This is a genomic window from Brevundimonas poindexterae, from assembly GCF_020524625.1.
Taxonomy (GTDB): Bacteria; Pseudomonadota; Alphaproteobacteria; order Caulobacterales; family Caulobacteraceae; genus Brevundimonas; species Brevundimonas poindexterae_A.
On the sequence record NZ_JAIVLL010000001.1, the window covers coordinates 883,155 to 938,424 of the forward strand.

Annotated in this window: 57 protein-coding genes (2 of these 57 only partly in view); 31 read left to right on the plus strand and 26 right to left on the minus strand. The window is 68.3% G+C overall.

The annotated features are described in order from the left end of the window. Both LC068_RS04645 and putP read right to left on the minus strand, forming a co-directional pair. A protein-coding gene (locus LC068_RS04645; protein WP_226634907.1) for a hypothetical protein crosses the window boundary here: on the minus strand, positions 1-134 show its beginning. 253 nt of this gene lie to the left of the window's left edge; 134 of the gene's 387 nt are visible here — the first part of the coding sequence; its start codon is at positions 132-134; the stop codon falls past the left edge of the window. A 45-nt stretch (positions 135-179) separates the two neighbouring features. Further along, on the minus strand, positions 180-1,700 hold the full coding sequence (gene putP / locus LC068_RS04650; RefSeq protein ID WP_226634908.1) for a sodium/proline symporter PutP: 1,521 nt from the start codon (positions 1,698-1,700) through the stop codon (positions 180-182). A 137-nt stretch (positions 1,701-1,837) separates the two neighbouring features. Here putP and LC068_RS04655 point away from each other — a divergent pair, with 137 nt between their 5' ends. Continuing rightward, a complete protein-coding gene (locus LC068_RS04655) occupies positions 1,838-2,083 on the plus strand; it encodes a hypothetical protein (protein WP_226634910.1) in 246 nt (81 codons plus the stop codon). A 3-nt stretch (positions 2,084-2,086) separates the two neighbouring features. Here the strand turns inward: LC068_RS04655 and cysS are convergent, their stop codons facing one another. Continuing rightward, positions 2,087-3,496, minus strand: coding sequence for a cysteine--tRNA ligase (gene cysS / locus LC068_RS04660; protein ID WP_226634912.1), 1,410 nt, complete (start codon positions 3,494-3,496; stop codon positions 2,087-2,089). A 165-nt stretch (positions 3,497-3,661) separates the two neighbouring features. On the opposite strand from cysS, the gene folE reads away from it, so the two are divergent. From folE to LC068_RS04745, 17 genes are all read left to right on the plus strand, one after another. After that, complete coding sequence (folE, locus tag LC068_RS04665; protein ID WP_226634914.1) at positions 3,662-4,285, plus strand: GTP cyclohydrolase I FolE; 624 nt, start codon at positions 3,662-3,664, stop codon at positions 4,283-4,285. 157 nt (positions 4,286-4,442) lie between these two features. Continuing rightward, positions 4,443-4,886 (plus strand): biopolymer transporter ExbD, encoded by a 444-nt coding sequence (locus tag LC068_RS04670; protein WP_226634916.1) that lies wholly within the window; start codon positions 4,443-4,445, stop codon positions 4,884-4,886. 73 nt (positions 4,887-4,959) lie between these two features. Beyond that, a complete protein-coding gene (locus tag LC068_RS04675) occupies positions 4,960-5,310 on the plus strand; it encodes an MmcQ/YjbR family DNA-binding protein (protein ID WP_226634918.1) in 351 nt (116 codons plus the stop codon). A 72-nt stretch (positions 5,311-5,382) separates the two neighbouring features. Then, a complete protein-coding gene (locus tag LC068_RS04680) occupies positions 5,383-5,922 on the plus strand; it encodes a tetratricopeptide repeat protein (protein ID WP_226634921.1) in 540 nt (179 codons plus the stop codon). A gap of 70 nt (positions 5,923-5,992) precedes the next feature. Further along, positions 5,993-6,832: an aldo/keto reductase gene (locus LC068_RS04685; protein ID WP_226634923.1), complete on the plus strand. Its 840-nt coding sequence runs from the start codon at positions 5,993-5,995 to the stop codon at positions 6,830-6,832. Between the two features lie 19 nt (positions 6,833-6,851). Further along, entirely contained in the window at positions 6,852-7,100 is a 249-nt protein-coding gene (locus tag LC068_RS04690) for a helix-turn-helix domain-containing protein (RefSeq protein WP_226634925.1), read from the plus strand. 52 nt (positions 7,101-7,152) lie between these two features. Beyond that, complete coding sequence (locus LC068_RS04695; protein WP_226634927.1) at positions 7,153-8,682, plus strand: UbiD family decarboxylase; 1,530 nt, start codon at positions 7,153-7,155, stop codon at positions 8,680-8,682. 19 nt (positions 8,683-8,701) lie between these two features. Next, complete coding sequence (locus tag LC068_RS04700; protein WP_226634929.1) at positions 8,702-10,081, plus strand: serine hydrolase domain-containing protein; 1,380 nt, start codon at positions 8,702-8,704, stop codon at positions 10,079-10,081. A 12-nt stretch (positions 10,082-10,093) separates the two neighbouring features. After that, positions 10,094-10,711, plus strand: coding sequence for a hypothetical protein (locus LC068_RS04705; protein ID WP_226634931.1), 618 nt, complete (start codon positions 10,094-10,096; stop codon positions 10,709-10,711). Between the two features lie 66 nt (positions 10,712-10,777). After that, positions 10,778-11,356 carry a DUF1003 domain-containing protein gene (locus LC068_RS04710; protein ID WP_226634933.1) on the plus strand — a complete coding sequence of 193 codons (579 nt, stop codon included), beginning with the start codon at positions 10,778-10,780 and terminating at the stop codon, positions 11,354-11,356. Between the two features lie 110 nt (positions 11,357-11,466). Next, positions 11,467-13,251 (plus strand): M14 family metallopeptidase, encoded by a 1,785-nt coding sequence (locus LC068_RS04715; RefSeq protein WP_226634935.1) that lies wholly within the window; start codon positions 11,467-11,469, stop codon positions 13,249-13,251. Further along, positions 13,251-13,679, plus strand: a complete 429-nt coding sequence (locus LC068_RS04720; RefSeq protein WP_226634937.1) for an MAPEG family protein — start codon at positions 13,251-13,253, stop codon at positions 13,677-13,679. Before LC068_RS04715 ends, LC068_RS04720 begins: the two co-directional genes overlap by 1 nt. Positions 13,680-13,745: 66 nt before the next feature. Then, positions 13,746-15,095 carry a TldD/PmbA family protein gene (locus tag LC068_RS04725; protein WP_226634939.1) on the plus strand — a complete coding sequence of 450 codons (1,350 nt, stop codon included), beginning with the start codon at positions 13,746-13,748 and terminating at the stop codon, positions 15,093-15,095. Continuing rightward, entirely contained in the window at positions 15,092-15,886 is a 795-nt protein-coding gene (locus tag LC068_RS04730) for a 3'(2'),5'-bisphosphate nucleotidase CysQ (RefSeq protein ID WP_226634941.1), read from the plus strand. The genes LC068_RS04725 and LC068_RS04730 overlap by 4 nt, the downstream gene beginning before the upstream one ends. A gap of 43 nt (positions 15,887-15,929) precedes the next feature. Further along, the gene (locus tag LC068_RS04735; protein ID WP_226634943.1) at positions 15,930-16,187 is read left to right on the plus strand and encodes a DUF4170 domain-containing protein; all 258 of its coding nucleotides are present in this window, start codon (positions 15,930-15,932) and stop codon (positions 16,185-16,187) included. A 61-nt stretch (positions 16,188-16,248) separates the two neighbouring features. Then, positions 16,249-16,452, plus strand: a complete 204-nt coding sequence (locus LC068_RS04740) for a hypothetical protein (RefSeq protein ID WP_226634946.1) — start codon at positions 16,249-16,251, stop codon at positions 16,450-16,452. Positions 16,453-16,456: 4 nt separating this feature from the next. After that, a complete protein-coding gene (locus LC068_RS04745) occupies positions 16,457-17,254 on the plus strand; it encodes a hypothetical protein (protein WP_226634948.1) in 798 nt (265 codons plus the stop codon). A gap of 14 nt (positions 17,255-17,268) precedes the next feature. On the opposite strand, the gene LC068_RS04750 is transcribed toward LC068_RS04745, so the two are convergent. Further along, on the minus strand, positions 17,269-17,934 hold the full coding sequence (locus tag LC068_RS04750) for a fused DSP-PTPase phosphatase/NAD kinase-like protein (protein WP_226634950.1): 666 nt from the start codon (positions 17,932-17,934) through the stop codon (positions 17,269-17,271). An 89-nt stretch (positions 17,935-18,023) separates the two neighbouring features. Between LC068_RS04750 and LC068_RS04755 the strand changes: the two genes are divergently transcribed. Genes LC068_RS04755 through lpxK form a run of 4 tightly spaced genes read left to right on the plus strand, consistent with a single transcriptional unit; the run spans position 18,024 to position 22,844 of the window. Next, complete coding sequence (locus LC068_RS04755) at positions 18,024-19,865, plus strand: ABC transporter ATP-binding protein (RefSeq protein ID WP_226634951.1); 1,842 nt, start codon at positions 18,024-18,026, stop codon at positions 19,863-19,865. Then, a complete protein-coding gene (locus LC068_RS04760) occupies positions 19,862-20,548 on the plus strand; it encodes a lysophospholipid acyltransferase family protein (protein ID WP_226634953.1) in 687 nt (228 codons plus the stop codon). Before LC068_RS04755 ends, LC068_RS04760 begins: the two co-directional genes overlap by 4 nt. A 2-nt stretch (positions 20,549-20,550) precedes the next feature. Further along, entirely contained in the window at positions 20,551-21,837 is a 1,287-nt protein-coding gene (locus tag LC068_RS04765; RefSeq protein WP_226634955.1) for a 3-deoxy-D-manno-octulosonic acid transferase, read from the plus strand. Further along, positions 21,834-22,844, plus strand: a complete 1,011-nt coding sequence (lpxK, locus tag LC068_RS04770; RefSeq protein WP_226634957.1) for a tetraacyldisaccharide 4'-kinase — start codon at positions 21,834-21,836, stop codon at positions 22,842-22,844. The genes LC068_RS04765 and lpxK overlap by 4 nt, the downstream gene beginning before the upstream one ends. On the opposite strand, the gene LC068_RS04775 is transcribed toward lpxK, so the two are convergent. Further along, positions 22,845-23,285 carry a hypothetical protein gene (locus LC068_RS04775; protein ID WP_226634959.1) on the minus strand — a complete coding sequence of 147 codons (441 nt, stop codon included), beginning with the start codon at positions 23,283-23,285 and terminating at the stop codon, positions 22,845-22,847. It lies immediately after the preceding gene. After that, on the minus strand, positions 23,285-24,613 hold the full coding sequence (locus LC068_RS04780) for a metal-dependent hydrolase family protein (protein WP_226634961.1): 1,329 nt from the start codon (positions 24,611-24,613) through the stop codon (positions 23,285-23,287). Before LC068_RS04780 ends, LC068_RS04775 begins: the two co-directional genes overlap by 1 nt. Positions 24,614-24,739: 126 nt before the next feature. Between LC068_RS04780 and LC068_RS04785 the strand changes: the two genes are divergently transcribed. Next, on the plus strand, positions 24,740-25,432 hold the full coding sequence (locus LC068_RS04785) for a murein L,D-transpeptidase catalytic domain-containing protein (protein ID WP_226634963.1): 693 nt from the start codon (positions 24,740-24,742) through the stop codon (positions 25,430-25,432). 146 nt (positions 25,433-25,578) lie between these two features. Here the strand turns inward: LC068_RS04785 and LC068_RS04790 are convergent, their stop codons facing one another. Together LC068_RS04790 and aceA are read right to left on the minus strand one after the other, a co-directional pair. Continuing rightward, positions 25,579-25,788, minus strand: coding sequence for a hypothetical protein (locus LC068_RS04790; protein ID WP_209116798.1), 210 nt, complete (start codon positions 25,786-25,788; stop codon positions 25,579-25,581). Positions 25,789-25,802: 14 nt separating this feature from the next. Then, positions 25,803-27,083, minus strand: coding sequence for an isocitrate lyase (aceA, locus tag LC068_RS04795; RefSeq protein ID WP_226634965.1), 1,281 nt, complete (start codon positions 27,081-27,083; stop codon positions 25,803-25,805). Between the two features lie 158 nt (positions 27,084-27,241). Here aceA and LC068_RS04800 point away from each other — a divergent pair, with 158 nt between their 5' ends. Next, positions 27,242-28,666, plus strand: a complete 1,425-nt coding sequence (locus LC068_RS04800) for a helix-turn-helix domain-containing protein (RefSeq protein ID WP_226634967.1) — start codon at positions 27,242-27,244, stop codon at positions 28,664-28,666. A 4-nt stretch (positions 28,667-28,670) separates the two neighbouring features. Continuing rightward, positions 28,671-29,306: a YoaK family protein gene (locus tag LC068_RS04805; RefSeq protein WP_226634969.1), complete on the plus strand. Its 636-nt coding sequence runs from the start codon at positions 28,671-28,673 to the stop codon at positions 29,304-29,306. A gap of 34 nt (positions 29,307-29,340) precedes the next feature. Here LC068_RS04805 and LC068_RS04810 read toward each other — a convergent pair whose 3' ends face one another. Beyond that, positions 29,341-29,922: a hypothetical protein gene (locus LC068_RS04810; RefSeq protein WP_226634971.1), complete on the minus strand. Its 582-nt coding sequence runs from the start codon at positions 29,920-29,922 to the stop codon at positions 29,341-29,343. Positions 29,923-30,031: 109 nt separating this feature from the next. Here LC068_RS04810 and LC068_RS04815 point away from each other — a divergent pair, with 109 nt between their 5' ends. After that, the gene (locus LC068_RS04815; protein WP_226634973.1) at positions 30,032-30,532 is read left to right on the plus strand and encodes a hypothetical protein; all 501 of its coding nucleotides are present in this window, start codon (positions 30,032-30,034) and stop codon (positions 30,530-30,532) included. 20 nt (positions 30,533-30,552) lie between these two features. Here LC068_RS04815 and LC068_RS04820 read toward each other — a convergent pair whose 3' ends face one another. Together LC068_RS04820 and LC068_RS04825 are read right to left on the minus strand one after the other, a co-directional pair. Then, positions 30,553-31,986, minus strand: coding sequence for a hypothetical protein (locus tag LC068_RS04820; RefSeq protein WP_226634975.1), 1,434 nt, complete (start codon positions 31,984-31,986; stop codon positions 30,553-30,555). A 66-nt stretch (positions 31,987-32,052) separates the two neighbouring features. Next, positions 32,053-33,042 (minus strand): helix-turn-helix transcriptional regulator, encoded by a 990-nt coding sequence (locus LC068_RS04825; RefSeq protein ID WP_226634977.1) that lies wholly within the window; start codon positions 33,040-33,042, stop codon positions 32,053-32,055. A gap of 105 nt (positions 33,043-33,147) precedes the next feature. Between LC068_RS04825 and LC068_RS04830 the strand changes: the two genes are divergently transcribed. Together LC068_RS04830 and LC068_RS04835 are read left to right on the plus strand one after the other, a co-directional pair. After that, on the plus strand, positions 33,148-33,393 hold the full coding sequence (locus LC068_RS04830) for a hypothetical protein (protein ID WP_226634979.1): 246 nt from the start codon (positions 33,148-33,150) through the stop codon (positions 33,391-33,393). Between the two features lie 69 nt (positions 33,394-33,462). Beyond that, complete coding sequence (locus LC068_RS04835) at positions 33,463-34,968, plus strand: sulfotransferase family protein (RefSeq protein ID WP_226634981.1); 1,506 nt, start codon at positions 33,463-33,465, stop codon at positions 34,966-34,968. Between the two features lie 10 nt (positions 34,969-34,978). Here LC068_RS04835 and LC068_RS04840 read toward each other — a convergent pair whose 3' ends face one another. The 14 genes from LC068_RS04840 to LC068_RS04905 all read right to left on the minus strand — a co-directional run bounded on the left by LC068_RS04840 (position 34,979) and on the right by LC068_RS04905 (position 46,430). Continuing rightward, the gene (locus LC068_RS04840; protein ID WP_226634983.1) at positions 34,979-36,670 is read right to left on the minus strand and encodes an alkaline phosphatase D family protein; all 1,692 of its coding nucleotides are present in this window, start codon (positions 36,668-36,670) and stop codon (positions 34,979-34,981) included. A 9-nt stretch (positions 36,671-36,679) separates the two neighbouring features. After that, on the minus strand, positions 36,680-39,250 hold the full coding sequence (locus tag LC068_RS04845) for a TonB-dependent receptor (RefSeq protein ID WP_226634984.1): 2,571 nt from the start codon (positions 39,248-39,250) through the stop codon (positions 36,680-36,682). A 104-nt stretch (positions 39,251-39,354) separates the two neighbouring features. After that, on the minus strand, positions 39,355-39,780 hold the full coding sequence (locus LC068_RS04850) for a cupin domain-containing protein (protein ID WP_226634985.1): 426 nt from the start codon (positions 39,778-39,780) through the stop codon (positions 39,355-39,357). Next, positions 39,777-40,682: an alpha/beta hydrolase gene (locus LC068_RS04855; protein ID WP_226634986.1), complete on the minus strand. Its 906-nt coding sequence runs from the start codon at positions 40,680-40,682 to the stop codon at positions 39,777-39,779. Before LC068_RS04855 ends, LC068_RS04850 begins: the two co-directional genes overlap by 4 nt. A gap of 187 nt (positions 40,683-40,869) precedes the next feature. Then, positions 40,870-41,322 carry a hypothetical protein gene (locus tag LC068_RS04860; protein ID WP_226634987.1) on the minus strand — a complete coding sequence of 151 codons (453 nt, stop codon included), beginning with the start codon at positions 41,320-41,322 and terminating at the stop codon, positions 40,870-40,872. A gap of 18 nt (positions 41,323-41,340) precedes the next feature. Beyond that, entirely contained in the window at positions 41,341-42,756 is a 1,416-nt protein-coding gene (locus LC068_RS04865) for an NAD(P)(+) transhydrogenase (Re/Si-specific) subunit beta (RefSeq protein WP_226634988.1), read from the minus strand. Then, the gene (locus LC068_RS04870; protein WP_226634989.1) at positions 42,753-43,133 is read right to left on the minus strand and encodes a HepT-like ribonuclease domain-containing protein; all 381 of its coding nucleotides are present in this window, start codon (positions 43,131-43,133) and stop codon (positions 42,753-42,755) included. The genes LC068_RS04865 and LC068_RS04870 overlap by 4 nt, the downstream gene beginning before the upstream one ends. Then, positions 43,097-43,432: a nucleotidyltransferase family protein gene (locus LC068_RS04875; RefSeq protein ID WP_226634990.1), complete on the minus strand. Its 336-nt coding sequence runs from the start codon at positions 43,430-43,432 to the stop codon at positions 43,097-43,099. The genes LC068_RS04870 and LC068_RS04875 overlap by 37 nt, the downstream gene beginning before the upstream one ends. After that, positions 43,429-43,710, minus strand: coding sequence for a hypothetical protein (locus LC068_RS04880; RefSeq protein WP_226634992.1), 282 nt, complete (start codon positions 43,708-43,710; stop codon positions 43,429-43,431). Before LC068_RS04880 ends, LC068_RS04875 begins: the two co-directional genes overlap by 4 nt. Positions 43,711-43,714: 4 nt before the next feature. Next, a complete protein-coding gene (locus LC068_RS04885; protein ID WP_226634994.1) occupies positions 43,715-44,053 on the minus strand; it encodes an NAD(P) transhydrogenase subunit alpha in 339 nt (112 codons plus the stop codon). Then, positions 44,054-44,305 (minus strand): hypothetical protein, encoded by a 252-nt coding sequence (locus LC068_RS04890; RefSeq protein WP_226634996.1) that lies wholly within the window; start codon positions 44,303-44,305, stop codon positions 44,054-44,056. Further along, positions 44,305-45,438: a Re/Si-specific NAD(P)(+) transhydrogenase subunit alpha gene (locus LC068_RS04895; RefSeq protein WP_226634999.1), complete on the minus strand. Its 1,134-nt coding sequence runs from the start codon at positions 45,436-45,438 to the stop codon at positions 44,305-44,307. The genes LC068_RS04890 and LC068_RS04895 overlap by 1 nt, the downstream gene beginning before the upstream one ends. A 105-nt stretch (positions 45,439-45,543) precedes the next feature. Continuing rightward, complete coding sequence (locus tag LC068_RS04900; protein ID WP_226635001.1) at positions 45,544-45,795, minus strand: aa3-type cytochrome c oxidase subunit IV; 252 nt, start codon at positions 45,793-45,795, stop codon at positions 45,544-45,546. Positions 45,796-45,854: 59 nt separating this feature from the next. Then, positions 45,855-46,430, minus strand: coding sequence for a TetR/AcrR family transcriptional regulator (locus LC068_RS04905; RefSeq protein WP_226635003.1), 576 nt, complete (start codon positions 46,428-46,430; stop codon positions 45,855-45,857). A 177-nt stretch (positions 46,431-46,607) separates the two neighbouring features. Here LC068_RS04905 and LC068_RS04910 point away from each other — a divergent pair, with 177 nt between their 5' ends. Genes LC068_RS04910 through LC068_RS04920 form a run of 3 tightly spaced genes read left to right on the plus strand, consistent with a single transcriptional unit; the run spans position 46,608 to position 52,492 of the window. Continuing rightward, the gene (locus tag LC068_RS04910) at positions 46,608-47,810 is read left to right on the plus strand and encodes an efflux RND transporter periplasmic adaptor subunit (protein ID WP_226635005.1); all 1,203 of its coding nucleotides are present in this window, start codon (positions 46,608-46,610) and stop codon (positions 47,808-47,810) included. Between the two features lie 21 nt (positions 47,811-47,831). Further along, positions 47,832-51,047 (plus strand): efflux RND transporter permease subunit, encoded by a 3,216-nt coding sequence (locus LC068_RS04915; protein WP_226635006.1) that lies wholly within the window; start codon positions 47,832-47,834, stop codon positions 51,045-51,047. After that, complete coding sequence (locus tag LC068_RS04920) at positions 51,044-52,492, plus strand: efflux transporter outer membrane subunit (protein ID WP_226635007.1); 1,449 nt, start codon at positions 51,044-51,046, stop codon at positions 52,490-52,492. The genes LC068_RS04915 and LC068_RS04920 overlap by 4 nt, the downstream gene beginning before the upstream one ends. An 82-nt stretch (positions 52,493-52,574) precedes the next feature. Here LC068_RS04920 and LC068_RS04925 read toward each other — a convergent pair whose 3' ends face one another. Then, positions 52,575-55,270, minus strand: partial view of a TonB-dependent receptor gene (locus LC068_RS04925; protein WP_226635008.1) — the 3' portion only. It continues 205 nt past the right edge of the window; 2,696 of the gene's 2,901 nt are visible here — the last part of the coding sequence; the start codon falls outside the window, past its right edge; the stop codon is at positions 52,575-52,577.

The window sequence follows — 55,270 nt, forward strand, 5'->3', positions numbered from 1 at the left end:
CGGTTCGAGACATAGGCGGTGTAGTCGATCTGCTCCATCAGGCCGCGCAGGCGGCGCTGCTCGTGCGGGTCGATGTCCTGGGGCTCGAAATGATCCCGGGCCCGGCGGTAGCTGGAAGACTGGATCGTCGACATGGCGCACCCTGAGAACGCGTATCATCAGAGGGTGCGCCCGATCTGTTAACGGGTCGTTTCAGGCTCACCCTTGTGGTGAAGAGCCTGACGCACGGCCTCGAAGGTCGACTGGACGTCCTCGGCCGGCGGCTTGCCCATCAGGCTGACGGCCCAGATGGCCAGCCAGCTGAGCACGAAGCCCGGCACGATCTCGTAGATGCCGCTGCCCTGCGACAGGGTCTGGCCGTCGGCCAGCACCGGGGCATAGATCCAGACCAGTACCGTGGCGGCCCCGACGATCATGCCGGCGAGCGCGCCGTTGCGGGTCATGCGCTTCCACGTCAGCGACAGGATGACCAGCGGACCGAAGGCGGCGCCGAAGCCCGCCCAGGCATTGGAAACCAGCCCCAGCACATTGTTGGTCGGGTCCCAGGCGAGGAAGATGGCCGCCAGCGACACCGCCAGCACGGCCAGCCGGCCGATCATGACCAGCTCCTTCTGGGGCGCGTTCCTGCGCAGGAAGATGCCGTAGAAGTCCTCGGTCAGGGAGCTGGACGACACCAGCAGCTGCGACGAGATGGTGCTCATGATCGCCGCCAGAATGGCCGCCAGCAGGAAGCCCGTGATCAGCGGGTCGAACAGCACATCCGACAGCAGGATGAAGATGGTCTCGGCGTCGGCGACCTCCAGACCCGTGCGGGTGGCATAGGCGAGGCCCACCAGTCCGGTCGACAGCGCGCCGATCAGGGTGACCAGCATCCAGCTCATGCCGATGTTGCGCATGGTCGGCACATCCTTGAGCGAGCGCACGGCCATGAAGCGGACGATGATGTGCGGCTGGCCGAAATAGCCGAGGCCCCAGGCCATGGCCGAGATCACGCTGATGACGGTGGCACCCTGGAACAGGTTGAGCAGGCCGGGATCGATGCCGCGCACCGTCTCGGTCATGCCGTCGACGCCGCCGATCTGGGTCAGGGCGACGATCGGCACCAGGATCAGGGCCACGAACATGATGCAGCCCTGCACAAAGTCAGTGAGGCTGACGGCCATGAAGCCGCCGACCATGGTGTAGGCCAGCACCACGCCCGCCGTGATCCAGAGGCCCCAGGCGTAGTCGAGGCCGAAGGCGCTCTCGAACAGCTTGCCGCCCGCGACCAGCCCCGACGAGGTGTAGAGGGTGAAGAAGATGACGATGACAAGCGAGGAGATCACCCGCAGCAGGCGGGATTTGTCCTTGAACCGCTTGTCGAAATAGTCGGGGATGGTGATCGCGTCGTCGGCCATCACCGTATAGGTCCGCAGGCGCGGCGCCACGATCAGATAGTTGGCCAACGCCCCGATGAAGAGGCCGATGGCGATCCAGGCCGAGGACAGGCCGCTCAGGAACATGGCCCCGGGCAGGCCCAGCAGCATCCAGCCGCTCATGTCCGAGGCGCCGGCCGACAGGGAGGCCACCGCCGGTCCCAGCTTGCGCCCGCCCAGCATATAGCCCGACACGTCGGAGGTGGATTCGCGATAGCTGTAGAGCCCGATACCGAGCATCAGGGCGAAATACAGGCCGAGGGTGATGTAGGTTCCGATTTCCATGCGTCATGGGGTAGCAGCGTTGCCGCAATCGGGTCCACCCCTGCCACAATGCTTAATGGAACAGCGGGGGGCGCCACGGGTTAGCCATAATCAGGGAGACCCACTGACGGGTCCACATCCTGAACGGGAGACACCCCATGACTCATCGCCCTCACCGCCCTGCCTTGCTGTCGGCCCTCGCGGTCGGCGCCCTGGGTCTGTCCCTGGCCGCCTGCGCCAGCACCGGACCGGGCGACGGCACCTATACCCAGCGGCTGGACAAGCTGCGGGCCGACTGTGACGCCCGGGGCGGCATTCTGACCCCGACGGGCGCCCAGAGCGCCTCGCCCGAGGTCGACTACGCCTGCCAGATCAACGGCCTGCCTTCCAGCCGGACCCGTTGATCCCTAGGACCGGAGGCGCCAGCGCGCGCCTTCGGCTCCATCCATCACCTCGACGTTCAGTTCCGCCAGCCGGTCGCGAATGCGGTCGGCCTCGGCCCAATTTTTCTCGGCCCGTGCTGCGGCACGTTGCTGAATGAGGGCCTCGACCTCGACCGCCAGGGCATCGGACACATCGCCCTTCAGCCATTCTGCCGGATTTGACTGCAGGACTCCCAGCAGATGGGCCGCGGCCAGGAGCTGACCCTTGGCCGCAGCGACCGAAGCCATATCGCCCGCCGTCAGCCCGCGCTCGATATCACCGGACAGGCCGAACAGGACCGCCATGGCGCCCGGCGTGTTCAGGTCATCCTCGATGGCCGCAATGAATTCGGTCGGCGGCTGATCGCCCGCCGCGGCGACGTCCGCCGCGCGCGACAGGGCGCCATACAGCCGGTCCAGCGACTTGCGGCTCTGGTCCAGCAGGGCCTGCGTCCAGTCCAGCGGCTGGCGATAGTGGGCCGACAGCAGGGCCCAGCGCACCACCTCGCCCGGAATGGCCTGCACCAGATCGTGGAGCAACAGCACATTGCCCAGCGACTTGGACATCTTCTCCGCATCCAGCGTCAGGAAGCCGTTGTGCATCCAGTAGCGGGCGTACTGGTCGTGCGGACGCTCACCGTGGGCATGGCCGTGGGCGCAGACGCCCTGGGCGATCTCGTTCTCGTGGTGCGGAAAGGCCAGATCGATGCCACCGCCGTGGATGTCGATCGGCAGGCCCAGCACCTGCTCGATCATGGCCGAGCATTCGATGTGCCAGCCCGGACGCCCGGGCCCCCAGGGCGACGGCCATTCCGGCTCGCCCGGCTTTGACGGCTTCCACAGGACAAAGTCGTGCGGGTTCTTCTTGTAGGGGGCGACCTCGACCCGCGCGCCGGCGATCATGTCGTCCAGATTGCGGCCCGACAGGGCGCCGTAGGCCTGATAGGCCGAGACGTCGAACAGCACATGACCCTCGGCTGCATAGGCGCAGCCGTGGTCCAGAATGGCGCCGATCTGGGCGACGATGGCGTCCATGTGATCGGTGACGTGCGGGGCGATGTCGGGTGGGGCGACATTCAGCCGCGCCATGTCCTCGAGATAGGCCGCTTCATAGCGCGCGGTGATCTCGCCGATGGGCACGCCTTCCTTCGCGGCCTTGGCATTGATCTTGTCATCCACGTCCGTGACGTTTCGCGCATAGACGACGTGTTCGGCCCCGTAACGACGGCGCAGGAGCCGCACCAGCACGTCGAAAACCACCGGCGGACGGGCGTTGCCGATGTGGGCAAAGTCATAGACCGTGGGTCCGCAGACATAGAGGGTCACGCGCTTTTCATCACGGGGCTCGAAGACCCGTTTCGACCGGGTCAGGGTGTCGTGGAGCACGAGGGGCATGGCGTCGGGCCGGTCCGGCTTGCTTGCGGGGAAAGGGGATCATCCCATATAGCCGGGACGGGACGCGTCCAACCAGACAGTTCGCTCCCGCAGAAAAAAGGGAGAGCGGCGCGCGTCATTTCCGGGACCCTCGTTCCGGCGCAACTTCGTCGCCAGTACATCGATATGGATGCCATCGTGCAAAAGCCGACCCTGGTCGCAGACTCCGATTCGCCCGCCGTGGTTCGCCCCAGCCGCGAGGAAGCCCTGAAGGCCGTGCGCACCCTGCTGGCCTGGGCGGGGGACAATCCCGACCGCGAGGGACTGATTGATACGCCCAAGCGCGTGGTCGATGCCTATGCCGAATGGTTCGAAGGCTATGAGGCCGATCCGGCCAAGGAACTGTCGCGCACCTTCGAGGACGTGCAGGGCTATGACGACATGGTGCTGCTGCGCGACATCGAGGTCGAGAGCCACTGCGAGCACCATATGGCCCCGTTCTTGGGCAAGGCCTATGTCGCCTATGTGCCGACCGAGAAGGTGGTGGGCATCTCGAAGATCGCCCGGGTGGTCGAGATCTTTTCCAAGCGCCTGCAGACCCAGGAAGTGCTGACCAACCAGATCGCCGGGGCCATCGAATCGCACCTCAAGCCGGCGGGCGTGGCCGTGCTGATCGACGCCGAGCACCAGTGCATGACCACCCGCGGCGTGCATCACCGCCATGTGTCGACCATCACCACCCGCTTCACGGGTGTGTTCAAGAGCGACCCCGCGCAGATGGAGCGTTTCCTGAAGCTGGCGCGCGGCTGATACGCCCGGGCCGGTTCGCCTGTGGGGGGTAATCCGCACAAACGGAACCCTTCGAGGCCTCTGACCGCTTTACAACCGCCTTCAGGGACGCCAAGAGACGGGGGAACCTGATCCACGCGCGCGCCCCGAGTGGCGGCATGATACGGAGACGACCCCCATGGGTGCCAAACTGTCCGGGCCGCGCGGCGGCAAGACGATCGAACAGAACGCTGACATCAACGTCACGCCGTTCGTCGACATTATGCTGGTGCTGCTGATCATCTTCATGGTTGCCGCCCCGCTGGCCACCGTGTCGATCCGCCTGGACCTGCCGCCCGCCAGCCCGCCGCCTCCGGGCGCCGAGTTTGAAGAGCCGGTCGTGGTCAACATCGAGCGCTACGGCGATCTGTACGTCGGTCGTGGTGACCAGCTGACCAAGACCAGCATCGCCAGCTTGCCGGTCGACGTCTGTGCGGCTCTGGGCGGCGGCGCCTGTCAGGATGAGCGCGTGTTCGTGCGCGCCAACGCCGAGGTCATGTACAATGACTTCATGACCGTCATGAACACCCTGCAGCAGAGCGGCTTCCTGAAGGTCGGCCTGATCAACGAAGACATCGAATAGCACCGGGCTCTGCGCCTGATGCCTCGAGGGCCGCTCCTGACCGGGGGCGGCCCTTTTTGATTCGGAGCCGGTCATGACCGCAGATGAGATCAACGCCCTGATCATGGCCCTGCCCGGGGCGGAACGTGGGACGGCCTATGGCGAGCCCTGCTGGCGGATCGCGGGCAAATTCCTGACGCGCCTCCGGGCCGAGGATGACAGCCTGGCGCTGGACGTCGGCGACCGGGACCGGCGCGACCTGTTGCTGGAGATGGATCCCGAGGTCTTTCACCTGACCGACCACTACCGGCAGTACAGCTATGTCCTGATCCGAATTGCCTCCGTCGATCCGGAGTGGCTCAAAGCCGAGCTGGCACGCCGGTGGCGCAAGGTGGCCCCGGCGACGCTGAAGAAGGCGAATCCGGAGCTGGGCGCCGTCGACTGAGGCGTGTCGGATCGCATGACCACGCCGTATTCGATGTGCTAAGGGCGGACAGTCCTTCGGGGGAGAGGTCGGATGCGAACGGCGGCGGTAGTGGTGGTGGTGGCTCTGGGCCTGGCGGCCTGTGAGCAGACGGCCAAGGAGGCGCCACCGCAGCGTGCGAGCCTGGAAGACGGCGATCGCTGCTTTGCGGACCGTGACTGGGGATGTGCGGCCGAGAATTATGGCGGCTACCTGAAGACCTACCCCGAGGATCCGACGGTGAACGCCCGGCTGGCCCTGGCGCGCACGCGAAGCGGCAAACACCAGGAGGCCCTGCCCGCCTATCGCAAGGCCGAAGAGCTGGGGGTCGTCACCTATGACCTCTATGCCGGCTATGCGACCAGTCTTGAGGCCACCGGCGACCTTGAAGGGGCCATTCGCGCCAACCGGAAGTCGCTCGAGATCGTGCCCAACCTTGTGGACGTCCGGGGCGCCCTGGCCGCGCAGCTGGTCCGGACGGGACAGCGGGACGAGGCCATCGCCCTGCTGGAGGAGTTCGACGCCTATCTGAAGGACAATGGCCGCCCGCCGTATTTTACGGCCCAGATTGCGTCCATCCGCGAAAAGGGCTGACGGGACCAGCGCTGTCGCGGTTGCATCTGTCGGGTCGAAACCTAGCTAGAGGGCTCACACGGAGCCTGACATGACCGACACCCTGACCGTCGACGGACACGATATCCCCCTGCTGGGCCTCGGCACCTGGCAGCTGGAGCCGGACGAGGCGCGGCATATGGTGGGTCACGCCCTGACGCACGGCTATCGCCATATCGACACCGCCTGGATCTACCGGAACGAAAAGGGCGTGGGCGAAGGCATCCGCGATGCGAATGTGGCGCGCGACAGCTTCTGGCTGACGACCAAGATCTGGGTCGATCATTTCAGCCATGACGCCCTGCTGAAACAGGCGGAGGAGTCGGCCGAGAGCCTGGGCACCGCGCCCGACCTGCTGCTGCTGCACTGGCCCAAGGCGACCCCGCCGCTGGCGGAGACGATCGGGGCTCTGAATGAGGCGAAGTCGCGCGGCCTGACGCGGGCCATCGGCCTGTCGAACTTTCCCTCGGCCGAATGGAAGAAGGCGCAGGACCTGTCCGAGGCCCGGCTGATCACCAATCAGGTCGAGTACCATCCCTATCTGTCGCAGAAGACGCTGATCGAGACGGCCAAGGCCCTGGGGTCGTCGATCACGGCGTGGTCGCCGCTGGCCCAGGGCAAGATCGCCAAGGACGCCACGATCCGCGCCATCGGCGAGGCCCACGGCAAGTCGGCGGGCCAGGTGACCCTGCGCTGGATCGTGCAGCAGGGTGTGATCGCCATCCCCAAGACCTCGAAGGAAAGTCGGGCGGCCGAGAACCTCGACATCTTCGATTTTACCCTGACCGACGACGAGATGGCCCGCATCCACGCGCTGGCCAGGCCGGACGGGCGTCTGGGCGACTGGCTGGACGACGCCTTTGAATGGGATCAGGATACCGCCCAACGATAAGAACCGTGGGAGGTTCGACGTGGGAAGTGTGCTGCCGTTTCCGGGGACGGACCCGGACGATGCCGCCGTCGGCCGGCGGCTGAAGCACTGGCGCGATCAGCGCGGGGTGGATGTCGACAGTCTGGCCGGCGCCCTGAAGCTGACGCCCGAAGCCATCCGCAGACTGGAAGCCGGCCACGCCCGGATGGACTCGATGCAGATCGCCGCGGCCACCCGCCATCTCCACCTGCCGGTCTGGGCACTGGTGTCGGACCGTCCCGCCTATTGAGCGACAGCCTGTCCGCGTGACAGACGCGGCGACGCCGCCTAAGCGTTTTCGCATGGCCTACAAGTCGCTACGCGAATTCATCGATCTGCTGGAAGCCGAGGGCGAACTGGTGCGGGTGACCGAGCCGGTGTCGACCCATCTCGAGATGACCGAAATCCAGACCCGGCTGCTGCGCAATGGCGGGCCGGCAGTGCTGTTCGAAAAGCCGGTCATGCCGGACGGGTCGATCAGTCCCATTCCGTGTCTGGCCAATCTGTTCGGCACGGTGAAGCGGGTGGCCATGGGCGTGACGCTGGAGGGCAGGAGCCGTACCACGGCCGCCGAACTGCGCGAGGTCGGCGAGCTGCTGGCCTTCCTGCGCAATCCGACCCCGCCGCGCGGTCTGGCCGACGCCATGGAGATGCTGCCGCTGGCCAAGACCGTCATGGCCATGCGGCCGAAGACGGTGAAGAAGGCCCCGGTGCAGGAGGTGGTGCTGAAGGGGGACCAGATCGACCTGACGTCCCTGCCGGTGCAGGGCTGCTGGCCGGGCGAGCCCGCGCCCCTGATCACCTGGGGTCTGGTGGTGACCAGGGGGCCGTCCGACGACCGCGAGGATGACTTCAACCTCGGCATCTACCGCATGCAGGTGCTGGGCAAGGACAAGGCGATCATGCGCTGGCTGGCCCATCGGGGCGGCGCCCAGCACTATGCCCGTCACAGGAAGGCCGGAAAGCGCGAGCCCCTGCCCTGCGCCGTCGTGCTGGGGGCCGATCCGGGCACCATTCTGGCGGCGGTGACGCCGGTGCCCGACACCCTGTCGGAATACCAGTTCGCGGGCCTGCTGCGCGGTCAGAAGGCCGAGCTGGTCGACTGCAAGACCGTGCCGCTGCAGGTGCCGGCCACCGCCGAGATCGTGCTGGAGGGGCACGTCCTGCTGGACGAGCACGCGCCCGAGGGCCCGTACGGCGATCACACGGGCTATTACAATTCGGTCGAGACCTTCCCGGTCTTTCAGGTGTCGGCCATCACCATGCGCCGCGACCCCATCTATCTGACTACCTTCACCGGGCGTCCGCCGGACGAGCCGAGCGTGCTGGGCGAGGCGCTGAACGAGGTCTTCATCCCCCTGCTGCAACAGCAGTTTCCCGAGATCACCGACTTCTGGCTGCCGCCCGAGGGGTGCAGCTATCGGATCGCCGTGGTGGCCATGAAGAAGGCCTATCCCGGTCACGCCAAGCGGGTGATGATGGGCTGCTGGAGCTATCTGCGGCAGTTCATGTACACCAAGTGGATCATCGTGGTGGACCACGACATCGACGCCCGCGACTGGAAGGACGTCATGTGGGCTATCTCGACCAAGATGGACCCGGCCCGCGACATCACCGTGATCGAGAACACCCCGATCGACTATCTGGACTTTGCCAGCCCCGAGAGCGGCCTCGGCTCCAAGATCGGCCTCGACGCCACGGACAAGTGGGAGCCCGAGACCAAACGCGAATGGGGCGAGGAAATCCGCATGGACGAGGCCGTGGTCGAGCGGGTCAGCGACATGTGGGACCGGCTGGGCCTGCCCGGTGACGGAACACCGATCTGGAAGTAGCCACGTGGGGAGGGGGACGATGAAGAAGAGACTGGTCGCGTTTTCAGGGGTTGCCCTGCTGGCGCTGGCGGGACAGGCGGCGGCCCAGGACCGGGCGGCGATGAACTCTCTCGTCACGGGCGTCGGCGCCAAGATCAGCTGTTCGGCAGTCTTCGTATCCGGGCGGTCTCTGGAGGCAGCGGCGGCGGACTCCGACCGGCTGCTCGGCGAGCTGGGCGGCGGCATCGACTATGCGGTGGACCGCGAGGCGGCGTCTGCCTCTGCGTCGCGCGAGGGTGTCGGCCGATCAGCCTACTACCGGCCCGGTCTGGGCTGCACCCTGTCGGTGGACGGCCAGCCCCTGCCCGCCCAGGCCGATCCGCGCGATCCCTATGAGGCGAGGCCCGTCTGGCGGGTGGCCGAACCCGGGCCCGATGTGGATGCCGCAGCCCTGACCGCCGCGATGGACGCGGCCTTCCCCGCAGACGCGGACATCGACACGCGCGCCTTTGTCGTCGTGCATCACGGCAGGATCGTTGCCGAGCGCTATGCCGAGGGTTTTGACGCCGACATGCCTCTGCTGGGCTGGTCGATGAGCAAGAGCGTAATCGCCACCCTGATCGGCCTTCTGATCGAGGACGGGCGGCTGAGCCTTGACGATACCCTGGACTGGCCGGGCTGGCCCGAAGGGGATCCGCGTCGGGACATTACGGTGGAGCAGCTGCTGCACATGTCCAGCGGGCTGGCCTTCAGCGAGGACTACGCCGGGGCGGACGACGCGACCCTGATGCTGTTCACCCAAAACGACATGGCCGCCTATGCCGCGTCCAAACCGGCTGCGGCGCCGCCGGATACGGTCTGGTCCTATTCGTCTGGCACAACGCTGATCCTGTCGCGCCTTCTGGTCGAGGTGCTGGGTAGCCCCGAGGCCGTGCAGGCCTATGCCCGCGAGCGGCTGTTCGTACCGGCGGGGATGTTGAGCGCGGTTCTGGAACAGGACGGGGCGGGCACCCCGGTCGGTAGTTCCTATGTCTATGCCTCGGCGCGCGACTGGGCCCGGTTCGGCCAGCTGTACCTGAATGGCGGCGAGATCGGGGGCCGGCGGATCCTGTCTCCGGAATGGACCGCCTGGGTGCAGCAGCCTGCGCCCGCCGACCCCACGGCCAACTATGGCGGCCAGTTCTGGCTGAACGGATGGCGCAGCCCGGATCGCGCGCGGCGCAGCATGGCGGACCTGCCGCCGGACGCCTTCAGCGCCATCGGCCACAATGGGCAGACGGTGATGATCATCCCGTCGCTGGATGTGGTGATCGTGCGGATGGGCTGGACCACCGGGGACGCCAATTTCCGGATGAGCACAACCGCGCCTCCCGTCCTGCGAGCCCTGGGCATCCTGCCCGCCGCCGACGCCACGCCGTAGGGACCGCACCGCATGAGCGCGTTCGAGTTCTTTTTCAGCTTCTATGGCCTGTTGCTGGGGCTGTCGGTGGCGGAGCTGGTCAGCGGGTTTTCGCGGGTGCTGCATGAGCGCGAGCGCATCCGGTTCGGGTGGCTGACGCCGCTGCTGGCGGTGTTCGTCGCCATCGACATCGCCACCTTCTGGAACCAGGCCTGGGTGATCTTTCGCGGGGCGCCGTTCAACTTCGCGCTGCTGGTGCTGGGGCTGGTGGTGGCCGGGACCTTCTATGTCGCGGCCAGCGTGACCTTTCCGCGGGTGGCGATGGAGGGGCGGGACGTCGATCTGGACGACCATTTCTGGGCCCAGCGGCGGATCGTGTTTGGCTGTGTGCTGGCCGCGAACCTACTGATCGCCCTGACCTTCTTTGCCATCACGGGACTGAGCGGAGAGATCGGCCAGATCGCGCTGGGGCCGATCTTCTGGATCGGGCTGTCGATCTTCATCTGCGGGACCTCGATCGGGGCGTTTGCCAGCAATCGGAGGCTGGTGATCGGGGCGTTGCTGGTGCTGGTCGCCTATCATCTGTTCACCACCGCGCGGGCGCTGAATGTGGTGATCCAGGCGGGCGGGTGGTCTCTGCTGCAGGGCTGAGCCTGCCCGATGACACGGAGCCGGAGAGCGGCCTAAGCTCTGCTCATCCACAGCCGAGGCGAGCCCATGTCCACCCCCGTCCAGACCCTGACCCATGCTGCAGAGAAGTGGTTCGGCAAGAGCCCTGACGATCTCGGCGAGCGGGAGCGGCGAGTGCTGATGAAGGCCGAGGCGCATGCCCCGATCTCGCACAATGTGAACACGACCTTCGCGGCCGAGTCGACCTTTGGCGAGCGACTGGCCGACCGGGTCGCGGCGTTCGGCGGATCGTGGACCTTCATCGTCCTGTTCTGTGTGGTGCTCGCCGGCTGGGTCGGATTGAACCTGGCGATGGCGCGGGCGGCGTTCGACCCCTACCCCTTCATCTTCCTGAACCTGATGCTGTCGATGGTCGCCGCCATCCAGGCCCCGGTCATCATGATGAGCCAGAACCGGCAGGGGGCGAAGGACCGTGCCGATGCGGCCCATGACTATGAGGTCAATCTGAAGGCCGAGATCGAGATCATGGCCCTGCATGAAAAGATGGACCGGATGCGGACGGTCGAGATGGAGGCCATGCTGGCCCGACAGGCCGAGCAGATTGCACTTTTGACGCGACTGGTCGAGCGACTGGACCCGGCGACGGATGGACGAACCGGGGTGTGAGAGGGTTGCCATCAAAGGGCGGCCCGGGCCATGACGGGGGCATGAAAACGCCCCGTATCGCCCTTGCCCTTGCCGTCAGTCTGGCAGTGATCCCGTTTGCGAGTCCCGTGATGTCCCAGAGTATGCCGTCTTCGTCCAACCAGGCCCTGTACGATCCGCAGCGGTTCCTGCCCCCGGCGCCGGCGTGGGACGGGGCGAGCCGGTCCTTGCTGCGCCCGGCATCCGATCCGTGGGCGACCGACTTCGAGCGCGACCCCGAGCTGGACTTCAGCCCGAACTATGCGGACACGCGCGCCTGGTTCGACCGGCTGGATGCGGCCTCGGACTGGATCCGCATCGAGGAGTTCGGCACGTCGCCCGAGGGGCGGCCGATCTATGCGGTGATCGCGTCCAAGGACGGGGCGACGCTTGATCCGTCCAAGCCGGTGATTCTGGCGCAGGCCGGCATCCACCCCGGCGAGATCGACGGCAAGGACGCGGGCATGATGCTGCTGCGCGACATCGCCTTCTACGGGCGCGACGACCTGCTGGACGGGGCCAACCTGATTCTGATCCCGATCCTGTCGGTGGACGGGCACGAGCGGGCCAGTGCCTATTCCCGGCCGAACCAGCGCGGGCCGCGGGTGCAGGGCTGGCGCAATACGGCGACCAACCAGAACCTGAACCGGGACTATATGAAGCTGGACCAGGCCGAGATGCAGGCGGTGCGCGGTCTGGTGCTGAAGTATCAGCCGGACCTGTACGTCGACATCCACGTCACCGACGGTCTCGATTATCAATATGACGTCACCTATGGCTACAACGGCGAGAACGGGGTGTGGTCGCGCAGCCCCGCAACCGCCCGCTGGCTGGACGCCGCCTTCAAGCCGGCCATGAATGACGCCCTTGAGGCCCAGGGCCACATCCCGGGCGAGCTGGTGTTCGGCATCGACGACCAGAACCCGCGCGCGGGCCTGTCGGACGGCGGGCTGGGCGAGCGCTTCTCGAACGGCTGGGGCTCGGCCGCCCATGTGCCAACCATCCTGATCGAGAACCACAGCCTGAAGCCCTATGACCAGCGGGTGCTGGGCACCTATGTCTTCCTCGAGACGGCGATGAAGGTGCTGGCCGAAGACGGGGACGATCTGCGCGCGGCGGTCGAGGCGGACCGGGCGCTGCGGCCCGCGACCATTCCGACCAATTTCGAGCCGAGCAAGGAGCCGGTCTCGATCCGCCCGTTCAAGGGCATCCGCTATGAGACCTATGTCAGCCCGGCCTCGGGCCGCGAGGAGGTGCGCTGGCTGGGCGTGGCCGATCCGGAGCTGTGGCAGATGCCCTTCTACGGCTCGGTGCCGACGCTGGAGCTGGCGCGGCCCGAGGCCTATTGGGTGCCCGCGCACCGCGCCGACATCATCGAACGCCTGAAGATGCACGGCATTGAGATGGAGACCCTGAGCGAGGCGCGGACCGTGCCGGTCGAGATGCTGCGGCTGGAGGACGTCCGCCTGTCGCCGCGCACCAATGAGGGCCATGTGCCGGTGCGCGTGGGCGGGGTCACGCCCGAGGCCCGGGAGTGGACCTTCCCCGCCGGATCGGTGCGGGTGCCGACCGACCAGCCGCTGGGCGATGTGGTGGTGCTGCTGCTGGAGCCGCAGTCGAGCGAGAGCTTCTTTGCCTGGGGCATGTTCCTCGAGGTGCTGAACCGGGTCGAATATATCGAGGGCTATGCCATCGCCCCGCTGGCCGAGGCGATGATGGCCGCCGATCCGGCGCTGAAGGCCGAGTTCGAGGCCAAGCTGGCCGCCGATCCCGAGTTTGCCGCCAATGGCGATGCGCGGCTGGCGTGGTTCTATGAGCGGACGCCCTTCTACGACGACCGCTTCAACCTGTATCCGATCGCGCGGGAGACACGCTGATGACCCTGTCGGACATCATGGGCGCCGCAGCCCACCCGGAGGCGCTGAAGGCGTTGTCGCTGTGGGCCGGCCTGCTGGTGCTGTGGCTGGTGCTGCTGTCGTGGGGCGTGGTCGGCCAGAGGCGCCGCCTGAAGGTCGCCTTCGGGGACGGCGGCCATGTGTCGCTGACGGCGGCCGGGCGCGCGTTCGGCAATGCCTCGGAATACATCCCGGCCGGACTGATCGCCTTGGTGCTGCTGGCGCTGACGGGGGCCACACCGCTGCTGATCCACGCTCTGGGTGCGACCCTGCTGGTCGGACGAATGATCCACGCCGCCGGCCTGTTGTTCCAGAAGGGGCCGTCGCTGGGCCGTATCCTCGGCATGGTGCTGACCTATGCGGTGCTGCTGTTCGCGGCAGGGCTGCTGATCGGCCGGGCGCTGGGCTGACACCCGGCGAGCGAGGACGGTTGCCATGGCGGTTGCCCCCGGGGGCCGTGGCCGCCATATCGGGGCATGGCCGATTCCCCTGCTCCCTCCCCTGATCTGATCCATGATGTGATCGGTGCCGCCCTCCGGGCCGGGGCCGACGCCGCCGAGGCGGTGACCTCGGAACGGACCTCGCTGTCCGTCGGCGTGCGAGACGGGGCGCTGGAGGACGTCGAGCGCGAGGAAGCGCACGACCTGGGCCTTCGGGTCTTCATCGGCAAGCGCCAAGCGACGGTCTCGACCTCGGACCTGTCAGCCCCGACGCGGGCGCGGCTGATCGAGCGGGCCGTGGCCATGGCGCGGCTGGCCCCGGAAGATCCTTATGCCACCCTGGCCCCGGAAGAGCGGCTGGCCCGGGCGCCGTTCCGCGACATGGACCTTTACGACGCCAACTTCCCCGAGCCGGCAGCGCTTGAGGCAGCAGCGCGCGACTGCGAAGCGGCAGCGCTGGACGTCGAGGGCGTGGCGCGGTCGGAAGGCGGCCATGCCTCGGCCTCGCGCAGCGCATGGCGGCTGGTGACCTCGCACGGGTTCGACGGCCAGTATCGCGGCACGGCCTTTTCGCTCGGCGCCGGCGTGATCGCCGAAAAGGACGGTCAGATGGAGCGGGGCGGCGAGCACCGCACCCTGCGGCATCTGTCGGACATGCCGGCGGCGGAAACCCTCGGACGCGAAGCCGGACGGCGGGCCGTGGCACGGGTGGGCGCCCGCAAGATCGCCTCGCAAACCCTGCCGGTCATCTTCGAGAACCGGGTCGCGACCCAGGTGCTGTCGCCGTTGCTGGGCGCCATTTCCGGCCCGTCGATTGCGCGCGGGACCTCTTTCCTGAAGGACGCCCTGGGCGAGGCCGTCCTGCCCGCCCATCTGTCGCTGATCGACGACCCGTTCCGCACGCGCGGTCTGGGCTCGACCCCGTTCGATGATGAGGGCGTCGAAGTCGTCGAGCGGGCGCTGGTCGACCGGGGCGTGATCACCACCTGGCTGATGAATACGGCGGCGGCGGCGCAGCTGGGGCTGGAAAGCACCGGCCATGCCTCGCGCGGGCTGGCCGGGCCGTCGGGCGTGTCGACGCACAACCTGCACCTGACGCCCGGAGAGGCCGATCTGGCCGGGCTGATGGGTCAGGCGGGCACCGGCCTGCTGGTCACCTCCATGTTCGGGCCGTCGCTGAACCCCAACACCGGGGACTGGTCGGCGGGGGTCTCGGGCTTCCTGTTCGAGGGGGGCGTGATCGTTCACCCGGTCAGCGAAGTGACCGTGGCCGGCAATCTGCGCCAGCTGTGGATGCGGGTGGTGGCGGGCAGCGATCTGGAGTTCCGGTCGTCGTTCAACAGCCCGTCGCTGCTGTTCGATGCGGTGGCCGTCGCCGGCAAATGACCGATCTGGCCGCCGACCTTGCCCTGATCGTCGAGGCCGCCCGCGAGGGCGCAGACCTGGCGCTGGCCGCGCGCGCGCGGGGGCTGGAGATCGAGCGCAAGCCGGGCGGGTCACCGGTCACCAATGCGGACCTGAAGGTCGATGCCTTCCTCAAGGAGCGACTGCTGGCGGCACGGCCCGATCATGGCTGGCTGTCGGAGGAAACGCCGGACAGCCCCGAGCGGCTGAAGCACCGGCGTATCTTCGTCGTCGATCCGATCGACGGCACCCAGGCCTTTATCGCCAACCGTCCCTGGTGGTGCATTCCGATCGCCGTGATCGAGGACGGACAGCCGGTGGCGGCCGTCATCCATGTGCCGGAGCGCAGCGAGATCTTCGTCGCCACGGCGGGCGGTGGCGCGCGGATGAACGGTGCCGCCATCCGGGCCAGCGACACCGATGCCCTGGAGGACGCCTCCCTGCTGGCCAGCGCCCAGATGCTTCAGGGGCCGCAGTGGGTGACACCCTGGCCACCCATGCGGTTCGAAAAGCGCAGCGCCCTGGCCTATCGGATGGCGCTAGTCGCCGCAGGCGCCTTTGACGCTACAGTGGCGCTGACGCCCAAGTGGGACTGGGACGTCGCGGCAGGCGCCCTGATCGCGCGCGAGGCCGGGGCGATCGTGACCGACCATCTGGGTGAGGACTGGCGCTTCAACCGGCCCGACCCGCGTCAGGCCAGTCTGGTCTGCGCGGCACCGGGCCTGCACCCGTTGATCCTGGAGCGAACCGGGGCTATCCCCCGGGCCAGTTGACCCCTCCCCTGCATCAGGAGGCCTGCCTGCAGGCCAGCCGCCCATGACCGATACGCCCAAGACCACCGTCGAGTCCCCCGATCAGCTGCTGCATCTGGTGATCGGCGGCGAACTGCGTCACCTGGACGCCCCCGTGTTCCGCGACCTGTCGAAGATCGACTTCGTCGGCGCCTTCCCCAATTATGAGGAAGCCAAGAAGGCGTGGAAGGCCAAGGCCCAGGCGACCGTCGACAACGCCCACATGCGCTACTTCATCCTGCATGCGCACCGGATGATCGACCCGCGCGGCGACGCGCACTGAGCCGCACTGGCGTCGCGACCGGGTTCGTGAGACCTTTGACGGCTCACGGCGGAGACGTGCGATGACCCTGTTCGGACAGACCCTGGATACGCAGCAGCTGTTCGCCCTGGTGCTGCTTTCGGCCAGCTTGGTCTACTGGCTGTTCGTCATGCGGGGCGAGCGCAACTATCGCCGCTGGTTCAAACAGTGGGAGGCCGACCGCAGGGCCCGCCGGGAAGCCCAGCAACGCGCCGAGGGCGGTGGCTCAGGCGGTCCGTGGGGCTGACGCGATGGGCGAGACGGCAATCCTGATCCGCCGCTCGCTGCTGGATCGTGCCCTGCTGCTGGGCGTGTTGCTGCTTTCCGTCGCCCTGCTGGCGACGCCCGCTGAGGCCCAGGAGCATACGAACGAGCCGTCGATCGACGACGTTTTGCGCGCTTTTCAAGCCAACACCGAATTGTGGTCCGGCCCCTCGTACCAGACGGGGGACGGCATCGGTCTTCGTGGCGAAACACGGATGCGAGCGTCGCAGAACGCGCCCGGCGTTTGCGAGCAAGACCGCTTCTCGATTTCCATCGGGCCTGACCGCGGTGACGGCATCCCGCGCGCCACGCAAATTGTGTCCCGAACGATCTATGCCCTCAGGGCCATCGAGCCGAAACGCCGCGACGGGACCGCTGAGGCCCGGCAGATCGACCAGGACATCGCCTGCTCTCAGTGGGGCGCAGGGCGCGCCGCTTACATAGAGGCGGAGGATGCCGACACGGCCTGGCTGGCCGGACAGATCATCGAGGCCCTGGCGGTCGACGCGCGGACCGGGCAGCGCGTGCCATGGGACTGCGGGAACCCCGACCGGTGTCCGACGCGGGGGGAGGGTCTGGCGGTGCTTGAGCTCGGTGACCTCACCCACGTCAGGGCCACACGGGACGACTGTCCGAATGACCATGAGTGCCGGGTCCTGGTGCTGGGCGGCGACATCCATTCCAGCGATCTATGGACCCTCACGGTCGCGCTTTCCGGCCTCGAACCCCTGCGCATCGTCAGCGTGACGTGGGGATGGGATATGCGCGTCTCGCTTCCGGACTAGCCCTGCGGCGGGCCCTACTCCCGCTTGAGCAAGCGCTCCGTCAGCAGGGTGCCCCACCAGCCGGCCTTGAACTCGGCGCGGATGGCCTTGGGGTCATAGCCGGGGCTGTCGACCCATTCGAGGAAGCCGATGCCCTGCGGCTCGATCTCGTGGACGTATTTCTCGAGGTAGAAGTCCAGCACGCCGGTCAGGCCCTCGCGGCTGTGCAGATACTTCTTGGACAGCTGGCCCATGGCCTCGGAGATCGGCTCGCCGAGGTGGAAATGGCGATAGAAGACCGCCATCAGGCCGGCCCGGTCGGCACCCGACTTGCAGTGGATCAGCACCGGATACTGGATCGTCTGGAACAGGGCCTTTGCGCGGTGGACCCGGTCGGGACCCGGCACGTCGCGGGAATCCAGCGGGGCGTCGATCAGCGTCAGGCCCAGCCGCTCGCAGGCGTCCTTCTCCAGCCAGTAATAGGCCTCATCCCGCGCGCCGCGCAGATTGATGACGGTATTGATGCCCTTGGCCTTCCAGCGGGCCAGCTGGGCGGGTGAGGGCTGGTTGGTGCGGACCAGATCGGGGCCCAGCCAGTGGGCGTTGGAAAAGGCCACGCGCAGGAAGGCATGGTCCTCCAGCCAGTAGGACAGGTGGGTCTTGAACCGACCCCAGCGCGTGGACAGATCAGGGCGCGACATGCGGGGCAGATAGCCTTTCGCCGGGAAAGGCACCAATGCAATTTCGCCAGACGCTTGACTTGCCCGGGGCATCAGACGACCGAGAGGGCATGTCCGCGCCCGTCGCACCCGCCGCTTCCGAGACCCGGAAACCCGCCCGCCCGCTTCTGGGCCGGGTGTGGCGGGACTATCTGTCCCGGCACAACGGGGCGCTGGGCCTGTCACTGGTCTGCGCGGCCGTCGTCGGGATCATGGCGGCCACGGTGCTGCAGTTGCTGGAGCCGGCCATCGACGGCCTGTTCCTGGGCAAGCCCGTGACGATCTGGGGCGTGGTCACCGTGCCGCCCGACCGGGCGCTGGTCGGCATTCCGGCCATCATCATCGGGGCCGGGCTGATCTGGACGATCGCCGCCCTGGGACAGGCGGCGCTGGTCAACCGGCTGGGCCACGGCATCGTCGGCGACATCCAGGTCAAGCTGTTCGGGGCCATGATCCGGGCCGATCTGGCGCGGCTGCGGTCGCAGCATTCGGGCGGCTTTGTCTCGTCGGTGCTGTTCGATGCCAATCTGGTGCGGGAAGCCTTCACCAACGGCATGGTCAACTATACCCAGCACGGCCTGACCCTGATCGCCGTGATCGCCTATATGGCCTGGACCGACTGGCGGCTGACGCTGATCGTGCTGCTGGGCGCGCCGCTGATCGCCTTTGTCATCCGGCGCTTCGGCAAGCGCATGCGGAAGGCCACGACGGGGGCCATGGTCGAGACCAGCAATCTGTCGACGGCGCTGATGGAGAATCTGGACGGGGTCCGGCTGATCAAGCTGGAGAACCGCGAGGATGCCGAACAGGCGCGGGTGGGCGAGGTCGTGGCCCGGCGCCAGCGCCATGTGATCAAGAGCGCGGACTCGCGCGCCTTTGCCGGACCGCTGTCGAATCTGGTGGCCATGATCATCGTCGCCACCGTCATGGCCTATGCCGGGTGGCAGGCGCGTCAGGGCGGTATGACCGTCGGGGCCTTTGCCGCCTACATCGGCCTGTTGATGGCGGCGGGTCAGTCCCTGCGTCAGGTGACCAATCTGCAGACCGTCATGTCCGAGGGGCTGACCGCGGCATCGCGCCTGTTCGAGGCGCTGGATATCGAGCCCGAGATCCGCGAGGCGCCGGATGCCGCGCCCCTGCCCCACGGGCCGGTGACGGTCGCTCTGGAGGGGGTGTCGTTCGCCTACGGTCCGCTGGAGGCGGGCAGCGCGCCGACCCTGTCCGGGGTCGATCTGGTCGTGCGGCCGGGCGAGACGGTGGCGCTGGTCGGGCCGTCGGGCGGCGGCAAGAGCACGATCCTGAGCCTGCTGCCGCGCTTCTATGATGTGACGGCGGGTCAGGTGACCGTGAACGGGCGCGATATCCGCGCGCTGAAGCTGACCGATCTGCGCGACCGGATCGCGCTGGTCACGCAGGAGCCCTTCCTGTTCGACGATACGCTGGCGGCCAATATCGCCTATGGCCGGCCCGGCGCCTCGCAGGACGAGATCGAGGCCGCGGCCCGGGCGGCGGCCGCGCATGAGTTCATCACCGCCCTGCCCGACGGCTATCAGACCCGGGCCGGGGAAGCCGGCCTGCGCCTGTCGGGCGGTCAGCGGCAGCGGGTGGCGATCGCCCGCGCCTTCCTGAAGGACGCGCCGATCCTGTTGCTGGACGAGGCGACCAGTGCGCTCGACACCGAAAGCGAGGCGCTGGTGCAGGCCGCGCTGGAGCGGCTGATGAAGGGCCGGGCCACCCTGATGATCGCCCACCGGCTGTCGACCGTGCAGAATGCCGACCGCATCTATGTGATCTCGGCGGGCCGGGTGGTCGAGCAGGGCCGTCACGCCGACCTGGTGGCGCAGAAGGGGCTGTATGCCCGCCTCGCCCGCAGTCAGGCGCTGGACGGGCAGCCGGCGGAGACCCCGGCGTGAGGCCGCTGCGCAATCCGGTGATCCAGGGCCTGCTGGCCTGGCTGCTGGCGCGGTGGATGGCCTTCTGCTTTGCCACCATCCGCTGGACCCATGAGGATCAGGACAAGGCCGAGGCGGTCTGGGCAAAGGGTGGCGGCGCGCTGGCGGTGTTCTGGCATTCGCGCATCGCCCTGTCGCCCGCGTGCTGGCCGCTGGAGCGGGCCCAGCCGGCCAAGGCCCTGATCTCGCTGTCGGCCGACGGACAGTTCATCGCCCGCGCGGTCGCCCGGCTGGGCTTTCCGGCCATTCGCGGATCGTCGTCGAACAAGGACAAGGCCAAGCAGGCCAAGGGTGGGACCCAGGCCCTGCGCGACGGGCTGAAGCAGCTGAAGGTCGGGGCGCTGGCCATCACGCCCGACGGCCCGCGTGGACCGGCCCGGGAGATGGCGCAGGGCCTGCCGCTGCTGGCGAAACTGTCCGGAGCGCCGGCGCTGTTCATCGGCCTGTCGTGCAAGCCGGCGATCCGGCTGGGAACCTGGGACCGGGCGCTGGTGCCCCTGCCCTTCGGCAAGGGCGCGATCGTCTGGGACCTGGCCCACTGGCCCGAGGACGGCGACATGGAGGCGGTGACCGCCGACTGGACCGAGCGGCTGACCGCCGTCGAGGCGCGGGCGGACGCAATCACCGGTCTGGAGCGGGTCTGACCGTGAGCCTGCTGCTCGGCACCTATCGCCTGCTGACCCGGCTGTTGCAGCCGCTGGCGCCCCGGGTGCTGGAGGGGCGGGCGCGCAGGGGCAAGGAGGATCCGGCTCGGCTGGGCGAGCGGCTGGGCCAGGCCGGGGTCGCGCGGCCGGACGGGCCGCTGGTCTGGATGCATGCGATCAGCGTGGGCGAGAGCCTGTCCCTGCTGCCGGTCATCGCCCTGTTGCGTGAACGGCGTCCGGACCTGTCGGTACTGGTGACGACCGGCACCCTGACCTCGGCCCGGATGATGACCCAGCGGCTGCCCGAGGGGGTGATCCACCAGTATGCGCCGGTCGACACGCCGGGGGCCGTGGCCGGGTTTCTGGACCACTGGCGGCCCTCGCTGGCCCTGTTCGTCGAGAGCGAGCTGTGGCCGAACCTGATCCTCGAGGTGCAGGAGCGGGGCGTTCCCCTGATGCTGGCCAGCGCGCGGATCACGGCACATACGGCCGAGGGCTGGAAGAAGCGCCCGGCGTCGGCGAGGGCGCTGCTGGATGCCTTTGCCCGCATCCTGCCGCAGGACGAGGCGTCGGCCGGACGTATTCGCGCCCTGGGCGGCCGGGACGACGGGCGGGTCAATCTGAAGCTGGTGGGGGCGCCCCTGCCGTTCGACCGCAAGGCGTTTGACCGGCTCAGCCAGGCCATCGGCGACCGGCCGGTCGTGGTGCTGGCCAGCACCCATGACGGCGAGGAAGCCGCGCTGGTCCAGAGGCTGGCGACGCTCGATCCCCTGCCCTTCCTGATCGTCGTACCGCGCCACCCCGAGCGCTCGGGCACGATTCAGGCTGATATGGCGGCGCTGGGCCTGGCGGTCGCGGTGCGGTCGCGGGGCGAGATCCCCGGCCCCGACACCCGGGTCTATCTGGCCGACACCCTGAACGAGATGGGCCTGTTCCTGAGGCTGGCCGAGGTGGTGGTGCTGGGCGGCGCCTTCGGTCCGCTGATCGGTCAGGGACCGGTGGGCGGCCACAATCCGCTGGAGCCCGCGCGGCTGGCGCGACCGACCCTGACCGGGCCGGACATGAGCAACTGGAGCATCGCCGGAGCGATGGTCGAGGCCGGCGGACTGGAGATGCTGACGGACCTGTCGCAGTTGGCGCCCCGGGTGGCGGCGTTGCTGGCCGACCCGGATCAGGCGCGTCAGATCGGGCGACAGGCCGAGCAGGCCGCAGCCAGCGCCGACGGCGGGCTGGAGCTTCTGTGGCAGGCGATGGCGCCGCTGCTGCCCCCTGCCGGAGGCCGCCGATGAAGATCTCGACCCCGCGCTGGTGGTACCGCCGCGACCGCAAATATGGCGTGCTGCCCCGGATGCTGCTGCGGCCGGTCTCGTGGATCTGGGCGGCGGCGACCGCGCGGCGGATGGCCCGGACCGTGCCGCACGACCCGGGCGTGCCGGTGATCTCGATCGGCAATCTGACGGTCGGCGGGTCGGGCAAGACGCCGGTGGCGCTGGCCCTTCTGGAGCGGTTGAAGGCGCGGGGGGTGGCGGCCCATGCCCTGTCGCGCGGCTATGGCGGAAAGCTGGAAGGGCCCGTTCAGGTCGACCCCGCCGCACACACAGCGGAAGACGTGGGCGACGAACCGCTGATGCTGGCGCAGGTCGCGCCCGCCTGGATCGCGCGCGACCGGGCGGCCGGCGCCGACGCGGCCGTGGCGGGCGGGGCCGAGGCGCTGGTGCTGGACGACGCCCACCAGAACCCGACACTGGCCAAGACCCTCAGCCTGATCATCGTTGACGGCGAGACCCGCGATGACGAATGGCCGTTCGGTGACGGGGCGGTGTTTCCATCCGGCCCCATGCGCGAGCCGCTGGCGACGGGGCTGGCCCGGGCCGATGCCGTCGTCATCCTGATGCCCGCCGACCTTGAGACCCCCGATCCGGAGCTGGTGGCGACCTTCGGCGCCCTGCCGGTGCTGATCGCGCGACTGGAGCCCGCCGCCCCTCCCCCCGCCGGGCCGCAGATGGGCTTTGCCGGCATCGCCAAGCCGTGGAAGGTCGAGCGGTCGCTGAAGGCCGCCGGCTGCGACCTGGTCGACTTTGCTCCCTTCGCCGACCACGCCGCCTATTCCGAAGGCGAGCTTCAGGCCCTGGCCGAGCGGGCGGCGGTGTTCCAGGCCGGTCTGGTGACGACCGAGAAGGACTGGGTGCGCCTGCCCCCCGAATGGCGTGACCGGGTCAGCGCCTGGCCGGTGCGGGCCCGCTTCGAGGACGCGGCGGCGCTGGATGCCCTGCTGGCCCGGGCCTGCGGCGGCTGATCAGCGCAGATCGTCGAAGACGATCGTAAACTCCGGCAGGGAGAGTTCGCGGACACGCGCGTCGAACTCCGCCTGGTCGAACGGGCCGAACACGTCGGGCCGTGATGCCGGATCGGCTTCGTCGGGGCTGCGCTCCACGACATAGTATTCGGTGACCGCCTTGTTCAGCGGCTCGGAGAAGACCGACGGATGTCGGGCGATCACCAGATAGCGGTCGTTCGCTCCGGCCGCGAAGACCGTACGATCCGGCAGTCCGTCACCCGAACAGTTGCCCCCCTCCAGCGAGCGGCATACGGTCATGTCCTCGCGCGTATCCACCGCGACGAGCCGGTAGGGACCTGCGAGCGGCTGGTCGTGCACGAAGCCGAAGGCCTCAAAGAGGCAGGATGAGAGGGCGACGGACATCGCAATGGCCAGCATCGCCCGAACGGCGCTCCTCATCAGCGGTCGTCCCGGTACACCACCCCGCCCTTCATGACGAAGGTGACGTGTTCGAGGACGGTGACGTCGGCCAGCGGGTCGCCGCGGACGGCGATCAGGTCGGCGGGCATGCCGGGGGCGATGCGGCCGGCCTGATCGGCGATGCCGAGGTGTTCGGCGGCGTTGACGGTGGCGGTCTGGATGGCCTCCAGCGGGGTCAGGCCGGCGCGGACCAGCAGGGCGAACTCCTGCGCATTGTCGCCGTGGGCCGAGACGCCCGAGTCGGTACCAAACGCGATCCGGACGCCGCCGCGATGGGCGCGACCCGCCATGTCGAGCATGAGGGGACCGGCCTGCAAGGCCTTTTCCGTCTGGGCCGGGGTGAAGAAGTTGTCGGGCCCCGAGGCGACGCGGGCGACATAGTCCCCGGCCATCAGGGTCGGGACCAGCCAGGCGCCGCCGTCGCGCATCAAGCGGATCGACTCGTCGTCGAGGTAGGTGCCGTGCTCGATCGAGTCGCCACCGGCGCGCAGGAAGGCATTGATGCCGTCGGCGCCGTGGGCGTGGGCGGTGACCTGACGGCCCATGCGGTGGGCGACCTCGACGATGGCGGCCAGCTCATCCTCGGTGAACTGCTGGCCCAGTCCGGCGGCGGTGTTGGACAGGACGCCGCCGGTGGCCGTGATCTTGATGATGTCCGCGCCGGAGCGGACCTGTTCGCGGACGGCCCGCATGCAGTCGTCGGGCCCCGAGCAGATGCTGGGCGAGGACAGGACGTGCAGGATGTCGTCGCGATAGCCATTGGCATCGCCATGGCCGCCGTGGACCGAGACCGACGACCCGGCAGCGATGATGCGCGGCCCGGCCACGTCGCCGCGGCGGATGGCGTCGCGCAGGGCAAAGACCGCCTCGTTCGGGCCGCCCAGATCGGCCACGGTGGTGAAGCCGGCCATCAGTGTCAGCCGGGCGTGGCGGACGCCGATCATGGCGCGGTCGGAGGTCGACAGGGTGACGGCATCCAGTCGACCGGTGGGGCTCTGCTGGCTGGTCAGATGCACGTGGCTGTCGATCAGGCCCGGCAGGACGAAGGCGTCACGCAGGTCGATGATGCGGCCCTGCTGGCCCTCACCGACGAAGCCGTCGCGGATTTCGACCACGCGCCCGTCCGTAATCACCAAAGTTTTATCCGTAAGAATTCTGCCAGTTCCCGGATCGGCCAGCATCCGGCCGACCTGCACGAACGTCGTTCCCCCATCGGGCGAAAGATCAGCCGGTGTCGTCGCTTGCTGGGCGGCGCCCGGCAGGGCCGACAGTAGATACAGCCCCAGAGCCATCAGGAATGTGCGCATGGTCCCCTCCCCGGTATGCGATTTGCACCATAGGCTCCTGTCAGGTTTCGCCAAGGCTCAGGTTGCTATGGCCGTATGGATTTGAAACAACCGGACATCATCGTTGAACCGCAAACAGGGCGTCATATGCGGATATCGAGACGAGGACTGATCCTGGGCGGCTCGGCCCTGATGGCCGGATGTTCTTCCGCCGTCAGCCAGACCGCCGACCTGGCCACGCCGCTGGTCATGCCGACCCCGGCCCCCGCGCCGGTCGTCGACACCGCCAGCCTGGTGCAGCTGGACCCCGCGCCGCTCGATCCCCGGGGCCTGGTCCGCAAGGAAGTCATGGACCGCGCCATGGCGGCGCTGGACATCCACCACCGCAAGATCCCGCAGCGCGACCGCATGTATCTGGTCGACTTCAAGGTGCACTCCTCCCTGCCGCGCCTCTATGAGGTCGATCTGCTGGCCGGCACGGTCACCGCCATGCGCACCAGCCACGGCCGGGGTTCGGACCCCGAGCACACGGGCGTGCCGCGCGCGTTCTCGAACACGCCGGACAGCTATATGTCGTCGGTCGGGTCCTATGTGACGGCCGGTGCGAGCTCGGGCCCGCAGCAGGGCCCCAATGTGCTGCTGGACGGTCTGGAGTATTCGAACGACAAGGCGCGCGAACGGGCCATTATCGTGCACGGCGCCGACTATGCCGACCCGGACTTCCTGGAGCGCGAGGGCAAGCTGGGCCGGTCGTATGGCTGCTTCTCGGTGGCCCACGCCGACCTGCCGGCCCTGCGCGAGCGGATGGGCGAAGGGCGGCTGCTGTTCGCCTTCAGCTAAAAGATCCTCCCCCGTCCTTCACGGGGGAGGGGGACCGCCCGAAGGGGGGTGGAGGGGGCGACCTCTACCCGTCGGCGTCCGGTTTCCGCCCCCTCCACCACTCCGTGGTCCCCCTCCCCCGAAGCTTCGCGTCGGGGGAGGATCAGTCATTCATACCCGTGGGCGGCTTCGTTGATGACCTGCGAGGGCATGTTGGAGAAGTCGACGGCCACGGGGGCCGCCAGCTTGGCCTGAAGCGTGCGGATGACGTGGGTCATCCGGCGGCGCACCTCGCGCTCGGCTTCCGAGCCCGTGTCGAGGCTGAGCGGGGCGAGGCAGAAGTCGATGATGCCGTCGGTGGATTTGATCGGTTCCATGGTGGGGTCCTTCCTTATTCGGCGGCGACGAACTGGGCGGTTTCGGTCGAGTCCTTGAGCGCCGTGGTCGAGGACTGTCCGTTCGAGATGACGGTGGCGACCTGGTCGAAGTAGCCGGTGCCGACCTCGCGCTGGTGACGGGTGGCGGTGTAGCCGGAGGCCTCGTTGGCGAATTCGCGCTGCTGGAGCTCGGAATAGGCCGCCATGCCGCGGTCGCGGTAGCCCGAGGCCAGCTCGAACATGCCGTTGTTGAGGCTGTGGAAGCCCGCCAGGGTGACGAACTGAAACTTGTAGCCCATGGCGCCCAGCTCGCGCTGGAACCTGGCGATGGTCTCCTTGTCCAGCTTGGCTTCCCAGTTGAAGGAGGGCGAGCAGTTGTAGGCCATCAGCTTGCCGGGGTGCGCCTTCTGGATGGCCTCGGCGAACTTGCGCGCATCGTCGAGGTCGGGGTGGGAGGTCTCCCACCACAGCAGGTCGGCGTATTTGGCGTAGTTCAGCCCGCGCGCGATGCAGTGGTCGAGGCCGGTGCCGGGCTTGAGGCGGAAGAAGCCCTCGGGCGTGCGATCCTCGCGATTGATGAAGGGGTGGTCGCGCTCGTCAACGTCCGAGGTGATCAGCTGGGCCGACTCGGCGTCGGTGCGGGCGACGGTGATCGTGGGCGTGCCCATGACATCGGCGGCCAGACGGGCGGCGACCAGATTGCGCTCGTGCGCCTGGGTCGGGATCAGCACCTTGCCGCCCAGATGGCCGCACTTCTTCTCACTGGCCAGCTGGTCCTCGAAGTGGACGCCGGCGGCGCCCGCCTCGATGAAGGCCTTCATGATCTCGAAGCTGTTTAGCGGCCCGCCGAAGCCGGCCTCGGCATCGGCGACGATCGGGGCGAACCACTCGCGCTTGGCCCCACCCTCGGCATGCTCGATCTGATCGGCGCGCTGCAGGGTGCGGTTGATGCGGCGGCACAGTTCCGGCGCAGCATTGGCGGGATAGAGCGACTGGTCCGGGTACATGGCGCCGGCGGTGTTGGCGTCGGCAGCGACCTGCCAGCCGGACAGATAGATGGCCTTGAGGCCCGCGCGGACCATCTGCATGGCCTGGTTACCGGTCACCGCGCCCAGCGCATTGATGTAGGGCTCGGTGTGCAGCAGCTCCCACAGGCGGTTGGCGCCGCGCTCGGCCAGGGTGTGGGTGATCGGCACCGAGCCGCGCAGGCGCAGGACATCCTCGGGCGTGTAGGGACGCTCGATCCCGTCGAAGCGGCCCTTGGGCGACGGCACCAGGTCAGCGAAAGTGGTCATGGGAATCCCCTCGTCTCGAATGCAGGCGGCGGTCGCCACCGGTTGCGAGGAAGGAAACACGCGACGGTCATGATTGATACATGCCGGCCCGTCGCATTATAGACAGTTTGTCACATCATGACACTTGCTCCTCGGTCATACTGTGACAGACTGCGGCCATGGCCGAGTCCTCTGATCGCAAGCTGTTTCTGGGGGGACGCCTCAAGCGGTTGCGGCGCGAGCTGGACCTGACGCAAACGGCCATGGCGGCCGATCTGGGCGTTTCGCCCAGCTATCTCAATCATATAGAGCGCAATCAGCGGCCGGTGACGGCGCAGCTGTTGCTGCGGCTGGCCGAGACCTATGACGTCGATCTGCGCGCCCTGAACCAGGGTGGAGTGGGCGAGGCCGAACTGGCCGAGGTGTTCGCCGACCCCCTGTTCGCTGGCATCAGTGTGCCGCGCCACGAGATGTTGCAGCTGGGCGAGGACCTGCCGGGGGCGGCCGAGGCCCTGATCCGTCTGTACCGCTCGCTGGCCGAGCAGCGTGGTCGCGCGCGGATCGAGGCCGAGCACGGCGGTATCGAGACGGGCACGCCGTCCGACTGGGTGCGGGACCATGTGCAGTCCCGGAACAACTATTTCGCCGAGCTGGATACGCTGGGCGAGGCGCTTCATGCCGCCCTGTTCGACCCGGCGGGCGGGGCCCACGACAGCTTTGAGGCGGCGGCGCGCGCCCGGCTGGTGGCCCGGCATCACCTGACCGTCCGGGTCATGCCGGCCGAGGTGATGGTCGAGTGGACGCGGCGGTTCGATCCGCACCGGCGGCGGCTGCTGCTGTCGGAGACGCTGGGGCCGTCGTCGCGGGCCTTTGCCGTCGCCTATCAGCTGGCCTTGAGCGAGCACGGGGCCGAGCTGGAGGCGATGACCGAAGCGGCGCGTCCCCCGGACGAGGCGACCCGGCGGCTGCTGAAGGTGTCGCTGACCAATACGCTCGCGGCCGCGACCCTGATGCCCTACGGCCCGTTTCAGGCGACGGCGGAGGATACCGCCTATGACCTCGGGCGGCTGACGGCGCGATTCGGCGTGTCGTTCGAACAGGCGGCGCACCGGCTGACCACCCTGTCGCGGCCCACGGCACGAGGGGTGCCCTTCTTCCTGATGCGGGTCGACCAGGCGGGCAATATCTCGAAACGCTATGCTTCCGGCGCCTTTCCCTTCTCGCGGTTCGGTGGAGCCTGCCCCCGCTGGCGGCTGCATTCGGCCTTTCGCACCCCGGGCCGGATCGTCACCCAGATCATCGAGACGCCGGAGGGCGGGCGCTGGTTCACCCTGGCGCGCACAGTCGACCGGCAGGGGCATGATGCCTTCACCGAAGGACAGGACCTGGCCATCGGCCTGGGGTGCGAGCTGAAGCATGCGCACCGGCTGACCTATGCCCGGGGGCTGGACCTGACCGCGCCCGAGGTCACGCCGATCGGCCCGGCCTGCCGGCTGTGCCTTCGCCACCCCTGCGCCGAACGCGCGGCCCCCCCGCTGGACCGGGCGCTGGCCGTCGACGACTGGACCAAGTCGGTCAGTCCCTATCCGTTCCAAGCGGGGTGAGGCCATGATCCAGCTCGACCCGCGCACCCGGATCATGGCCGGCTGTTTTTCCGCCGTTGCCGGGTTCGTCGATGTGATCGGCTTTCTGATGACCGGCGGTTTCTTCGTGTCGTTCATGAGCGGAAACTCGACCCGGCTGGGCGTGGGCCTTGAGGAAGGAAGCCGGGCCGCCGTGGTCGCCGGGGGGCTGATCCTGACCTTTGTGCTGGGCGTGATCGTGGGCGCCAGCGTCGGGCGGCTGGCCAGAGCGCACAAGGAACCGGCGACCCTCGCCCTCGTGACGGCGCTGTTGACGCTGGCGCTCGTCCTGCATTGGCTGGGGCTGGACATCCTCGCGGCGATCCCGCTGGCGCTGGCCATGGGCGCGCAGAACACGGTGTTTGCCGAGGACGGAGAGGTGCGCGTCGGACTGACCTATATGACCGGGACACTGGTGAAGCTGGGCAAGCGGATCACCGTGGCACTGTGGGGCGGGGAGCGCCTCGGCTGGGTGCCCTATCTGTTGCTCTGGCTGGGCCTTCTGGCGGGCTCGGTGCTGGGGGCGGCCGGCTTCGCCCAGTTCGGCGCCAATGCCCTGATCGCTCCGGTGCTGGCCATGCTGGCCCTGACGGGGGTGTCGGCAGCCGGCAGCAGGGGCTGAGCCGACAGAGTTTGAGTGTCAGGTTTCCCAAGTGTCAGGGGCCTCCCCGTTTCCGCAAACGTCTGCGTTCGGCGCGGTTCAGCGGGCGGGAGTCAGAGTCCGGCAAATCAGACTCCACTTTCTCCATATCCGGGGCGGCACGGGCGGCGCGCACGGCGGCCAGCTGGGCCTCGGCCGCGCGCATGACCGCCTGACTGGAGCGCAGGGCGTCGAGGCTCTGCTCATGGGCGGCACGCCTCCGGTCGGCAGCCTCGGCCCGGCCCTCGGCGACGGCCGTCGCCTTCAGCTGGGCATGGACCCGCGTCCAGCGCGCGGCGCCCGCCGCATCGCCCGCATCCAGCGCGGCGCAGATGCGGTGCCAGACCTTGTCGAGCGCGGTCCACATATCGTCGACTGGTGCGTCCAGATCGACCGGCGCGGGCGGCGGAAGGGGCGCAGCCCGGCGGGGATGGTCACGGCGCAGCCACCCCTCACGCGCGGCGCGCTGCCAGAAGGTCGACGGCGGCAGCGCCAGCTCGCGACAGACCATGGCGGCGGTCGACCCCGCCAGATAGGCCTCACGCGCGACGCTCCAGACGTCGTCGGGGGCGGAGGAAGAAGGAGCAGCCTGTGTCATGCCGGGGACGCTGGCACGCGGGTGCGTCAGAATCGGTCGGAGGGAGCGAGATGGACGCGCGGGGCTGCCTGTGGTGGAGTCGCCGGGGAAATTTGTGGCGGAGGTCACTATGGGACGACTGGCGAGTATCGCGGCAGCCCTGGTCTGTTTGGGCACGCCCCTCGCAGGGTGCGCGACACAGCCCTCGTGGAACATGCCTGTTGCCTCCCATCGATCCGACGTACGGCAGATCGTCGAGGAGATTGCGGCCCTTCCCGCCGGAAGGGCCAGCGGCCCCCGGCAGCAGGCACTGTTTGACCAGCTGATTGCCATGGGACCTGAGGCCGTCCCGGAACTCGTGGCCCTCATGGATGATCGACGCCCGTTGCCATGGTCGGTCCTTGCCCTCGAGAACGCGCCCGGTGCGTTTGAAGATGTGCGGCTCTACGGCCCCGATCTGATGGTCGACGCCCTAGCAGCCGTACTCAACCAGATCACAGGCGAGCATTTCGGCTTCATCTACAACGGGGGCACCGAGGCGGAGCGCGCAGCCACCGTCGCCGGGTGGCAGGAGCGATATGGGATTTCTGCAGGCCGCCCCGCCCCCATGACCGCGGAAGCGGTCCGCTAGCCGAGCCCCTTTTTCTGCCCCTACTCCAGAACCACCCTGCCCTCTTCCACGCGGTGGGGGACGCCGGCGGCGTGGAGCAGGTCGGCGAGGGCAGTGACGGGGTCGGGGGTGCCGGAGTCGAGGAAGACCTCGATACGGGCCCGCAGCGTCGGGTCGCCGGAGACGACGTCGAGGTGGTCCAGCCATTCGGCGCGGGTCAGGACGCCGTCCTCGCGGTTGGCGTCGATCAGGGGCCGGAGATAGTCAAACCAGTCGCCGCCGGTGGCGCGCTGCTGGGCGCGTTCGGCCACGAGGGCGAAGACAGCGCCGCAGGCGTAGAAGGCGCGGTGATCGCCCAGGGCAGCCGCGCCCTCGATCGGGCGGACGGCGAGGACGGCGCAGTCGTCGACCTCTTCCTGCAGCATGCCCAGCGCGTCGTAGGAGGGGTCGAGCGCCTTTGTGGCACGCACGGCCATCAGGTCGGCCCCGCCCTCAGTGATCCAGGAGTCGCGGGAGCGTTCATAGCGGACGGTCTGGCCCAGCCAGAAATGGGCGCTCTCATGGCCGATGAACCAGCGGATCTGGGCCTGGGACCGGGGCGAGGCCTCGACATTGCCGATGCCCTCGAAGCTCATGACGATCAGGCCGGGCAGGACGCTGCCGCTCATGCTCTGCAGGCCCGGGGTGGGGCCGCCCCAGCTGGCCATGATGGTCGGGCGGTCGGTCTGGCCGGGGCCGAGGCGGCGGGCGTAATAGTCCGCGACGCCGGGCGCCCAGCCCTCGATCTCTGTGCTGATCCAGGCGGGCAGCCGGGGATCGGCGACGGTGACGATCCGCTCGGCCTCCTTCATGCGGGTCTGGCCGAACAGGACGTACAGGGTGCCGTCCTCGGTCACGGCCTCGCGCCGGCGCTCGCCCTGGACCAGCACCGGGCCGCTGCGATCCCGCCAGGTGATGCGGGCGTTGCGGATGGCGATGTCCTGACCGTTCAGGTCCTCGGGCAGGTCGCGGGCGACCTCCAGCGACGGCAGGGCGAAGACATCGAAGGCCCCGGAGAACAGGGCGACCGAGCCGTCGGTGAAGGCCAGCACCGGATAGTCGGCCTCGAGATTATGATTGCGGGGGGCCAGTTGCAGCCGGACCTGACGGGGCACGGGACCGCCGTCGACGCTGCGCAGGACGTCGAGGTGGCCGACGCGTTCCAGCACCACACCGGGGGTGACGACGGTCCAGTCGGCCGGGCGCCAGGGCTGGCGCGACTCCATCAGCAGCGACGAGCGGATGAAGGCCCAGACGGGGGCGTCCTCGCTGAAGGTGTAGTCGACCGTCCATTGCTCGCCGTCGCGCGTGACGGACACATCGGCGCCGGGGATATCGGCCTCGGCGAGCGCGGCCGGGGCGAGCGGCGAAGTCGGGGCGCAGGCGCCCAGCGTCAGGAAGGCGGCCAGAGCCGTTGCGGCAGACAGCGTGCGCATGGAGGTCCCTCTCGATAGTGGGCGGCACCCTAGCGTTGCCATTGCCGGCGTCACCTTATGCTTTGGTCATGCTTGGGACGGATCGAGGGCCTGTTGGGCGGCCTCCAGCGCCTCGGCCATGGCGGTCCTGAGGCGGTCGGGGGCGAGGATGCGGACCTGATGGCCCCAGGTGAACAGGTGCCAGGCCAGTTCTCGCATGCCCGAGGCGGTGAAGCGGACGATCACCGAGCCGTCGGGCTGGTCCTCGAAGGACTGGGTCGGGTGCCAGCGCCAGGCGCGGGCCTCGTCCGCGCCCTCGGGCAGGACCCGCAGTTCCACCTGCTCGACCTCGTCCTGGTAGATGCCGAAGGAGCGCGAGGCGAAGGCCTGGAGGTCGAAGCCCTCGGGCGGGCGGGCGGTGCCCTCCTCGACAGTGATGGCGCTCATCCGGTCGAGCCGGAAGGTCTGGATGCGGCCGCTCTCGCGGTCGGCGGCGACCAGATAGTTGGCCCGGCCGAACATCAGGCCGCAGGGGGTGACGATGCGTCGCCGGGAGGGGGCGCCGGGGCGGCTGTAGACAAAGCCCAGCGGCCGCTCGGCCAGCACGGCGTGGCGGATGGGGGTCAGTTCGGCCTCGTCCGCCGTGGGGCGGGGGCCGGCCTGGACGGCGATGGTCTCGGCCCGGACGAGGGCCTCGAGGTCCGGGGCCAGACGGTTGAGGGTGGTCGAGCGCATGGCCGACTTGAGCTTGCGCTCCAGCGATTCCAGCGCCGAGGCCCGCGAGGGCTCGCCCGACAGCCGGAGGGCCGAGGCCGCCTTGGCCAGCTCGACCAGCTCACCGGCGGTCGGGGCCTGTTCAAAGGCCGACAGGCCGCCGCGGATGCGCCAGCGCTTGTGCGGCGGGTCGGACACCTCCTCGGCGGCGGGAAAGGTCATCAGCACCGCGTCGCGCATGCGTTCGGCCGTGCGGCGGCTGACGGCCAGATCACGGGCCATCTCGTCCAGCGACAGGCCTTCGGAGCTGGCGGCCATGCGACGCGCCAGGTCCAGAATCATCGCGGCCTTGTCGTGGCGCATGGGGGCTCCGGATTGATACGACCGTTTCTGACGTATGTGTGCGCCAATCTATCCTTGTCATCAAGCGCCGGAGCGATCCGGCCCCCGCCAACGAGGATCAGACCCATGTTCCAGTCCGCCCCCGCCGCCCGACCCACCCGCCTGGCCGACCGCTATCTGACCGTTCCGTGCGACGCGGAAGGGTGCAGCGATCTGGCGGTGATCTGGGACCGTCAGGAAGAGCAGGTCGTCGATGTGATCAGCCTGTCGGCCAGCGCCGGCTATACGGTCGAGGACCAGCTGTGGGACGAGGCCCACTGGACCCCCGGCATCAGCGACCAGCACGACTGGATCCCGGCCATGGCCGCCTGATCGGGGAGCATGCTTGCGATCCGGGGCCGGGGCCGCTAGCCCTCTGCGGCTTACGGAGGACAGACCTGCATGACGACGGCCCCCCAGGATGGCGCGCGACTGATCAATGAGGCCGTCGAGGCCTTCAAGGCCCGCGACCGGGATACGACCGCCGACAAGCTGTCGCGCGCGATCGCCGCCAATCCGCCGATCGGCACCAAATGGGCCTCGGTGTCCCGGCTGGCGGCGACGATGGGCGAGGTCTCGATCGCTCTGACGGCCGCACGCCGCAACATCGCCGCAGCGCCCACGCCGGAGTCGCGTCAGGCCTATGCCAATCTGCTGAGCCAGAACGGACGCTCGGAAGAAGCCCTGCGCGAGGCCCAGGCGCTGGTGCGCGAACGGCCGAACGATCCGGCGGCGCTGCATTTTCTGGCGACCTGTCAGGTGCAGTTCGGGGACAATGAAGCGGCGATCGCCAATCTGAGACGCATCCTGGACCTGCCGACCGTGGCGCTGGGGGCCGAGAACGCCTGGGCGGTGCTGGCCGGCATCAAGAAGTTCACGGCCGACGATCCGGACATTCCGGCCATGGAGGCCCTGGCCGCGCGGATCGGCCATGCCCCGGAGCGCCGGCTGAACCGGGTGGTGCTGCTGTATGCCCTCGGCAAGGCCTATGACGACACCGGCCAGACCGACAAGGCGTTCGCCGCCTTTGCCGAGGCGGGGCGTTTGCAGATGCCGGACAGCACCTTCAATGCCGACCAGTCAGACATGTTCGTCGATCAGGTGGTCAAGGGCTATGACCGCGCCTTCATCGACAGTCTGCCGAAGAGCGCCGTCGACAGCGACCGGCCGATCTTCATCCTGGGCCTGCCCCGGTCGGGCACGACCCTGGTCGAGCAGATTCTGGTCAGCCATTCGGCGGTGCACGACGGGGCCGAGGTCAATCTGTTCCGCCACGCGGCCATGTCGGTGCAGGGCTATACGCCCGATGCCGTCCGTGCCGCCTTTGCGCGGCCGGGCGGAGAGACTCTCGCCACGCGGATCGGCGCGGCCTATCTCCACCTGATGGACGAGCGGTTCGGCACCGAGGGCCGGGTGATCGACAAGACGCTCAACCAGACGCGGTTCCTGGGCCTGATCCACCAGTGCCTGCCCAATGCGAAATTCATCTGGCTGCGCCGGCATCCCGCAGGGATCGCCTGGTCCTGCTTCCGCACCCGGTTCGTGAAGGGCGCCGACTGGACCCGCTCGCTCACCGACATCGCCCGGCATTTCAAGGGCGAGGACCGGCTGCATGAGCACTGGACGAAGGTGCTGCCGCCCGAGACCCTGCTGACCGTGCCCTATGAGCAGCTGGTCGACGATCCGGACACCTGGATGCGGCGGATCCTCGACCATGCCGGACTGGAATGGGAAGATCAGGTGCGCGACTTCCACGCCACCGACCGGGCCGTGACCACCGCCAGCTTCGCCCAGGTGCGCCAGCCGCTCTATGCCTCGTCCAAGGCCGCGTGGAAGCGCTACGAGACGCACATGAAGCCGTTCTTCGACACCTATTACGGGCCGGGCGTCGACTACGACACGCCGTAGGGCGCGCCGGTCAGACTTCGGTCAGCGCGCCGAGGCCCCCCGTCTCGCGCGGGAGATGGTAGCGCTTGACCGGCTTCAGGTCGTACGGTTTGGCGAAGATCGTCGATACGCCCATCAGGGCCACCTCGGCGTGGTCGGGCGTCAGCGTCATCAGGACGAAGCCCTTTGACGCCTGATCGCAGAAGCGCACCTCGTCATTGACCATCGACAGGGCCAGGCCCAGCGGAATGCCACCCAGCGCATCGGCCGGGGACGGGCTGGACACGGCGCTGGTGCCGAACTCGACCGCGCGCCGCTGGCCGGCCTCGTCATGCAGCTCGTTCACCCAGAAGGCATGGCTGTCGCCCGCCAGCACGATCGGCTGGACACCGGCCTCGCGGAACAGGGCATACAGGCGCTCCCGTGCAGCGGGGAAACCGTCCCAAGCGTCGAGGTTGAAGGGCACGTCCAGCTTGAACAGGGCGATCAGGCTCTCGACCCGGGCCCGGATCTCGGGCTCCAGGCCGGCCAGCACGGCCTCGAGCTGGGCGGGCGGCATCAGGGTCGAGACGTCGGGGCCCCGCACCCGGGCCATCACCACCTGGTTGCCGAGAATCTGCCAGGGGCGGCCCTCGCTCCGCGAGCGGGTCAGTTCCTGCCTGAGCCAGGCGCGCTGGCCCGCGCCCAGCAGTTCGCGGGACGGATCGTTGCGCCGGGCCATGAAGGCCTCAAGGTCCGGGACGGGCGTGCCGTCGGAACCGGGCACGAATTCGAGATCGCCGTGGCTGAGCGGCGGGGTGCGCGCCATCAGACGGGTCTCGACCATCATCAGGCTGGCGAGATCGCCGAAGTCGAAGGTGCGGTTGATGGCTTCGGGCAGGGTGCCGGGCGCGGCCTCGCGGATGGGCATCCATTCGTAGTAGGCGCGCAGCGCCGCCGCCTTGCGCGCATCGAAGTCGCCCTCGGTCGCGGGCTGATGGTTCTCGGCCCCGTGCATCCAGGTATCGTTGGCAACCTCGTGGTCGTCCCAGACGCAGATGAAGGGCGCGCGGGCGTGCGCGGCCTGAAGGTCGGGGTCCGACTTGTACTGGGCATGGCGCAGGCGATAGTCGGCCAGGGTGACGATCTCGTGGGGCGGCTCGGGAATGCGGCCCAGCCGGCGACCGGTGGCCATGCCGTAGGCGCCATCCCCGGCGCCGTATTCGTAGATGTAGTCGCCGAGGTGGACGACGGCGTCCAGCGCCTCGAGGCCCGCAATGGCGTCATAGGCGTTGAACAGGCCGCCGGGGTGAAGCTGGCAGGAGACCACCGCCAGATCGAGCCGCGCGGTGGCCCCGACCGGCAGGGTGCGCGTCCGCCCGAGGGGGGAGGTCGCCTCGCCCACCCGGAACTGGAACCAGTAGTCGCGTCCCGGCTGGAGGTCCCCGGCCACGAGTTTGACGGTGTAGTCCCGGTCGGGCCCGGTCGTCAGGGTGCGGATCGTGGCATCGGAGAGGTCGGGCGAGGCGCCGATCGCCACGGCCACCGGCAGGGTGGCGTCGAAACCGGCGGGGGGCGTCACGCGCGTCCACAGCACGACCGAGTCGGGGGCCGGGTCCCCGCTGGCCACGCCATGGTCGAACCGCACATCGACCGCCGCAGCGGACACAAGATCGGGGGTCGTGGCACAGGACGCCGTCCCCGCCCCGAACAGGCCCAGAAGGCTGCGGCGGTCGATCTTCATGGCGGTCTCCTAGTAGCGCAGGCGGGCCGACAGGCCCCAGGTCATCGGGCGCCCGGCGATGAAGGTCGGCATGCCGAGGGCGTCGCCCGTATTGCCGGCGTCCTTGACGTATTCCTCGTCCAGCAGGTTCTCGCCATAGGCCTCAAGCGACCAGTTGCGCGAGTCGGGCTGGAAGCGGATGCGCAGGTTCAGCAGGCCGTAGGCGTCCTGGAACTCATCCTGCATGGTGTCCGGCACGAAGTTGGACACCTGCAGGGCGGGGATGTCGTTGTCGTCGCTGAAGAAGACCTTGGACTGCCATGTCCAGGTCGGCTGCACCTCGAACGCGCCGCCGCGGACCGGCAGGGTCCACACGGCGCCGATGGACGCCATGTGGTCGGGCGACAGGCGGAAGCGGTTGCCGTCGTAGATGCCGGACTCGAACCGCGAGTGGTTGTAGCCATAGGTGCCGAACAGCTCGACAGTGTCGGTCGCGAGGAAGGCGACCTGGCCCTCGAAGCCCCAGGCGCTGGCCTCGCCGGCATTGGTCACGATGAAGCGCGTGCCGTCCTGGATGGTCGTCTGGAAATTCTCGTAGTCGTACCGGTAGACGGCACCGTCCAGCTGCAGCCGCCCGTCGGCCGAGGCGTATTTGGCGCCCAGTTCGAAGCTGTCGACCGTTTCCGCATCCACCTCGGTGAAGGTGGGGTTGCCCAGAGGCGTGGAAGGCGAGCGGGCGCTGAGCACCTTGGGACGCCGCCCGCGGGCATAGTTGGCATAGAGGCTGGCATCGTCCGAGACGGCGTAGCGGGCGGTGAACCGCCAGGTCATGCCGTCGTCCTCCAGATCGCCATAGACGAAGTCGCCGTTGTTCGGCGTCGGCTGTGACGTCAGGCCGAAGGGCGGGAAACCCGCCGACGGCGGCAGGCCGACCGACCCCGGGGTGGCAAGCCCGCCGACCACGCCATTGGCGAAGGCCCCCAGCGCCGCGGCCTGGGTCAGGGCTTCGGGCGTGCCGATGGCGATCAGGGTGGCGATCTGGGCCTGGACCTGCTGCACGGCCAGCAGGCCGCCGAGGATGGAGCGGCCGTTGTTCAGCTCGCTGGCGAAGCCGGTGGTCTTGTCATCGCGGGTGTAGCGCAGCCCGCCCGAGACCTCGAACCGGTCGGTCAGGCGGAAGGTCAGGTCCCCGAACACATCCCACGAGGTCAGCTCGCTGCTGTTCGTGGCGGTCTCGATATGGGCCGGCTTGAGATTGGCGGCGATGCCGGGAATGGCCGGACCCGGCAGGCCAAAGGCGGACAGGATCGGGTTCAGCAGGGCTGACGATCCATAGACCGAAGCCGGCAGGGTGTTGGTGCCCACGGCGGCGGGATTGCCGTCGAGCAGGCCGGCCAGCTGGGCCAGGGCCATGCGCTCGTCAAACTGGGTGGGGGTGCGCTGATAGCCTTCCTCGCGGAACCAGCCGCCACCGACGAAGGCCGATACACGGCCGCCGTTGTCGAAATTCAGGCGCAGGTCCTGGCTCCACTGTTCGCCGAAGGCCTCTTCGGCAGCGGACAGGATCGGCAGGGAGACGCCGTCGGCGTCAAACGTCTCGTACGAGTCGAAGCGACGATAGGCGCTGGTCGAGTTGAGCGTCAGCGACGGCGACAGCTCCAGCCGGCCCAGACCCGTGACACCCCAGACCTCGCGGTCGAGGCCCAGCACCTTGCCGCCGTCGAAATCGGCCGTGGACGTCAGGGCCGCGCCGTCCCACGGGTCGCGCCCGCCCAGCACCGCACCGGTGACGGGGTCAGCGGGATTGTAGGCGATCGACTTGAACGAGGTGCCCGAGGTGTCGTCGACCTGATAGTTGGCGATCACGTCGAAGCGGAAGGTATCGTTGGGTTCGAACGCCAGGCCCAGGCGATAGGCCTGGGTGTTGACGCTGTTGTAGTCCGGTCCGCCCAGCAGGTTTTCGACCGTGCCGTCCATGCGCTTCAGCCGGGTGGCAAAGCGCAGCCCGACCGAGTCCCCCAGGGGGGCATTGATCATCAGTTCGGCCCCGACCGAACCGTAGTTGCCGGCCCAGATCGACGCCGCCGAGTCCGTCACGCCCGGGCGGGCGCGGTTCTGGACCAGATTGACCGCCCCGATCAGGGCGCCCCGGCCGTAGAGCGTCGATTGCGGGCCCTTGGCCACCTCGACCCGCTCGAGATCGAACAGTTCGACGAAGGACCCGCGCGCCTTGGAAATCGACACGCCGTCCTGGAACACCGATACCCGGGGCTCGGTCGTGGCCGCGCCGTCGTCGGAGGTGATGCCGCGCATCACGAAGCCGGGGTTGTTGGGCGACTGGTTCTGGACGAGGAAGCCCGGCACGAAGGCCGACAGGGCCTCGAAGTCCTGCAGGCCCAGCTGCTGCAGGCGCTCGCCCGAATAGGCGGTCAGGGCGAAGGGGACCTCGACCGGGTCCTGGGCGCGCAACTGGGCCGTGACGACGATCTCGTCCAGCTGGGTCACGGGATCGGCCTGTTGGGCCAGAGCCGGTGCCGCCGAGAGCGTGAGCGCGCCGGCCGCGCTGGTCAGAAGCAGAGTGGACCGGAACCGGATATTCATGATGACGCCATCCCCGTTGAACAGTGGATGAGCGTGTAGCCAGCGTCAGTGTCCGTGCAGCGACGCTTCCGTGGGGATGCTGCGACGGAACGTCGACACGTCGATTACATAACCGACGTTGACGGAGGAGGACCGTCCGGGTCCTCCGCCATTTCGAAACCGGCGAACTCGAATCCGGGGGCGACGGTGCAGCCGACCAGGGACCAGTCGCCGAGGCTTTCGGCGGCCTGCCATCTGCCGGTCGGGACGACGATCTGGGGCTGGTGGCCGGCCTTGACGTCCGGGCCGAGGATCAGGCGGCCGATGCCGTCGATATCGAGTGCCAGCGGCGCCCCGTCGTAGTGGTGCCAGATCTCGGTCGCGTCGACGCGGTGCCATTTCGACCGCTCACCGACACACAGCAGGAAGTAGATGGCCGTCCCGACCGAGCGCCCGTCGACGGTGCGCGGGTCACGGAAGGTCTCGCGATAGTGGCCGCCCTCGGGATGGGGCTGAAGGTCCAGCAGGGCGATGATGTCGGCGGGGGTCATGGGGCTTTGGACGGTGTGGCTGCGGGGCGGCGCTCGCGCAGGATTTCGACATCGGCCTGATGGCCCGGCGCCGCCGAGGGCCCCACGGGGGTCAGGCCGAGGAAGCGCCAGATGTGATCATAGCCGCCGTCGCGGACGAGCGTGTTGTGGTTCGAGCCGATCATGCGGATGAACTGTTTGGGAGCCGGCGCCCGGTCATAGAGGGTGCGGCCCAGATCGTAGGGGATCACCTCGTCGACGTTGCCGTGCAGGATGAGGATAGGCATGTCGACCTGATCGATGATGTCGGCCGAGCGGTATTGATCCTTCATCAGCCAGCGCACCGGCAGCCAGGGGTAGGAGCGGGCCGCAACATCGGCGGTCGAGGTATAGGGCGCCTCAAGGATCAGGGCGCGGGCCGGCCGTTCGGTCGCCAGTCGGGTGGCCACTCCGGAGCCCAGTGAGAAGCCGTGGATGACGATGTCGGCAGTGTCCGTGCGGGCGGCCAGCCAGTCCCAGGCGGCGCGGGCATCCTCGTGCAGGCCCGCCTCGGACGGGGAGCCGGTCGAGCCGTCATAGCCGCGATAGCCGATCGCCAGAAAGCCCAGGCCCTGATCGGCGATGCGCCGCCAGCGGCCGCGCTGGCCTGCGAGCCCAGCGGCGTTGCCGTTGAAGAACAGCAGGGTCGGCTGGCCCTCCTGAGGCGGCAGCCACCAGCCGACCAGCCGCTCGCCGTCGTCCGTGGCGATCTCCACGACCTGGATGGCTGGACCGGCCGCATCGGGGGCTGACCGCTCGGCATCGGGAAAGTACATCAGGCTGCGCTGGTTGACGTACACCAGACCGGCCACGGCCAGATAAAGAAGGCCCGCCACCACAAGGGCGCCGAGGATCAGGTTTCTGACGGTGTGAAGGCGGGGCATGGGCGCCAGACTATCCACCCGCTCATCCCGGCGGAAGCCGGGATCCAAGAGGACAGCGCCCCCACGCCGACCTTCAGGCTTCGGCCAAAGCACTGGGTCCCGGCTTCCGCCGGGATGAGCGGAGTTGGGGGCTAGCTGGCGAACTGTATGGTCGTGCGGATCAGGCCTTGAGGCGGAGCAACTGTCGTCAGGTAGCGACGCAGGCGCCGGCATACTGCGAGATGGACACATTTGCGGGCCCCACGGCCACGTGCCGCGAATGCACCGCAGGCATCGGTTCACCACGTTTTGGCGAAGCGAAAACGACGATCACGCTCAGATTCCCGGAGACGGTGGTCTCAAGGAACTGCATCTGACCGGCGGATCGCCTGAATTCGACGGTCTCAACGCCGTTGTTGCCTTGGACCTTTGCCTTCCCGTTCGCGGAATCGAGTTCGCGAACAATAAGCTCAAGCTCCCCGCTGCCCCCTTCGCGATAGTAGCCGGGATTTAGAACGCCAGTGTGCACCGCTCGCAGCGTGCATTTCATCGACTGGATCGGAGGAAAAGGCTCCTCGTTGAAGGACCGATTGGGGGGCGAACAAGCCGCAATCATCCCGACGCAGATGGCAGCCCAACATCGTATCGTGTCGATCTTCACTGGCTGCCTTCTCCCGACCTAAAGCCCCTTCACGATCCCTTCGACCATCTTCTTGGCGTCGGCGAACAGCATCATGGTGTTGTCGCGGAAGAAGAGTTCGTTCTCGACGCCGGCGTAGCCCGAGCCCATGCCGCGCTTGATGAACAGGACGGTGCCGGCCTTTTCCACGTCGAGGATGGGCATGCCGTAGATCGGCGACTGGGGGTCGGTCTTGGCGGCGGGGTTGGTGACGTCATTGGCGCCGATGACGAAGGCGACGTCGCAGGAGCTGAACTCGCTGTTGATGTCCTCGAGCTCGAACACCTCGTCATAGGGGACGTTGGCCTCGGCCAGCAGCACGTTCATGTGGCCGGGCATGCGGCCGGCGACGGGGTGGATGGCGTATTTGACCTCGACCCCCTCCTCCTTGAGCTTGTCGGCCATTTCGCGAAGGGCGTGCTGGGCCTGGGCGACGGCCATGCCGTAGCCGGGCACGATGATGACCTTGGAGGCATTCTTCATGATGAAGGCGGCGTCGTCGGCCGAGCCCTGTTTGACCGGCCGGGTCTCGGCGACGCCGGCGCCCGCCGGGCCGCTGTCCCCGCCGAATCCGCCGAGGATGACCGAGATGAAGCTGCGGTTCATGCCCTTGCACATGATGTAGCTGAGGATGGCGCCCGAGCTGCCCACCAGGGCGCCGGTGATGATCAGGGCGATGTTCTCCAGCGTGAAACCGAGGGCGGCCGCGGCCCAGCCGGAATAGCTGTTGAGCATGGACACCACGACCGGCATGTCGGCCCCGCCGATCGGGATGATCAGGGTGGCGCCGAGGATCAGGGCGAGCGCGAACACGCCCCAGAAGGCCCAGGTCGCCGTGCCGCCCGAGCCCACCATGATGCCGATCAGCAGGACGAGGGCGAGCGCCAGGGCGATGTTGATCAGGTGCCGCGCGGGCAGCAGGATCGGCGCGCCGCTCATGTTGCCGTTCAGCTTGGCGAAGGCGATCACCGAGCCGGTGAAGGTGATGGCGCCGATGGCGACGCCGAGGGACAGCTCGATGATCGACAGGGTCTTGATGCCGCCCTCGGGCGTGGCGATGCCGAAGGCCACGGGCGCATAGACAGCGCCGACCGCGACCAGACAGGCGGCCAGACCGACCAGGCTGTGGAAGGCGGCGACCAGCTGGGGCATCTGGGTCATCTGGACGCGCGCGGCGATCAGGGCGCCGCCCCCGCCGCCGACGATCACGCCGCCTGCGATCAGGGCGAGCGTCAGCGGGTCCAGTGCGCCGGTGATGCCGAGGGTGATCAGGGTGACGGCAATGGCCAGCCCCATGCCAACCATGCCGAAGGTATTGCCCCGCCGGCTGGTCTCGGGACTGGAAAGCCCGCGCAGGCTGAGGATGAACAGGACACCGGCAGCCAGATAGGCCAGGGCGGCAAGCGATGCGGTCATTCGATTTCTTCCCCCAGTGCGGAGCGGGCACCCGCGATCAGCGGCGGCAGCGACTGCCGAACGATGGCGACCACGCGCTCCATACGGACCTTGGCGTAGCCGTGAACAAGGACATTTCTGAAACCGGCGGCGTCCCGCAGTTCCAGGTCTGCGATCCCGTCCGGGCGGGCCTTCAGGATTTGGGCGGCGGCCTCGCCGACGATCTGAACCGTTCGCAACACCGCATGCTCGCGAAGGCGATCCGCGAGAATGGCGTCAGCATCACGATGGCCGACGAATTCAACCGCCTCGCTCCCGTAGGCGACGATATCCTCAAGCAGGAAGCGGATCGCGGGATTTGTCACAACGATACGAGGTCCCGCGACATCCAGGCCCATCGTTCCGGAATCATCATCGCCCGGTCAACCAGATCGACCTTTCGACCGACAGCATCTTCCAGATCCTGCTGAAGCCCGCCGAGCCGCCAGTAGTCCAGCTGGCCCACGACGTCGAAGACCACATCGACATCACTCTCGGCGGTCGCCTCGCCGCGCGCGACAGAGCCCACCACGCCCACAAATTCGGCCCCCACCGCGTGGGCTGCGGCCTGATGGTCGCGCAAAACGTCGAGCACCTGGTCCAGCAAGGGGGGGCCTTCGAAGACCCGCCGCCCCTCCTGCATACCCGGGCCGGTCATCGGCCCATCCCCTGTGTGCGCGCGAGGCGCCAGAGGGCGGCGCCGATGAACAGGGGGCCGAGGATCAGCAGGGTCCAGTCGAAGACCCCGAGCGGGCGACCGTCAGCCACGATGCGGGTCAGGATGGCGGAAAAGACCAGCACCACGCCGCAGTCGCTCAGCCGCACCCGGCGGATGGGATCGCGCTCCTTGAAGAACATCCACAGCCACATGCCGAATCCCAGCCCGGAGGCGATCCAGGCACCGATCTCGGCAATGCGGACGGGGTCGGGCTGCATGATCTCAGGCAGCCGGCTTCGGAGCGGGGGCGGGGCGTTCCTTCTTGCGGTACATGGCCAGCATGCGCCGGGTGACCATGAAGCCGCCGAAGATGTTGACGCTGGCGAGGGTCACGGCGGCGACGCCGGCCCCCTTGGCGATCCAGCCGTTCATGCCCGAGGCTTCCGACACGGCGGCCGCCGCGATCAGTCCACCGACGATGATGACGCTGGAGATGGCATTGGTGACGGCCATCAGCGGCGTGTGCAGGGCGGGCGTGACGCTCCACACCACATAATAGCCGACGAAGATGGCCAGCACGAAGATGGCCAGACGAAAGACGGTGGGGTCGACGTGTTCCATTCAGTGACCTCGATTCTGCAGACGTTCGTCGATGCTCAGAAGTGCGAGGAGCACCCCGCCCTGAACAACGCTGGCAGCGGCCCTGCCAAGGAGCGAAAGGACGGTGGTGAGAGCCCCGCCCCCGCCGACCGTCACCGGGCCAGGCATCACGCCCAGATAGCTGAGGCCTGAAAGTACGGCCAGCAGCACGCCGATCGCGATCACGCCCCAAGCACACATCTGGAGAAAGCCCCGGAGATTGTCGGACAGCATCAGGCCTTCACCCCTTCATGCACGATGGCGCCGCCATGGGTGACGGCAGCGGCCTTGAGGATTTCGTCGTCGAGGTCGAGGGCCAAGGCGCCGTCCTTGAGCATCAGGCCGACGAAGGCGACGAGGTTCCGGGCATAGAGGCTGGAGGCGTCGGCGGCGACGCGGCCGGGCATGTTGGTCCAGCCCACCAGGCTGACGCCGTTCGGCGTGGTCGCGATCTCGCCGGCCTTGATGCCCTCGACATTGCCGCCGTTGTCGACCGCCAGATCGACGATCACCGAGCCGGGCTTCATCGAGGCGACGTGGTCGGTGGTGACGAGGCGCGGAGCCGGGCGGCCGGGGATCAGGGCGGTGGTGATGACCACGTCCTGTTTGACGATATGGCTGGCGGTCAGGGCCGCCTGTTTGGCCTGATATTCGGCCGACATCTGTTTGGCATAGCCGCCGGCAGTCTCGGCGGCCTTGAACTCCTCGTCCTCGACGGCGACGAATTTGGCGCCGAGCGACTCGACCTGTTCCTTGGCGGCTGGGCGGACATCGGTGGCGGTGACGACCGCCCCCAGACGCCGGGCGGTGGCGATGGCCTGAAGCCCCGCGACACCGGCGCCCATGACGAACACCTTGGCCGCCGCCACCGTGCCCGCCGCGGTCATCATCATGGGGAAGCCCCGGCCATAGGCGGCGGCGGCCTCGATGACTGCTCGGTAGCCGGCGAGATTGGCCTGGGACGACAGGGCGTCCATGACCTGGGCGCGGGTGATGCGCGGCACGAACTCCATGGCAAAGGATGTGACGCCCGCACCGGCCAGGGCCGTGACGGTTTCCTTTTCGCGCCAGGCATCCAGCAGGGCGACGACCACGGCACCGGGGCGCAGCGCGCTGATCTCGGAGGCGGTCGGGCCGCGCACCTTGAGCAAGATGTCGGCCCCGGCGAGCGCGGTCTTGAGGTCACGGACGACGGTGGCGCCGGCCTCGGCATAGGCGTCGTCGGGGATGGACGAGCCCTGGCCCGTCCCGGCCTCGACCCGCACGGTCGCGCCCAGACCGGTCAGCTTGCGGACGGTTTCCGGAGTCAGGGCAGTGCGCGTCTCGCCGTCTCGGCGTTCGCGGGTCACGGCGATAGTGACGGCCAAGCGAATCCCTCCGTGGGGTGGACTGTTTCGCAACAGCCTAGGCCGTCAGGTCCCCCACGGTAAAGCGCTGGTTTTATATGGAAGGGCCGCGAAAACGGCCCGGGATCAATGCTTCGCGGGCTTGGACTTCAGCGCGAAGTAGCCGACCACGGCCAGCACGAAGGCGGCGACGAAGCCGAACACGAGGCTGCCACCCGGCTGCAGAAAAATGACCAGGAAGGTCAGCAGCACCGCGATGTGCAGCGAGCCCCATTTCGCCAGGGTCATGAACAGCGAATAGGTCGCCTGTTGCTCGTGAACCGGCTGGGTGCCCCGTTGGTAGTCACCATGGGCGGTTTCGGTCTTCGGGGTGGCCATGCGGATCATCCGGTCGGAAGGTCTGGTGTGCGGCTCTTATACCCATGGAGCCGCGCGGCTCAAGCGCCGTCGATGATATCCTGAAGGATGCGGGCCAGGCGCTGCTCCAGAAGCTTGCAGTGCGCCTCGCACAGGTCCAGCCCGCCGGTGACCTCGCGGCTGACCTTCATGCCCATCATGACGGCCGCGGCCAGACGCCCGCGGACCATGGCGTCGTCGCCCCCGATCCAGTCGACAAAGGGATCGAGAAATCGCTCCTTCGAGGAGGCGCGCACGACCTCGAGGGCCTTGGCGGAGGCGGCGGACAGCAGAATCATCTGCAGGCCCTGCATCTTGCGGGGACGGGCGCTGCCGTAGACCAGCTCGTGGGCGATTCGGGTGCCGAAGGTGGCGCGATCGCCTTCCAGCAGGGTCGAGCCCTCCTGACAGCTTTCCAGGGCGGCGCGGAACAGGCCCTCCTTGGAGCCGAAGTAGCGGACGATCAGGGCCGGATCGACGCCGGCATCCGCGGCGATATCGCGCATGCCCACCTCGTCATAGCTCTCGCGCGCAAAACGGGTTTCGGCCGCCTCGAGGATGGCGGCGCGGGTCGCGTTCGCATTGCGTGGCCGGGGGCCGCAGGCGGATAAGGGCAATCTGGTCTCCGGGTTAATGTCCCCACGAACCATATGGCTTTGTCATCGGCTGTTGACAAGCGGAACCGCAAACACCATTAAGTCATCCGTCGTTGACACTGCGCCCTCCTCCCCCTCTGCGCGCCGTGCCGCCATCCAACCTGAATTGCCGGTCTCAGCCGGCCGGAGACCGCGCCCATGCGCCTTTTCAAGATCATGGCCGTGTCCGTGTTGATCACGGGCATGCTGTACGGCTGTTCAGCCCCGAGCGAAGCCCAGGGCACGCCGCCCGCGCCCGAGGTCTCGGTCGCCACGCCGATCGTGGAGCAGGTGGTGGACTGGGACGAGTTCACCGGCCGCTTCGAGGCGCCGCAGAGCGTCGAGGTGCGGGCCCGCGTGGGCGGCTATATCCAGGCGGTGCACTTCCGTGACGGCCAGTATGTCCGCAAGGGACAGCTGCTGTTCACCCTGGACCCGCGCCCGGCACAGGCGGCGCTGGCTTCGGCCCGGGCCCAGGCCGCACAGGCCGAGGCCCAGGTCGCCCTGGCCCGCTCGGAGCTGGAGCGCGCCGAATCGCTGGTCGCCATCCAGGCCATTTCGCAGGCCGAGGCGGACCAGAAGCGCGCCGCCCTGCGCACGGCCGAGGCCTCGGTCGCCGCCGCCCAGGCCGCAGTGCGCAGCCGCCAGCTGGACGTCGAATTCACCCGGGTCACCGCGCCGATCTCGGGCCGGGTCTCGGACCGCCGCGTGGACGCCGGCAATCTGGTCGGGGGCGGATCGTCCGCCGCCGATGTGCTGACCACCATCGTCGCCTCCAGCCCCATCCATTTCGTGTTCGAGGCCTCTGAAGCCGTGCTGCTGCGGTATCAGCGCGAGGCGCGCGACGGCACCTCTGCGCCCATCCGCATCCGCCTGCAGGACGAGACCGGCTTCCGCTGGACCGGCACGGTCGACTTCTCGGACAACGTCGTCGACACCGCCTCGGGGACCATTCGCCTCAGGGCCGTTGTGGCGAACGGCGACGGCTTCCTGAAGCCCGGCCTGTTCGGTCAGGCACGCGTGGCGGGTGCCGCCCCCTATCAGGCCCTGCTGGTGCCGGATGCCGCCGTCGCCACCGACCAGTCGCGCCGCGTCGTCTATGTGGTCGATGCCGAGAACAAGGTGGTTGCCCGCCCGGTCGAGCTGGGACCGCTGTCCGACGGCCTGCGCGTGATCCGCTCGGGCATCGAGTCGACCGACCGCGTGATCGTGAACGGTCAGCTGCGCGCCCGTCCGGGTCAGCCGGTCACGCCCAAGGTGGTCGAGATCGAACGCACGCCGACCGATGCCCAGGCGCCGGTGACCCGTGCCCCCCCTGCGGCCACCGCCACCCCGGCGGGCGCCCTGTCGCAACGCCGCTAAGCGGGAAAGTCCGGCCCAGTTATGAATATCTCCCGCTTCTTTATCGACCGGCCGATCTTTGCGGCCGTGATCGCGGTCTTCATCACCCTGATGGGCGCCTTCGCCTATCCGCTGCTGCCGCTGTCGCAGTATCCGGAGATCGCGCCGCCGACGATCACCATCAACACTGCCTATCCGGGCGCTTCGGCCGAAACGGTGGCCGAGACGGTCGCCGCGCCGATCGAGCAGGAGGTGAACGGGGTCGAAGGGATGCTCTACATCTCGTCGTCGTCGACCTCGGACGGGGCCGTCGGGATTACGGTGACCTTCAATCCCGGCACGGATCTGGATGCCGCCCAGGTACTGGTCCAGAACCGGGTGGCGCTGGCCGAGCCGCGCCTGCCCGAACAGGTGCGCCAGATCGGCGTGACGGTGAACAAGCAGGAGAGCGGGTTCCTGATGATCCTGGGGCTGACGTCCCCGGACCAGTCGCTGAACAATGACTATGTCGGCAACTATGCGAACTCGACGCTGCGCGACCGGCTGCTGCGCATCGAGGGCGTGGGCGCGGTCCAGATCTTCGGCGGTGGCAACTATTCGATGCGGGTCTGGATCGACCCGGCCAAGGCGGCCCAGCGGGGCCTGACCGGACCGGACATCGTCGCCGCCCTGCGCGCCCAGAATGTGCAGGCCGCCGCCGGTGCCATCGGCCAGCCGCCGTTCGACACCAATGCCGCGGCCTTCCAGCTGCCGGTGCAGGTCGAGGGGCGTCTGACCGACCCGAACGAGTTCTCGAACATCGTCATCAAGACCGACGCCGAAGGCCGGGTGACCCGCATCCGCGATGTCGCCCGCGTCGAACTGGGCGCGCAGGATTACGGCATCCGCGGCTTCTTCGACGGCGAGCGCGGCGTCGGCATGGCCATCATCCAGCAGCCGGGCGCCAATGCGCTGGGCACGGCGGACCGTGTCATGGCCGAGGTCGAAGCCATCCGGGCCGAACTGCCGCCCGGCATGGACGTCTCCATTCCCTACAACCCGACGGAGTTCGTCGCTGCCTCGGTCGAGTCGGTGCAGCACACCCTGATCGAGGCCATCTTCCTCGTGGTGCTGGTGGTCGTGGTCTTCCTGCAGACCTGGCGGGCGGCGATCATCCCGATCGTGGCCATTCCGGTGGCGCTGGTCGCGACCTTTGCCGTGCAGCTGATGCTGGGCTTTTCGATCAACTCGCTGAGCCTGTTCGCCCTGGTGCTGGCGGTCGGCATCGTGGTCGATGACGCCATCGTCGTGGTCGAAAACGTCGAGCGCTATATCCGCGAGGGACTGGCGCCCAAGGACGCCGCCTATCGCTCCATGCAGGAGGTGTCGGGCGCGCTGATCTCGATCGGTCTGGTGCTGGTGTCGGTGTTCGTCCCGACCATGTTCGTGCCCGGCATTCCCGGCATCTTCTATCGCGAGTTCGCCATCGTCATCACCACGGCCTCGGTCGTGTCGCTGCTGGTGTCGCTGACCCTGTCGCCGGCCATGGCCGCCATGCTGCTGAAGCCGCACAAGGCCCACGACGACCATGCGCGCAAGCCCGGCGTGCTGGGCACGGGCCTGCACTACCTCGGCTCGGCCGGTCGCAAGTTCAACGAGGGCTTTGACTGGCTGTCGGATCGCTACGGCCGACTGACGGCGCGGCTGATCCGCAAGCTGGCGCTGGTGTTCGGCGTCTATGCGCTTCTGCTGCTGGGCACGGGCTTCACCCTGTTCAACACGCCGTCCGGCTTCATCCCGGAGCAGGATCAGGGCTTCCTGATCGGGGTCGTGCAACTGCCGCCCGGCGCCTCGCTGGACCGGACGCAGGACGTCATGGCGCGCGCCTCCCAGATCATCCGGGACACCGAGGGCGTGGACGGCGTGGTCTCCTTCGCCGGTCTGGACGGGTCGAGCTTCTCGTTCGGATCCAATGCCGCGACCATCTTTGTGCGTCTCGACGCCTTTGAGGAGCGCAAGACGGCCGAGCAGGCTGCGGCCGCGCTGGCCGGGGCCATCACCGGCGCGACCATGGGCATCCAGGACGCCAACATCTTCGTCATCGCCCCGCCCGCGGTTCAGGGCCTCGGCAACGGCAACGGCTTCCAGATGATGGTGCAGGACCGCTCCGGCGCGGGCTATGTCCCGCTGGAGGGCGCGACCTTTGCCATGATGGGGGCTGCCGCCCAGGCGCCCGAGTCCGTCAACCAGGTCTTCTCAACCTACAACACCGGCTCGCCCCGTATCGCCGCCGACGTCGATCGCGACCGGGCGCTGATGATGGGGGTCCAGCCCGGCGATGTGTTCAGCACGCTGGGGGTCTATCTGGGCTCGTCCTACGTCAATGACTTCAACTATCTGGGCCGCACCTTCCGGGTGACGGCGCAGGCGGAGCCCTCGGCCCGGGACGACATCGCCGATATCGCGGCGCTGGAGACCCGCTCGGCGTCTGGCGCCATGGTGCCGATCGGCTCGGTGGCCACCCTGCGCGAGGAGTCCGGCCCGTCGCGGATCGTGCGCTACAACCTGTTCCCGGCCGCCGAGCTGCAGGGACAGGCGGCGCCCGGCGTGTCGTCCGGCGAGGCCATCGCGCGGATGGAGCAACTGGCGGAAGCCACCCTGCCCCCCGGATTCTCGTACGAATGGACGGGACTGGCCCTGCAGGAGAAGCAGGCCTCGGGCGGCGCGACACTGGTCTTCGTCATGGCCGTGGTGTTCGTCTTTCTGGTGCTGGCCGCGCAATATGAGGCCTTCACCCTGCCGCTGGCGGTCGTGCTGATCGTGCCGATGTGCATTCTGGCCGCCATGGTCGGGGTCAATCTGGCCGGGCTGGACAACAACATCCTCGTGCAGGTGGGTCTGGTGGTTCTGATCGCGCTGGCGGCCAAGAACGCCATCCTGATCGTGGAGTTCGCCAAACAGGCCGAAGAGGAAGGCCTGAGCCGGTGGGATGCCGCCATCCGCGCGTCCCAGACCCGTCTGCGGCCGATCCTGATGACGTCGTTCGCCTTCATCTTCGGCGTGCTGCCGCTGATGCTGGCCACCGGGCCCGGGGCAGAAATGCGCCGGTCGCTGGGAACGGCGGTGGTGTCCGGCATGCTGGGGGTGACCTTCTTCGGTCTGATCTTCACGCCGGCCTTCTATGTCTTCATGCGCTGGGTCGCCTCGAAACTGCCCGGCGGAAAGAAGACCCCGGCTCCGGCCCCCGCTTCGGCTCCGGCCCAGGGAGAAATCGTATGATCCGCCTGTCTTCTCTGCTGAAGGGGCGCGTGGCGGCCTCGGCGCTCGCGCTCGGCCTGGCGGTATCCGCCTGTGCCACCGCGCCCGAGGTCGGCCCGGCGGCCGTGCCGGACAGCGCCGCCGGTCCCTTCCTGTCGCAACGGGCCGGTGCGACGACGCTGGCGCCGGTGCGCGACGACTGGTGGCGCCTGTACGACGATCCGCTGCTGGACGCCCTGGTGCTGCAGGCGCTGGACGCCAATAACGAGATCGAGGCCGCCGTCGCCAATCTGCGCGCCGTGCGGGCCTCGCTGGGCGAGGCACGGGCCGCACGCCTGCCGTCGACGCAGGTCAGTGGCGCAGGCAGCTATGGCCGGGTCGCGGCGACCACGGTGCCCGGCTCGAACGGCGAACCGCTGGACGAGACCGAGACCTATGACGTGGGTCTGGACGTCGCCTATGAGATCGACCTGTTCGGACGGGTGGGGTCCACCATCGCCGCCGCCCGGGCCGATGCGGATGCCGCAGCCGCCGCGCTGGATGTGATCCGCGTCAGCGTCGCCGCCGAGACGGCCCGCGCCTATGCCGAGATCTGCTCCGCCAATGTGCAGATCGGCGTGGCCGAACAGACCATCCAGCTGCAGTCGCGCACGCTGGAGCTGACCGAGAGCCTGCTGAGCGCCGGATCCGGCACCGGACTGGACGTCGCGCGCGCCCGGTCCGCCGTGGCCGGCAGCCAGGCGGCCCTGCCCCCGCTGCGCGCGCAAAAGGACGCCGCGGTCTTCCGTCTGGCCACCCTGATCGGGGTGGCGCCGCGCGAGGTGCCGGCGACGGTTCTCGACTGTGCCGCACCGCCGCGCGTGAGCCAGCCGATCCCGGTCGGCGACGGCGCGGCCCTGCTGGCCCGCCGGCCCGATGTGCGTCAGGCGGAGCGTCAGCTGGCTGCCGCCAGCGCGCGCGTCGATGTGGCCACGGCCAGCCTGTACCCCAGCATCAGCCTGGGCGGATCGGTCGGGGCGACGGCCACCGACCTGTCCGATCTGGGCGATGACGGCGCCCTGCGCTTCAGCGTCGGGCCGCTGATCCAGTGGTCCTTCCCCAATGTGGCGGTGGCGCGCTCGCGCATCGCAGCGGCGGGCGCCGGGGCCGAGGGGGCGCTGGCGCGCTTTGACCAGACGGTGCTGGTGGCGCTGCAGGAAACCGAGACGGCGCTGTCGGCCTATGGCCATGCGCTGGATCGCATGCAGGCGCTGACGGTGTCGCGGGATGAGGCGGCGCGGGCCTCGCGTCTGGCGCACGCGCGCTTCGAGGCCGGAGCTGACAGCTTCCTGACTGTGCTGGATGCCGAGCGCACCCTGGCGCAGGCTGAGGCCGCCCTGGCCCAGGCCGAAGCCCAGGTGTCGGACCTGCAGATCCAGCTGTTCAAGGCGCTGGCCGGCAGCTGGACCCCGCCCGAGGTCGACTGAGCAAAAAGAAGGGGCCGCCGGTCAGACCGGCGGCCCTGCAAGTCGCGTCCAGGAGCGGACGTTCGGGTCGGGATGTAAGGCCCTAGAAGGTGTAGCGGGCGCCGATGAAGAACTGACGGCCCGTGTGGTGATAGACCGACGTCGACTGGCGGTCGTCGTCGCCGACCCACTGATGGTTTTCCTCGTCCGTCAGGTTGATGCCCTCGAAGCTGATCGTGACATCGTCGGTCAGCTTGTAGGACGAGGAGACGTCGATGTTCAGCGTCTCCTGCTTGCCTTCGAAGGCGTTGTTGTTCCGGCCCGGGACGTTCTGCAGATATTCGTCGCGGTACGACGCCGAGATCCGGGCCGAGAAGCGGTCATCCTCGTAGTAGAGGGTGCCGTTGTAGGCCGTGGGCGACAGCTGGGCGAGATCGTCGGTCACGAAGGTCGAGCACAGGGCATTGGTGCAGTAGTCGATCTCGGATTCCACGTTCGTGTAGTTCAGCTGGATGCCGAAGTTCGACAGCGGTCCCGGCAGGAAGGTGAACGGGGTCTGGAAGCTGATCTCATAGCCCTTCAGCGGTCCGCCATCCGTGTTCACCGCGCTGGTCAGGGCGAAGATGGTGGTCGGCGAGCAGCTGCCCGAGCAGAAGCTGGGGTCGAAGGCCGACGGGTTGAGCGCCGTCAGCTGGGCATAGGTCAGGTCCTGACGGATCACCTGGATGTAGGTGTCGATGTCCTTGTAGAAATAGGCGAAGGAAATCAGGCTTTCCGGGGCAAAGTACCATTCGACGGCGAAGTCGTAGGTCTTGGCCCGGAAGGGATCCAGCTCGACGTTGCCGATGGTGGCCGTGTAGTTCGGACCCGTCGCATTGAGCGAGGTGGTCGGCACCAGATAGTTGGCTCCGGACATGGAGTTGTTGATCTGGGGCCGGGCCATGACCATGGCGGCGCCGAAGCGGACCAGCACATCGTCGATCGGCTCATAGGTCAGGTTCAGCGACGGCAGGGTGTCCTGATACTCGTGGGTGTCGAACACCAGGGTGCCGCCACCGGTCGAGCTGTAGCCCTCGGCATAGAGGCTGGTCCACACGTGGCGGACGCCGACATTGCCGCGGAACGGACGGCCGAAGACGTCGGCGTCGAAGTCCGCCTGGACGTACATGGCGAAGTCTTCTTCCTCGAGGAAGCGGTTGCCGCCCCGGGCGTTGCCGACCGTGATGCTGCCGAGGGTGAAGTCGCCACCCGGCGCGCCGGTGTCACAGTTGCAGTAGATGTTGAACAGGTCGGCGATCGCGTTCAGGTCGGGGATGACCCAGCTGGTCGGATTGCCGTCGGGCGCAAGACCATTGCCGAAGCCGGTCAGCAGGGTCGTGATGTCGGCCATGGTCACACCGCCCGGCAGGGCCGGAACGACGGTCTCGTCCGTGCGCCGGAACTCGTAGGACTCCGACGAGAAGGTCTTCCAGTTGGCGCCGGTCCGCAGGGTGACGAACGGGGTGACGTCAAACTCCAGATCGCCCTGGATAGACTCGAAGATGGTGTCCACGCCCTGCGGCCGGATGCGGATTTCCGAGCGGGGGACGCTGGTGCCGATCGGGCGCCACTGCCACTGGGCCGGGTCGGTGACGTCGAAGCCGTAGTTAATGACCGGCGTGTTCGGATTGCCGCGGAAGTCGAACGAATAGTTCTGGCTGTTCTGACGATCGATGGTGACGGTCGTCTGATAGGGGTTTTCGTAGTTCGACTCGGCGCGACCGGCGAAGAAGCGACCGCGGACGTTGTCCGAGAAGTCGTGCTCCAGCGTCAGGCCCACTTGCAGGAACTGGGTTTCCAGCTGGTCGTAGCGCGCCTCGGTACGCAGATCGACGTTGTCGAACAGGCCGTAGACCAGGGTGTTGTTCTCGACGGCGGCGTCGCGAACGATGATCTGGGTCTGGCCGCCGGCGCCGGCGTTTCGGCTGAAGGACAGGGCCTCGAGGAAGTTTTCCTCGCGGGTGGCGTCGAGCTGCGAATACAGGACGTCGAGGCTGACAGTGGTCGAGTCGGCCGGGCGCCATTGCAGCGATCCGGTCAGACCCAAGCGTTCCTGATGGTGCGTCAGGCGGCCGTAGCGCGGCAGGCGCGGAATGAAGACATTGGCCTGGTTGGCCGTGTTGTAGGCCGTGACGTTGCCGGGGGTGTTGGTCGGACGCGGCACGCCGGTGGCGCAGTTGGCGGCGTTGGAGCCGTTCGAGCCGCTGTTGCCGGGGTTCTGGGGCGTGACGCCCACGGGGCTGCAGAAGCCGCCCGAGCTGCCGCTGCCGACGGCGGGCGCCCAACGCACGGAGCTGAAGCCTTCCTCGAAGGAGTCCTTTTCGCTGTAGGCGACCGACAGCAGGGCGCCGAACTGGTCGCGATCCCCGAAGGTGTTGCTGACCAGGAAGGCCGCGCGCGGGTTCCAGTTTTCGGACAGGTCGTTGTAGCCAGCCTGGACCGAGAAGGCCATGCGCGGGCCGCTGAAGTCGAAGGGCCGGGCCGACTGCAGGTCGATGGTGGCGCCCAGCGAGCCCTCTTCGGTCTCGGCGGCGGCAGTCTTGCGCACCTTGATCGAGTTGAAGAGTTCCGAGGCGAAGACGTTGAAGTCGAAGCCGCGGCCGCGGTTGGCGCCGCCCGAGGAGTCGGTGCCGCCGGTGGTGGCCTGGGCCTCCATGCCGTTGATACGGGTGCGGGTGAAGTCCGAGCTGAGGCCGCGCACGGTCAGCTGGCGGCCCTCACCGGCATCGCGGTCGATCGAGACGCCCGGAATACGCTGGA

Excerpts from the sequence above, each read along its gene's own strand:
- putP (WP_226634908.1), bottom strand. The coding sequence starts at position 1,700 with ATGGAAATCGGAACCTACATCACCCTCGGCCTGTATTTCGCCCTGATG.
- LC068_RS04655 (WP_226634910.1), top strand. The coding sequence starts at position 1,838 with ATGACTCATCGCCCTCACCGCCCTGCCTTGCTGTCGGCCCTCGCGGTC.
- cysS (WP_226634912.1), bottom strand. The coding sequence starts at position 3,496 with ATGCCCCTCGTGCTCCACGACACCCTGACCCGGTCGAAACGGGTCTTC.
- folE (WP_226634914.1), top strand. The coding sequence starts at position 3,662 with ATGGATGCCATCGTGCAAAAGCCGACCCTGGTCGCAGACTCCGATTCG.
- LC068_RS04670 (WP_226634916.1), top strand. The coding sequence starts at position 4,443 with ATGGGTGCCAAACTGTCCGGGCCGCGCGGCGGCAAGACGATCGAACAG.
- LC068_RS04675 (WP_226634918.1), top strand. The coding sequence starts at position 4,960 with ATGACCGCAGATGAGATCAACGCCCTGATCATGGCCCTGCCCGGGGCG.
- LC068_RS04680 (WP_226634921.1), top strand. The coding sequence starts at position 5,383 with ATGCGAACGGCGGCGGTAGTGGTGGTGGTGGCTCTGGGCCTGGCGGCC.
- LC068_RS04685 (WP_226634923.1), top strand. The coding sequence starts at position 5,993 with ATGACCGACACCCTGACCGTCGACGGACACGATATCCCCCTGCTGGGC.
- LC068_RS04695 (WP_226634927.1), top strand. The coding sequence starts at position 7,153 with ATGGCCTACAAGTCGCTACGCGAATTCATCGATCTGCTGGAAGCCGAG.
- LC068_RS04700 (WP_226634929.1), top strand. The coding sequence starts at position 8,702 with ATGAAGAAGAGACTGGTCGCGTTTTCAGGGGTTGCCCTGCTGGCGCTG.
- LC068_RS04705 (WP_226634931.1), top strand. The coding sequence starts at position 10,094 with ATGAGCGCGTTCGAGTTCTTTTTCAGCTTCTATGGCCTGTTGCTGGGG.
- LC068_RS04710 (WP_226634933.1), top strand. The coding sequence starts at position 10,778 with ATGTCCACCCCCGTCCAGACCCTGACCCATGCTGCAGAGAAGTGGTTC.
- LC068_RS04715 (WP_226634935.1), top strand. The coding sequence starts at position 11,467 with ATGTCCCAGAGTATGCCGTCTTCGTCCAACCAGGCCCTGTACGATCCG.
- LC068_RS04720 (WP_226634937.1), top strand. The coding sequence starts at position 13,251 with ATGACCCTGTCGGACATCATGGGCGCCGCAGCCCACCCGGAGGCGCTG.
- LC068_RS04725 (WP_226634939.1), top strand. The coding sequence starts at position 13,746 with ATGGCCGATTCCCCTGCTCCCTCCCCTGATCTGATCCATGATGTGATC.
- LC068_RS04730 (WP_226634941.1), top strand. The coding sequence starts at position 15,092 with ATGACCGATCTGGCCGCCGACCTTGCCCTGATCGTCGAGGCCGCCCGC.
- LC068_RS04735 (WP_226634943.1), top strand. The coding sequence starts at position 15,930 with ATGACCGATACGCCCAAGACCACCGTCGAGTCCCCCGATCAGCTGCTG.
- LC068_RS04740 (WP_226634946.1), top strand. The coding sequence starts at position 16,249 with ATGACCCTGTTCGGACAGACCCTGGATACGCAGCAGCTGTTCGCCCTG.
- LC068_RS04745 (WP_226634948.1), top strand. The coding sequence starts at position 16,457 with ATGGGCGAGACGGCAATCCTGATCCGCCGCTCGCTGCTGGATCGTGCC.
- LC068_RS04750 (WP_226634950.1), bottom strand. The coding sequence starts at position 17,934 with ATGTCGCGCCCTGATCTGTCCACGCGCTGGGGTCGGTTCAAGACCCAC.
- LC068_RS04755 (WP_226634951.1), top strand. The coding sequence starts at position 18,024 with ATGTCCGCGCCCGTCGCACCCGCCGCTTCCGAGACCCGGAAACCCGCC.
- lpxK (WP_226634957.1), top strand. The coding sequence starts at position 21,834 with ATGAAGATCTCGACCCCGCGCTGGTGGTACCGCCGCGACCGCAAATAT.
- LC068_RS04775 (WP_226634959.1), bottom strand. The coding sequence starts at position 23,285 with ATGAGGAGCGCCGTTCGGGCGATGCTGGCCATTGCGATGTCCGTCGCC.
- LC068_RS04780 (WP_226634961.1), bottom strand. The coding sequence starts at position 24,613 with ATGCGCACATTCCTGATGGCTCTGGGGCTGTATCTACTGTCGGCCCTG.
- LC068_RS04785 (WP_226634963.1), top strand. The coding sequence starts at position 24,740 with ATGCGGATATCGAGACGAGGACTGATCCTGGGCGGCTCGGCCCTGATG.
- LC068_RS04790 (WP_209116798.1), bottom strand. The coding sequence starts at position 25,788 with ATGGAACCGATCAAATCCACCGACGGCATCATCGACTTCTGCCTCGCC.
- aceA (WP_226634965.1), bottom strand. The coding sequence starts at position 27,083 with ATGACCACTTTCGCTGACCTGGTGCCGTCGCCCAAGGGCCGCTTCGAC.
- LC068_RS04800 (WP_226634967.1), top strand. The coding sequence starts at position 27,242 with ATGGCCGAGTCCTCTGATCGCAAGCTGTTTCTGGGGGGACGCCTCAAG.
- LC068_RS04805 (WP_226634969.1), top strand. The coding sequence starts at position 28,671 with ATGATCCAGCTCGACCCGCGCACCCGGATCATGGCCGGCTGTTTTTCC.
- LC068_RS04810 (WP_226634971.1), bottom strand. The coding sequence starts at position 29,922 with ATGACACAGGCTGCTCCTTCTTCCTCCGCCCCCGACGACGTCTGGAGC.
- LC068_RS04815 (WP_226634973.1), top strand. The coding sequence starts at position 30,032 with ATGGGACGACTGGCGAGTATCGCGGCAGCCCTGGTCTGTTTGGGCACG.
- LC068_RS04820 (WP_226634975.1), bottom strand. The coding sequence starts at position 31,986 with ATGCGCACGCTGTCTGCCGCAACGGCTCTGGCCGCCTTCCTGACGCTG.
- LC068_RS04825 (WP_226634977.1), bottom strand. The coding sequence starts at position 33,042 with ATGCGCCACGACAAGGCCGCGATGATTCTGGACCTGGCGCGTCGCATG.
- LC068_RS04830 (WP_226634979.1), top strand. The coding sequence starts at position 33,148 with ATGTTCCAGTCCGCCCCCGCCGCCCGACCCACCCGCCTGGCCGACCGC.
- LC068_RS04835 (WP_226634981.1), top strand. The coding sequence starts at position 33,463 with ATGACGACGGCCCCCCAGGATGGCGCGCGACTGATCAATGAGGCCGTC.
- LC068_RS04840 (WP_226634983.1), bottom strand. The coding sequence starts at position 36,670 with ATGAAGATCGACCGCCGCAGCCTTCTGGGCCTGTTCGGGGCGGGGACG.
- LC068_RS04845 (WP_226634984.1), bottom strand. The coding sequence starts at position 39,250 with ATGAATATCCGGTTCCGGTCCACTCTGCTTCTGACCAGCGCGGCCGGC.
- LC068_RS04850 (WP_226634985.1), bottom strand. The coding sequence starts at position 39,780 with ATGACCCCCGCCGACATCATCGCCCTGCTGGACCTTCAGCCCCATCCC.
- LC068_RS04855 (WP_226634986.1), bottom strand. The coding sequence starts at position 40,682 with ATGCCCCGCCTTCACACCGTCAGAAACCTGATCCTCGGCGCCCTTGTG.
- LC068_RS04865 (WP_226634988.1), bottom strand. The coding sequence starts at position 42,756 with ATGACCGCATCGCTTGCCGCCCTGGCCTATCTGGCTGCCGGTGTCCTG.
- LC068_RS04870 (WP_226634989.1), bottom strand. The coding sequence starts at position 43,133 with ATGGGCCTGGATGTCGCGGGACCTCGTATCGTTGTGACAAATCCCGCG.
- LC068_RS04875 (WP_226634990.1), bottom strand. The coding sequence starts at position 43,432 with ATGACCGGCCCGGGTATGCAGGAGGGGCGGCGGGTCTTCGAAGGCCCC.
- LC068_RS04880 (WP_226634992.1), bottom strand. The coding sequence starts at position 43,710 with ATGCAGCCCGACCCCGTCCGCATTGCCGAGATCGGTGCCTGGATCGCC.
- LC068_RS04885 (WP_226634994.1), bottom strand. The coding sequence starts at position 44,053 with ATGGAACACGTCGACCCCACCGTCTTTCGTCTGGCCATCTTCGTGCTG.
- LC068_RS04890 (WP_226634996.1), bottom strand. The coding sequence starts at position 44,305 with ATGCTGTCCGACAATCTCCGGGGCTTTCTCCAGATGTGTGCTTGGGGC.
- LC068_RS04900 (WP_226635001.1), bottom strand. The coding sequence starts at position 45,795 with ATGGCCACCCCGAAGACCGAAACCGCCCATGGTGACTACCAACGGGGC.
- LC068_RS04910 (WP_226635005.1), top strand. The coding sequence starts at position 46,608 with ATGCGCCTTTTCAAGATCATGGCCGTGTCCGTGTTGATCACGGGCATG.
- LC068_RS04915 (WP_226635006.1), top strand. The coding sequence starts at position 47,832 with ATGAATATCTCCCGCTTCTTTATCGACCGGCCGATCTTTGCGGCCGTG.
- LC068_RS04920 (WP_226635007.1), top strand. The coding sequence starts at position 51,044 with ATGATCCGCCTGTCTTCTCTGCTGAAGGGGCGCGTGGCGGCCTCGGCG.